Annotated in this window: 50 protein-coding genes and 1 pseudogene (1 of these 51 running past the window's edge); 28 read left to right on the forward strand and 23 right to left on the reverse strand. The window is 44.0% G+C overall.

The window, feature by feature from the left end; genetic code table 11:
• From V5G28_RS23050 to V5G28_RS23060, 3 genes are all read right to left on the reverse strand, one after another.
• On the reverse strand, positions 1-855 hold an 855-nt coding region (locus V5G28_RS23050; RefSeq protein ID WP_332995317.1), incomplete at its 3' end, for a response regulator.
• A gap of 166 nt (positions 856-1,021) precedes the next feature.
• Complete coding sequence (locus V5G28_RS23055; protein ID WP_332995319.1) at positions 1,022-1,606, reverse strand: chemotaxis protein CheB; 585 nt, start codon at positions 1,604-1,606, stop codon at positions 1,022-1,024.
• Between the two features lie 69 nt (positions 1,607-1,675).
• Complete coding sequence (locus V5G28_RS23060; protein WP_332995429.1) at positions 1,676-2,500, reverse strand: CheR family methyltransferase; 825 nt, start codon at positions 2,498-2,500, stop codon at positions 1,676-1,678.
• Between the two features lie 186 nt (positions 2,501-2,686).
• Between V5G28_RS23060 and V5G28_RS23065 the strand changes: the two genes are divergently transcribed.
• Both V5G28_RS23065 and V5G28_RS23070 read left to right on the forward strand, forming a co-directional pair.
• Positions 2,687-3,865, forward strand: a complete 1,179-nt coding sequence (locus V5G28_RS23065) for a CapA family protein (protein WP_332995322.1) — start codon at positions 2,687-2,689, stop codon at positions 3,863-3,865.
• A 220-nt stretch (positions 3,866-4,085) separates the two neighbouring features.
• A complete protein-coding gene (locus V5G28_RS23070) occupies positions 4,086-4,253 on the forward strand; it encodes a DUF6887 family protein (protein ID WP_332995324.1) in 168 nt (55 codons plus the stop codon).
• 31 nt (positions 4,254-4,284) lie between these two features.
• Here the strand turns inward: V5G28_RS23070 and V5G28_RS23075 are convergent, their stop codons facing one another.
• Positions 4,285-4,914, reverse strand: a complete 630-nt coding sequence (locus V5G28_RS23075) for a Uma2 family endonuclease (RefSeq protein WP_332995325.1) — start codon at positions 4,912-4,914, stop codon at positions 4,285-4,287.
• Between the two features lie 24 nt (positions 4,915-4,938).
• Complete coding sequence (gene larE, locus V5G28_RS23080) at positions 4,939-5,769, reverse strand: ATP-dependent sacrificial sulfur transferase LarE (RefSeq protein ID WP_332995327.1); 831 nt, start codon at positions 5,767-5,769, stop codon at positions 4,939-4,941.
• A gap of 108 nt (positions 5,770-5,877) precedes the next feature.
• On the opposite strand from larE, the gene V5G28_RS23085 reads away from it, so the two are divergent.
• Positions 5,878-6,744, forward strand: coding sequence for a branched-chain amino acid ABC transporter permease (locus tag V5G28_RS23085; protein ID WP_332995329.1), 867 nt, complete (start codon positions 5,878-5,880; stop codon positions 6,742-6,744).
• A 141-nt stretch (positions 6,745-6,885) separates the two neighbouring features.
• Here V5G28_RS23085 and V5G28_RS23090 read toward each other — a convergent pair whose 3' ends face one another.
• Both V5G28_RS23090 and lipA read right to left on the reverse strand, forming a co-directional pair.
• Positions 6,886-7,050, reverse strand: a complete 165-nt coding sequence (locus V5G28_RS23090) for a photosystem I protein PsaX (RefSeq protein WP_332995331.1) — start codon at positions 7,048-7,050, stop codon at positions 6,886-6,888.
• Between the two features lie 195 nt (positions 7,051-7,245).
• Complete coding sequence (gene lipA / locus V5G28_RS23095; protein ID WP_332995333.1) at positions 7,246-8,151, reverse strand: lipoyl synthase; 906 nt, start codon at positions 8,149-8,151, stop codon at positions 7,246-7,248.
• A 201-nt stretch (positions 8,152-8,352) separates the two neighbouring features.
• Between lipA and V5G28_RS23100 the strand changes: the two genes are divergently transcribed.
• Positions 8,353-8,925, forward strand: coding sequence for a response regulator (locus V5G28_RS23100; protein ID WP_332995335.1), 573 nt, complete (start codon positions 8,353-8,355; stop codon positions 8,923-8,925).
• 1,168 nt (positions 8,926-10,093) lie between these two features.
• Positions 10,094-11,869 carry a sensor histidine kinase gene (locus V5G28_RS23105; RefSeq protein ID WP_332995337.1) on the forward strand — a complete coding sequence of 592 codons (1,776 nt, stop codon included), beginning with the start codon at positions 10,094-10,096 and terminating at the stop codon, positions 11,867-11,869.
• A gap of 220 nt (positions 11,870-12,089) precedes the next feature.
• Here the strand turns inward: V5G28_RS23105 and V5G28_RS23110 are convergent, their stop codons facing one another.
• From V5G28_RS23110 to V5G28_RS23120, 3 genes are all read right to left on the reverse strand, one after another.
• The gene (locus V5G28_RS23110) at positions 12,090-13,637 is read right to left on the reverse strand and encodes an NAD(P)H-quinone oxidoreductase subunit N (protein WP_332995339.1); all 1,548 of its coding nucleotides are present in this window, start codon (positions 13,635-13,637) and stop codon (positions 12,090-12,092) included.
• Between the two features lie 278 nt (positions 13,638-13,915).
• On the reverse strand, positions 13,916-14,236 hold the full coding sequence (locus V5G28_RS23115; RefSeq protein WP_332995341.1) for an RNA recognition motif domain-containing protein: 321 nt from the start codon (positions 14,234-14,236) through the stop codon (positions 13,916-13,918).
• A gap of 1,199 nt (positions 14,237-15,435) precedes the next feature.
• Positions 15,436-15,786: a hypothetical protein gene (locus tag V5G28_RS23120; RefSeq protein ID WP_332995343.1), complete on the reverse strand. Its 351-nt coding sequence runs from the start codon at positions 15,784-15,786 to the stop codon at positions 15,436-15,438.
• A gap of 290 nt (positions 15,787-16,076) precedes the next feature.
• On the opposite strand from V5G28_RS23120, the pseudogene topA reads away from it, so the two are divergent.
• The 10 genes and pseudogenes from topA to V5G28_RS23170 all read left to right on the forward strand — a co-directional run bounded on the left by topA (position 16,077) and on the right by V5G28_RS23170 (position 26,473).
• Positions 16,077-18,751: pseudogene (gene topA / locus V5G28_RS23125) on the forward strand (type I DNA topoisomerase).
• A gap of 499 nt (positions 18,752-19,250) precedes the next feature.
• Entirely contained in the window at positions 19,251-19,388 is a 138-nt protein-coding gene (locus V5G28_RS23130; protein WP_332995345.1) for a hypothetical protein, read from the forward strand.
• Between the two features lie 12 nt (positions 19,389-19,400).
• Positions 19,401-19,859, forward strand: coding sequence for a type II 3-dehydroquinate dehydratase (gene aroQ, locus V5G28_RS23135; protein WP_096561403.1), 459 nt, complete (start codon positions 19,401-19,403; stop codon positions 19,857-19,859).
• Positions 19,860-19,981: 122 nt separating this feature from the next.
• Positions 19,982-20,920 (forward strand): ADP-ribosylglycohydrolase family protein, encoded by a 939-nt coding sequence (locus V5G28_RS23140; protein ID WP_332995348.1) that lies wholly within the window; start codon positions 19,982-19,984, stop codon positions 20,918-20,920.
• A gap of 209 nt (positions 20,921-21,129) precedes the next feature.
• Positions 21,130-23,727, forward strand: a complete 2,598-nt coding sequence (locus V5G28_RS23145; RefSeq protein WP_332995350.1) for an HD family phosphohydrolase — start codon at positions 21,130-21,132, stop codon at positions 23,725-23,727.
• 22 nt (positions 23,728-23,749) lie between these two features.
• Positions 23,750-24,604: an AraC family transcriptional regulator gene (locus V5G28_RS23150; RefSeq protein WP_332995352.1), complete on the forward strand. Its 855-nt coding sequence runs from the start codon at positions 23,750-23,752 to the stop codon at positions 24,602-24,604.
• Between the two features lie 107 nt (positions 24,605-24,711).
• The gene (locus V5G28_RS23155) at positions 24,712-25,305 is read left to right on the forward strand and encodes a hypothetical protein (protein WP_332995354.1); all 594 of its coding nucleotides are present in this window, start codon (positions 24,712-24,714) and stop codon (positions 25,303-25,305) included.
• Positions 25,306-25,355: 50 nt separating this feature from the next.
• A complete protein-coding gene (locus tag V5G28_RS23160; protein ID WP_332995356.1) occupies positions 25,356-25,940 on the forward strand; it encodes a TIGR00730 family Rossman fold protein in 585 nt (194 codons plus the stop codon).
• A 161-nt stretch (positions 25,941-26,101) separates the two neighbouring features.
• Positions 26,102-26,263 (forward strand): hypothetical protein, encoded by a 162-nt coding sequence (locus tag V5G28_RS23165; protein ID WP_332995358.1) that lies wholly within the window; start codon positions 26,102-26,104, stop codon positions 26,261-26,263.
• 30 nt (positions 26,264-26,293) lie between these two features.
• Entirely contained in the window at positions 26,294-26,473 is a 180-nt protein-coding gene (locus V5G28_RS23170) for a hypothetical protein (RefSeq protein ID WP_332995360.1), read from the forward strand.
• A 59-nt stretch (positions 26,474-26,532) separates the two neighbouring features.
• On the opposite strand, the gene V5G28_RS23175 is transcribed toward V5G28_RS23170, so the two are convergent.
• Together V5G28_RS23175 and ubiE are read right to left on the reverse strand one after the other, a co-directional pair.
• Positions 26,533-27,771, reverse strand: coding sequence for a DUF445 domain-containing protein (locus V5G28_RS23175; RefSeq protein WP_332995431.1), 1,239 nt, complete (start codon positions 27,769-27,771; stop codon positions 26,533-26,535).
• A gap of 75 nt (positions 27,772-27,846) precedes the next feature.
• Positions 27,847-28,539, reverse strand: coding sequence for a bifunctional demethylmenaquinone methyltransferase/2-methoxy-6-polyprenyl-1,4-benzoquinol methylase UbiE (ubiE, locus tag V5G28_RS23180; RefSeq protein ID WP_332995362.1), 693 nt, complete (start codon positions 28,537-28,539; stop codon positions 27,847-27,849).
• Between the two features lie 346 nt (positions 28,540-28,885).
• On the opposite strand from ubiE, the gene V5G28_RS23185 reads away from it, so the two are divergent.
• The 4 genes from V5G28_RS23185 (at position 28,886) to V5G28_RS23195 (ending at position 33,603) form a co-directional block, all read left to right on the forward strand.
• Entirely contained in the window at positions 28,886-29,965 is a 1,080-nt protein-coding gene (locus V5G28_RS23185; RefSeq protein WP_332995364.1) for a RuBisCO accumulation factor 1, read from the forward strand.
• Between the two features lie 458 nt (positions 29,966-30,423).
• Positions 30,424-30,576 carry a 4-Cys prefix domain-containing protein gene (locus V5G28_RS36840; protein ID WP_442994284.1) on the forward strand — a complete coding sequence of 51 codons (153 nt, stop codon included), beginning with the start codon at positions 30,424-30,426 and terminating at the stop codon, positions 30,574-30,576.
• Positions 30,577-30,613: 37 nt separating this feature from the next.
• Positions 30,614-30,853 (forward strand): hypothetical protein, encoded by a 240-nt coding sequence (locus V5G28_RS23190; protein ID WP_332995366.1) that lies wholly within the window; start codon positions 30,614-30,616, stop codon positions 30,851-30,853.
• A 611-nt stretch (positions 30,854-31,464) separates the two neighbouring features.
• Positions 31,465-33,603: a WD40 repeat domain-containing serine/threonine-protein kinase gene (locus tag V5G28_RS23195; RefSeq protein WP_332995368.1), complete on the forward strand. Its 2,139-nt coding sequence runs from the start codon at positions 31,465-31,467 to the stop codon at positions 33,601-33,603.
• A 31-nt stretch (positions 33,604-33,634) separates the two neighbouring features.
• Here V5G28_RS23195 and V5G28_RS23200 read toward each other — a convergent pair whose 3' ends face one another.
• The 4 genes from V5G28_RS23200 to V5G28_RS23215 all read right to left on the reverse strand — a co-directional run bounded on the left by V5G28_RS23200 (position 33,635) and on the right by V5G28_RS23215 (position 38,969).
• On the reverse strand, positions 33,635-34,972 hold the full coding sequence (locus V5G28_RS23200; RefSeq protein ID WP_332995370.1) for an ABC transporter substrate-binding protein: 1,338 nt from the start codon (positions 34,970-34,972) through the stop codon (positions 33,635-33,637).
• Positions 34,973-35,130: 158 nt separating this feature from the next.
• A complete protein-coding gene (locus V5G28_RS23205; RefSeq protein ID WP_332995372.1) occupies positions 35,131-35,325 on the reverse strand; it encodes a hypothetical protein in 195 nt (64 codons plus the stop codon).
• Positions 35,326-35,481: 156 nt separating this feature from the next.
• Positions 35,482-37,947, reverse strand: coding sequence for an ATP-dependent Clp protease ATP-binding subunit (locus V5G28_RS23210; RefSeq protein WP_336231294.1), 2,466 nt, complete (start codon positions 37,945-37,947; stop codon positions 35,482-35,484).
• 467 nt (positions 37,948-38,414) lie between these two features.
• Positions 38,415-38,969, reverse strand: coding sequence for a GNAT family N-acetyltransferase (locus V5G28_RS23215; RefSeq protein ID WP_336231295.1), 555 nt, complete (start codon positions 38,967-38,969; stop codon positions 38,415-38,417).
• 90 nt (positions 38,970-39,059) lie between these two features.
• On the opposite strand from V5G28_RS23215, the gene lysA reads away from it, so the two are divergent.
• From lysA to V5G28_RS23235, 4 genes are all read left to right on the forward strand, one after another.
• Complete coding sequence (gene lysA, locus V5G28_RS23220; RefSeq protein WP_332995374.1) at positions 39,060-40,490, forward strand: diaminopimelate decarboxylase; 1,431 nt, start codon at positions 39,060-39,062, stop codon at positions 40,488-40,490.
• 203 nt (positions 40,491-40,693) lie between these two features.
• The gene (gene cdaA / locus V5G28_RS23225) at positions 40,694-41,620 is read left to right on the forward strand and encodes a diadenylate cyclase CdaA (protein ID WP_096561391.1); all 927 of its coding nucleotides are present in this window, start codon (positions 40,694-40,696) and stop codon (positions 41,618-41,620) included.
• Positions 41,617-42,366 (forward strand): isoprenyl transferase, encoded by a 750-nt coding sequence (locus tag V5G28_RS23230; protein WP_332995376.1) that lies wholly within the window; start codon positions 41,617-41,619, stop codon positions 42,364-42,366. Before cdaA ends, V5G28_RS23230 begins: the two co-directional genes overlap by 4 nt.
• Positions 42,353-42,496 (forward strand): hypothetical protein, encoded by a 144-nt coding sequence (locus V5G28_RS23235; RefSeq protein WP_332995378.1) that lies wholly within the window; start codon positions 42,353-42,355, stop codon positions 42,494-42,496. Before V5G28_RS23230 ends, V5G28_RS23235 begins: the two co-directional genes overlap by 14 nt.
• Positions 42,497-42,525: 29 nt before the next feature.
• On the opposite strand, the gene V5G28_RS23240 is transcribed toward V5G28_RS23235, so the two are convergent.
• The 4 genes from V5G28_RS23240 to dnaK form a co-directional block, all read right to left on the reverse strand.
• Positions 42,526-42,798, reverse strand: coding sequence for a DUF3143 domain-containing protein (locus V5G28_RS23240; protein WP_332995380.1), 273 nt, complete (start codon positions 42,796-42,798; stop codon positions 42,526-42,528).
• Positions 42,799-42,852: 54 nt separating this feature from the next.
• The gene (locus tag V5G28_RS23245) at positions 42,853-43,374 is read right to left on the reverse strand and encodes a J domain-containing protein (RefSeq protein WP_332995435.1); all 522 of its coding nucleotides are present in this window, start codon (positions 43,372-43,374) and stop codon (positions 42,853-42,855) included.
• 176 nt (positions 43,375-43,550) lie between these two features.
• Positions 43,551-44,546 carry a J domain-containing protein gene (locus tag V5G28_RS23250; protein WP_332995382.1) on the reverse strand — a complete coding sequence of 332 codons (996 nt, stop codon included), beginning with the start codon at positions 44,544-44,546 and terminating at the stop codon, positions 43,551-43,553.
• A gap of 230 nt (positions 44,547-44,776) precedes the next feature.
• The gene (dnaK, locus tag V5G28_RS23255; RefSeq protein WP_332995384.1) at positions 44,777-46,948 is read right to left on the reverse strand and encodes a molecular chaperone DnaK; all 2,172 of its coding nucleotides are present in this window, start codon (positions 46,946-46,948) and stop codon (positions 44,777-44,779) included.
• A 117-nt stretch (positions 46,949-47,065) separates the two neighbouring features.
• Between dnaK and V5G28_RS23260 the strand changes: the two genes are divergently transcribed.
• Complete coding sequence (locus V5G28_RS23260; protein WP_332995387.1) at positions 47,066-47,911, forward strand: M28 family peptidase; 846 nt, start codon at positions 47,066-47,068, stop codon at positions 47,909-47,911.
• A 239-nt stretch (positions 47,912-48,150) separates the two neighbouring features.
• Here V5G28_RS23260 and V5G28_RS23265 read toward each other — a convergent pair whose 3' ends face one another.
• Entirely contained in the window at positions 48,151-49,089 is a 939-nt protein-coding gene (locus tag V5G28_RS23265; protein ID WP_332995388.1) for a bestrophin family protein, read from the reverse strand.
• 527 nt (positions 49,090-49,616) lie between these two features.
• On the opposite strand from V5G28_RS23265, the gene V5G28_RS23270 reads away from it, so the two are divergent.
• Positions 49,617-50,636, forward strand: coding sequence for a M28 family peptidase (locus V5G28_RS23270; protein WP_332995390.1), 1,020 nt, complete (start codon positions 49,617-49,619; stop codon positions 50,634-50,636).
• A gap of 181 nt (positions 50,637-50,817) precedes the next feature.
• Here V5G28_RS23270 and V5G28_RS23275 read toward each other — a convergent pair whose 3' ends face one another.
• Both V5G28_RS23275 and V5G28_RS23280 read right to left on the reverse strand, forming a co-directional pair.
• Positions 50,818-51,372: a general stress protein gene (locus tag V5G28_RS23275; protein ID WP_332995392.1), complete on the reverse strand. Its 555-nt coding sequence runs from the start codon at positions 51,370-51,372 to the stop codon at positions 50,818-50,820.
• 444 nt (positions 51,373-51,816) lie between these two features.
• On the reverse strand, positions 51,817-52,017 hold the full coding sequence (locus V5G28_RS23280; protein WP_332995394.1) for a hypothetical protein: 201 nt from the start codon (positions 52,015-52,017) through the stop codon (positions 51,817-51,819).
• Between the two features lie 594 nt (positions 52,018-52,611).
• On the opposite strand from V5G28_RS23280, the gene treS reads away from it, so the two are divergent.
• The 3 genes from treS to V5G28_RS23295 all read left to right on the forward strand — a co-directional run.
• Positions 52,612-56,034 (forward strand): maltose alpha-D-glucosyltransferase, encoded by a 3,423-nt coding sequence (gene treS, locus V5G28_RS23285; protein ID WP_332995396.1) that lies wholly within the window; start codon positions 52,612-52,614, stop codon positions 56,032-56,034.
• Positions 56,035-56,542: 508 nt separating this feature from the next.
• Entirely contained in the window at positions 56,543-57,454 is a 912-nt protein-coding gene (locus tag V5G28_RS36845; protein WP_442994285.1) for a WGxxGxxG-CTERM domain-containing protein, read from the forward strand.
• A gap of 189 nt (positions 57,455-57,643) precedes the next feature.
• Positions 57,644-57,671: the beginning of a hypothetical protein gene (locus V5G28_RS23295; RefSeq protein WP_332995398.1), read on the forward strand. It continues 404 nt past the right edge of the window; 28 of the gene's 432 nt are visible here — the first part of the coding sequence; the start codon lies at positions 57,644-57,646; its stop codon lies beyond the right edge, outside the window.

Below are 57,671 nucleotides of genomic sequence, written 5' to 3' on the forward strand. Positions count from 1 at the left end.
TTGTCGTGCTGTTTGTTCGCGGATGAAGTTGATGTGTTCTTCTTGTGCTTGTTTGCGCTCTGTAATATCTTCTATTGTGCCTACATAACCGATGACTTCGCCTTTATCGGAAAGCATCGGAGACGAAGACATATGAACCCAACGCTCAATTCCTGTAGGCGTGAGTATACGAAACTCTCCTGTGTATTCCTGACCTTCAGCGGATACAGCATACCAATCGGCAATAACTCGTCCTCTGTCTTCTGGATGAATTGCTCGCGTCCACCCATCGCCTAAACTTTCCTCAAGCGTCATTTCACAGATTGCTTGATAGCGAGGGTTAATATACGTGCATTTGCCTAATGTATCTGTTAAAAAAATGCCGACTGGCGAGCAAGCACTTAAAGAGCGGAACATCTCTTCACGCTTCCTGAGTTCTTTATTCATTGCTGCCAGTTGTGCCGCTTGTCGCTTCACCTCGAGGGTTTTCTGGAACAGATCAACAAATGCCGCTACCTTGGATTTCAAAATTTCTGGATTAATGGGTTTGAAGAGGTAGTCTACAGCACCAATGGAATAACCTTTGAACACCATATTGTCGCTGGTGCTAAATGCTGTGAGAAAAATAATTGGCGTATGGCGCGATCGCTCTCGTTGTCGAATCAGGGTTGCTGTCTCGAACCCGTCCATATCTGGCATCTGCACATCCAGCAGAATCACAGCAAAATCCTGATTGAGCAAACATCGCAGTGCTTCTGCACCCGATGTCGCCCTGACCAAATTTTGATCTAGGCTCTCTAAAATTGCCTCTAGGGCTAACAAATTTTCTGGATGGTCATCTACCAGCAGAACGTTAACTTTCGGTTCAAATGACATTTTTATCTGTATGCTTTAGGAAATATATTAAGGCGTTTTCACGTCTTCCTATTGACTGTGACGCTTGCGGTTATTCTATTCCCACTATCTTAAGTTATAAATTTGGTCTACTATTGATAGTTAGAGTTCAAAGCTTTCTTCTATGAAGAATTCACAAAGAACTCGATCAAAAATTACAAATTTTCACTAAGAACGGGGCGATTTCTGCCAAAGGTAGAATTTTTTCAGCGACACCACGGGCGATCGCCGCTTTTGGCATTGTCGCACAAGCTGCTGTTGAAGGTTCCTCTACCACCGTTCTGCCACCGCGTGCCCTGATTTTTGCCATTCCTTTACTACCATCATGGTTAGCTCCTGTCAAGAGTACTCCAATCAATTTTTCGGCATAAGTATCGGCAGCCGTTTCAAATAGCACATCTATTGACGGTCGTGCATAAGTCACAGGAGCATCAGTAGATAAAGAAAAGCAAGGATAAGAAATGGAGTCACTTCCGGCTTCTACCATCAAATGATAATCTGCTGGAGCTAAATATATGCAACCAGGCACAATTTCTTCTTTATCTTGTGGCTCTATGACAACCAAAGGACTATACTGCTGCAACATCATTCTCAATTTATCATCAGAAGATTTGTGACGGTGTTGGACAATTGCCACAGGTACTGGGAAGTTTTTGGGCAATCCGGCGAGTAAGACTTCAAGGGCTTGTAACCCTCCTAAGGATGCACCGACAACAACCAGTTGAAATGCCATTAGGAATGAGAAATTAGAAGTAATTATAAATGATGAAATTTTATCATATTTTTTTGAGCATTCATCATTTTACCGAATTCGGCGGTAAAGCTTTTCTCCACCTTCTAACTCCTCATAGTCTTGCTCATGCGGGGTGAACTTAAGGCTTTCTTGGCGTCCCAAACCTAAGATTCCAAACTTCACATGGCTTTCATAAAAAAGATTATGAACTCTATGTTGTAAAGATTGATTAAAGTAAATTAAGACATTGCGACACAAAATAATATGAAATTCATTAAAGGAATTATCTGTGGCTAAATTATGTTGTGAGAACACCATATTTTCTTTTAAATATGAGGAAAATAAAGCATTATCGTATGCCGCTGTGTAATATTCAGAAAAAGATTTTTTACCACCCGCTTGTAAATAATTTTGAGTATAACCTTGCATCAAATTTAGTGGATAAATTCCAGTTTTAGCTTTTCGTAATACCATATCATTGATATCAGTTGCATACAATCGGGAACGGTGATACAGCCCCTCTTCGTGTAGTAGAATTGCCATAGAATAAACTTCTTCACCCGTGGAACATCCAGCGTGCCAAATGCGAATAAAAGGATAAGTCCGTAATATCGGCACGACTTTTTTTCTAAATGTTAGAAAAAAGCTGGGATCACGAAACATGGTAGTGACGTTAACCGAGAGAGCGTACAAAAATCTCTCCATATATTCAGGGTGATGGAGAACTTTTTCTTGCAGTCCAGAAATACTGGTTAAACCTTCGGCTTGAATAATGTTCCAAATTCGTCGTTTGAGTGAAGCTAAGGCATAATTTCTAAAATCAAACCCATAGTAACGATATATCCCTTCTAATAGCAATTTAATTTCAATGTCTTCGAGCTGCTCTCTAAGCATATAGATATTTATTTCATCATCGCAGTTGCCCAACCTTAACCTTTCGAGTTGCCCATCCCTTGTAACAAAGTATAGGTTTGCTGTCAAACGCAATTCCTCAAAAATTATGTTGCAAATAACTCCCAGTATACATTGACATTTAACACTTCTAGGATATACTTGCGCCATATTCTGAGGAGTGCAACTATGACAAATCAAAAGCTTGGGAGATTACTACCACTCGGTTTTATCAGTTTCTGTTTTTGCCTAGGCATTGGTATAGGATTATTCCTCCGCTTTGGGCAATTGCAGCGAACAAATGCTGCTACGACATCTACAGATCTCAACGCAGATACAGATACAGTACCAGTTCAGTTCTCCATACCAGAGAACGCGTCAAAAGACACCATCACTGTTCAAGCCGTTGGAGATGTTATTCCTGGGACAAATTACCCTAACTACAGACTTCCGAGCGATCGCAATCAGCTTATACCAAATTCGGTGAGAGCATATCTGCAAAGAGCCGATCTTCTATTTGGTAACTTTGAGAGTAGCTTAACAAAATACCCCTACAGTTCCAAAGATATCAGTCAAGGACAAGTTTTTGCGTTTCGCTCCCCACCAAGCTACGCCCAGCTTTTTGCTGATGTTGGGTTTAAGGTGATGAATATTGCGAACAACCATGCACGGGACTTTGGTATGGTAGGGTTCCAAGACACAGTAAACAATCTCAAGGGTGTTGGCATCGAAACATTAGGTCACAAAAATCAAATTCTCTTGTTACAAGTGAATAATGTTCCGGTTGCCATGATTGGGTTTGCCCCTTACGAATTTTATAATTCTATTCACGATTTAGAAACAGCCAAAGCATTGGTACAACAAGCCAAAACACAGGCAAGTATTGTGATTGTATCGATGCATGCAGGAGCTGAGGGAACAAGCGCACTGCGTGTTCAAGATAAAACTGAGTTTTTCTATGGCGAAAACCGAGGCAATTCTATCCAGTTTGCGCGAAACATGATTGATGCAGGCGCAGATTTAGTCATCGGACATGGTCCTCATGTTCCTAGAGCTCTGGAAATCTATAATGGAAAATTGATTGCTTATTCTTTGGGAAACTTTCTCGGATACCGAACTTTATCGACAGCCGCCCAAACTGGCTACTCAATGATTTTAGAGGCGAAACTAAATTCCAAGGGAGATTTGGTGTCGAGTAAAATTATCCCTGTTCACCTGAATCGTCAGGGAATTCCCCACATTGATCAGCGTTTCCGGACAGTGGGACTTTTGCGTTATTTGATTAGTAAAGATTTTCCCAACGATCAGGTGAAGATTAACAAAAAAGGTGAAATTGTATTGGCGGATGTAGTGGCAGAGAGGGAATAGAAAGGTAACGAATGAGTGACTATCTACCCGTTACAGGCGTTGCTAAATTCAGGGATAATTCTTGTGGGGTAGGCATCCTCGATGCCCAAAAAATTCAAGGGACGGGCAAGATGCCCATCCCACAATAAGGATGTAGGGTGGGCACTGCGCTCCAAGGCTTGAAAACGATGAAAGCCGTTTATGTTCAGTGCCCACCCTTAGTTATTAAGAATGGTACAAGATGTCATCTTATGTACTGGCTCATCGGGATGATGAAGAAGCCTTTGAGGTTCTGATCGCTCGCCGTAGTCCTGATTCCGAAGCAACTTGGTATAACTTTCCCTACACCGAAGAAGGACAGCGACAAATGCAGGAGGTTTTCCGACGCAAGATTAATGGAGAACTTTGAAATCTGGGTTTAGCGCGATCGCCAACCATGTCTACTGTTGTCCACGCAAAAAGTTTCTTAACCACCTAATCGCCTCACTTGTCGTCTGCTCACTTGCAATTTGCAGACATTGCCGCACAATTTGTGAAACATTAGGAAAGTAGCTACTTTCTGCAAGTACGTAGCTCTCGCCCTGCAATCTATAAACTAGTAACTGGTTATTCTTTAGCAGCCAAACCTCTGGCACTCGATAGGGTAAATAATCATTAATATCTGTATAACTAGTAACATCTATTTCAATTACCAAATCAGGTGGAGGATCGTTCTGCCAGTCGATGCGATCCTTGCCTTGAACTTTTTGCCAATTCTCAATGTAAAAGCAATAGTCAGGTTCAATGCCGCTGACTTCCGGCAAGCTCATAGTGATGGGTGTAAATGAGTCGTATACTCGGTTTAAGTGGTCAAGCAGAGTTATCACTACCGATGCAAGTAAACTTGCCTTTTTCCCATGCTCAGGTAAAGGAGCCATCAAGAAAATCTCATTATGTCGGTATTTGATGCGAGGAATAGCGCGATCGCCCAACTGTAACACCAGCCTTTGGTAGTCTTGCCAGTTTCCCAAGAGTTTCAAGACAGCGCCGGGAGGTAACTCGATTCTTTCTGGTGTAATTACAGTATTCATCTAGACCTGATCGCCTCTAGTATTTTATGCTTTAACAGCCAAAGTTTCTCGACTCAACACTTGATTTAACTTACCGCTGCGATAACCTTCTAAATCTAATGTGACGTAGAGAAAACCAAATTCTTGAAAAGCGGAAACGACTGATGGCAAATCAATCTTCAGCACAAACTCTTTGATTTGTTCTGGTGGTAATTCAATTCGCGCTGTCTCTCCTTCGGAACGCACCCGCAAATTCTGATAACCCAACTTGCGCAAGTAAATTTCTGCCCTACCGACTCGTTGCAGCTTGGCTACGGTAATCTCTTCACCGTAAGGAAAGCGTGAACTCAGACAAGGTTGCGCGGGTTTATCCCACCAAGGTAAACCGAGTTCTTTGGAAATTTGCCGGACTTCTGCTTTGGTGATTCCAACTTCTGCTAAGGGCGATCGCGCACCTCTTTCTTTTGCCGCCTGAATTCCTGGGCGATAATCATGTAAGTCATCAGCGTTGACTCCATCCACTACGTATGGATAACCCAATTTGATAGCTAAGGGTTTGAGAGTGTCGTGCAGTTCACTTTTACAAAAATAACAGCGGTTCACAGGGTTGGAGGTGTAATTGGGGTTTTCCATCTCGTGGGTTTGAATGATTTGATGAGGAATCCCAATCGTTGCTGCTTGAATGGAGGCGTCTTCCAACTCTTCTGGTAACAGTGAGGGAGAAACAGCCGTGACAGCTAAAGCGCGATCGCCCAAAATATCATAAGCAATTTTGGCTACCAATGTGCTATCCACACCACCAGAGTAGGCGATCATTGCCTGCTCCATTTCTACAAATAATGCTTTTAGTTGCTCAAGTTTTTCTGTTAGCATCATTTCCAATCTTGCCGAAACGGCATAGCACCCCATGAATTCCATTTTAGGGGGGCAATCAAGGAATTAGGGAATTTCTATGCTGTAATGACTGAAAACCAACTAAAGATTATGAATGCACAATTTGCTCAATTAATAGTTAACGGTATTGCTGTGGGGAGCATTATTGCTTTAGCAGCAGTTGGACTCACGCTTATCAATGGAATTTTACGGTTATCTAACTTTGCTCACGGTGACTTTGTGACATTGGGGGCTTATCTGACGCTGCTGGTTAATACCTTAGGTGTCAATATTTGGTTGTCTATGGTAGTGGCTGCGATTGGCACAGTAGCAGCAATGCTGTTGTCAGAAAAGTTACTGTGGTCGCGAATGCGCTCTATCCGTGCGACTTCCACCACTTTCATTATTATCTCTATCGGGCTTGCCTTATTCCTTCGCAATGGCATTATCCTGATCTGGGGCGGTAGTAACAAAACTTACAATTTACCTGTCACCCCTGCTATGGATATTTTGGGCGTGAAAGTCCCACAAAATCAATTGTTGGTTCTGTTTTTAGCAGTGTTAGCTATTGTGATATTGCACTACCTTTTGCAAAACACGAAAATTGGCAAGGCAATGCGAGCAGTTGCTGACGATTTGGATTTAGCTCGGGTTTCTGGTATCAATGTAGACAGAGTCGTCCTTTGGACTTGGGTGATTGCCGGTACTTTGACATCTTTAGGCGGCAGTATGTACGGCTTGCTGACAGCGGTTCGACCAAATATGGGCTGGTTCTTAATTTTACCTTTATTTGCCTCAGTTATTTTGGGAGGAATTGGCAACCCCTACGGTGCGATCGCAGCGGCTTTTATCATCGGTATTGCCCAGGAAGCCAGCACTCTTTTCCTGGGTTCTCAGTACAAACAAGGAGTGGCGCTGTTACTTATGATTTTGGTGCTGCTTGTTCGTCCCAAAGGTTTGTTCAGAAGCACAATTTGAGCAAAATCAGAACACAGGGATTAGGGATTAGGGATTAGAGATTAGGGAGTGGGAATTGTTAGTTGTTAAAAAGTACCACTAACCAGTCCCCAGTCCGCAATCGCCAGTCCCCAGTCCCGGATTATCCCATCAAAATGGCAATTATGGATTAATCAAATGAAAGTAAATCGCTGCCACCAGGATGTTGCCTGCTAGTAGAAGAAGGCTAATTGCGGTGCGAAAGGTATAAGGAGGCTTAGCCCCGGTTTTGGCAACATCTGTGCCAATTTTTTTGTCAGCAGGTGCGAACTTGGCTTCAGTAGTCATTGTTTTCTCTCCTATTTTAAAGACTTATTAACAAATACCAAAGAGCCGTCATATATAGCCAGATTCTTTAAGAATATTTTTGTGGATTTTGCACCACCAATCCGCAAAAATAAACAAAATGTAGTACCAAGCCGCTTTTGGGCGGGTGTAGGGTCTGATTATTTCCTACCCCTGCACCCTAAGGCATACACCCCCTTATTCCTCAACTCCTGCGTGATAGGAACTGCGAACGAGAGGACCAGAACGGACATGGCTAAATCCCATTTCCCGTGCTATACTGCCTAACTCATCGAATTCTTCTGGTGTCCAGTATTTTTGGACGGGCAAATGTTCCAAGGAAGGGCGCATATACTGACCAATTGTGATGCGATCGCACTCCACCTTGCGCAGATCCGCCATTGTCTCAATGACTTCCTCGACAGTTTCCCCATGTCCCAGCATCAAACCTGACTTGGTGGGAATGGAAGAATCGATTTCTTTGACAACTTGTAGGACAAAGAGCGAGCGATCGTACTTCGCTCCCCGGCGCACTGGTCCTTGTAAGCGCCGCACTGTCTCAATATTATGATTGTAACAAGCTGGTTTCGCCTGCACAACTTCATATATACGCTCGCGTTGACCTTGCTCTCCTGCACCCGCACCACCCCAAAAATCTGGTGTCAACACCTCAATTTGAGTTTCTGGGCTAAACTTGCGGATCGTTTCCATTGTCTTAACAAAATGACCTGCACCTTTATCTGGCAAGTCATCTCGTGCCACAGAAGTCAGAACAACATAACGCAATCCTAAAAGCTGCACGGCTTGTGCCACCTTTTGCGGTTCTTCAAGGTCAAGAGGCATAGGCGCATGACCTTTATCTACTTGACAAAAAGCGCAAGACCTAGTGCAAGTAGCGCCCATCAGTAAAAAAGTTGCTGTTTTTTGGGAGTAGCACTCCCCCCGGTTGGGACAGCGTCCTTCTTCGCAAATTGTATGAATTTGGCGCTGCTTGATAATACGTTGTACTGTAGAAAGTTCGCTCGCTTTGCCAATTGGGCGACGCAACCACCTTGGCATTGCCGTAATTTCAGACTTAAGTTGTTCCTGTTGTGAAGAAGTCATTTATCTTTCAAATCTTGCCTTAAATATCACCATGACACAAATTCAGCAGCTGAAGTTCGACACAACACATCAAATACTGTCATTTCTCCTAGAAATTACTCTCCCCCAATTAAAAGAAACATTGAGTATAGTGGGAGAATTCTTGACATTACATGGCGAAACTACCAAGTCAACCTAAAGTTTTTATTAGAGCAAACAGTCGTGGCAAGTCACAAAATTTTAGTTATCGATGACACTACAGTTGTCAGGGTAAAAGTACGAGAAATGTTGCCACCGGGCAATTTCGAGGTATTGGAAGCAAAAGATGGTCTAGAAGGATTGAATTTAATCCGTCAGGAAAAACTTAGCCTGATCATGCTGGATTTCCTACTACCTAAAATGAGTGGTTGGGAAGTTTTTCAGCAAATTCAATCCCAACCGACCCTCAGGAAAATCCCCCTGGTCATTATTTCTGGTCGTAAAGAAGAGGTGACGGAGAAAATACCAGAACCCTTTGAATATTTTGAATTTCTCGCAAAGCCTTTTGACCAAAAGCAACTTATTGACGCAATTAAGTCAGCAATGATAAAGGCTAAACAGCCGCGCCAAGAACCTACTCAACTCTTAGCAGCAGCTGCAAATACTGCAATAGTAGCTACCTCTAATGCTGGAGGAGCATCAGCTGCTGAGATTCAGGTTTTAAATGAGAAAATTGCCAAAATGCAGGCAGAAATAGATAGTTTGAAGAAACAGTTAGCTCAGGTCATCACCTTTATTAAACAGAAAATCACATAAATAGATAAGTAGAAACAAACAGAACTACCTTAACAAATCTAAAAACGCCGGAAACTCTTGCCAATAACTAATGACAATTTGAACGAGTTAACTTTATTTATCAGACCTGCTTAGTAGAAGCTGAGCGATATATACAGCAGCAATACCTGAGTTCTGAGTTCTAACTCACGAATTGCTGCTGTATTATATTTTTAGTATATCTTCATAGCTATATCTAATAAATCTAAGCCATAAAACTCTCTGTAATTTTAAATATCTTAGTTCAGATATCAGAAATTCTTTAATTTAGTAAAAGCTTACAATATACTGACTAGCCTGTATAAACAAAATACTACTTGGGACAGATGCCAATTTAGGTATCACTATCAACATAATTTTAAAGTATGGAAAAATAATACTCATAAAATATAGCAATTGAAGAAAATTTATGAAATGAATCTCCAATATTAATCTCAGCTTACTGAAGCTTTGCCCGAAAGAGCCGTCAACTATGTTATCACTTGAAAACGACCATTAACCTAGCAAAACCGAACTGTTTTGCCCTTTTTTGTTCCTCAATCGATTATAGGAAATTTTCTGGTTTGTGTAGCGAGTTATTATGCAAATAAAGATTGATAATTGAATCAGCAAAAATATAAAATCATAAATGAAAAACAATGATTTTCATAGAAAAATATAATTTTAGTAGGGAACGATACTCCTGCTAATCTAGAAATAATCTTAAAGTCATTGACCGAGACAGACTTTGAAGTTGCTACTGCTATAAATCGTGAAGCAGCTAGTTCTGACAAATACTATTGATGCTTTAAGAACAACTCAGTTATCAGAACACAGAACCGGGCATCCTTATAAATAAATGCACGGGGATTTAATTGGACGCTCTGAAGTTTGCAAAGGAGGAAAGCCTCCAAAGGGCGCTGGCTCGTCCTTGCAACTTCTCTCTTTTTCAAACCGCCTACTTGATGGAAAAAAACTTTTTCATATGTCATAAATAAATAATGGTGCAAGTTGCCTGCTATTGAATTCTGAGTTCCTAGCGGAGGAGTTGTGAGTGCTTTGTTCGGTCAAGAAAGCAAATTATTAGCTGTTCTGATGCATTTCAATAAAAAAACTAAAATTATCTGGCTTAATCACAAATTATTTCTAGATAAAAAATTGGATTGCAATAATGTTTGACTTACAGAAAATGACTTTGAGAGATATGTCAGAATGCGGTTTAGCTATTCGCTCCCTAAGCGATAAAGCTAACAGTATGGAAGATGTAGGTCGGAGAATTATTGAATATTTATATAATCATATAATTGATACAAAAAACGGTGAAAAAACCTGTGTGCTTGTCCGTTTTTTTAAAACTCATTCTTATGGGGAACTACCACTTGATTTACAAGAAAATGCTCGTTTAATATTAGGTAATATTACAGTTACTGATGATCTGAAATGCTTAACTTTATTGGCAACTGCTGGGGAAGTAGCAGAATGGAACTCGCGGCACAAATCTGTAGAACATAAGGCAATTCCCTTAAAGAGCGAAGAGGCGATCGCTCGCATTCCAATGATTTCCCAACTCATCCAGCAACTCGGGTTAAATCCTGGTACTGTCGTGCAACCAGATCCTAATTTAATCACTGATTTAGAACAGCGGATGTATAACGTTTTTTACGTCCCTGATGCTTTGGGTAGTCCTTACATTCCCTCACAAAGCTCGTTTGTGATTCCGTTTAAGGTCAAGTCTGTGGTAGGGTTTGGGGGATTATTGCCTTCAGGGAATATATTTGCCGTTCTGATGTTTTTGAAGGTTGGAATTCCTCGGGCAACTGTTGATTTATTGCGTCCACTTGCATTAAACGTTAAAATGGCAATCCTCCCCTTTGATAGTGGTAGGATTTTCAGCACTTATAGCCAATACGTTGCGACTGAGAACACAAAGACAACTCCTCAAGATCAAACCATTGGGCGTCTCAACTCGCAAATTGCCACATTAACTCAATTGTTGGATGTTTCCGAGCAATCTACAAAAACTCAATCTGACCGCCTTGAAAAAGCTATTACCCATCTTCAGAAAACTTTAGATAAGCTGCAAAAAACTCAAATTCAACTCATTCATACTGAAAAAATGTCCAGTTTGGGACAGTTAGTTGCTGGTATTGCTCATGAAATTAACAACCCGATCAACTTTATTCATGGCAATGTTTACCATGCGTTAGGCTATACGCAAGATTTGCTGAAATTAGTGCGACTCTATCAAGAATATTATCCAAATCCTCCACAAGAAATTCAAGAAGTCATTGATTCAATTGAACTCGACTTTTTGAGCCAGGACTTGAATAAAATCTTTAATTCTATGACAACAGGAACGGAGCGAATTAAGGAAATTGTTCAGTCACTGCGAACCTTCTCTCATGTTGAGCATGTAGTACAAAAAAAGGTTGATATTCACACAGCTATAGATAGTACCTTAATGATTTTGGAACATCGGTTGCAAGCAACGGACAAGTATCCAGAAATCAAAGTTATTAAAGAATATGGTCAACTTCCTTTACTTGATTGCTATTTTGGTCAACTTAACCAAGTGTTTATGAATATCATTGCCAATGCCATTGATGCGCTGCAAGAAGGAATAGCGAATAACAATAACCGATTTCCAATCCCTACGATTCACATTCGCACTCAGGTACTCAATGACAAATGGGTAATTATTAGTATTGCTGATAATGGTCCTGGAATAAATGGGGAAGTCTGCTCAAAATTATTTGACCCCTTTTTTACCACCAAACCTGTGGGTAAAGGCATTGGAATAGGGCTATCAATAAGTCATCAAATTATAGTTGAAAAACATGGGGGAGAGCTTAGCTGTCACTCCATTGCAGGACAAGGCGCAGAATTTATCATTAAAATTCCTTTAAGAAGAACGCAGAACGCAGAACACAGTTGGGTATCCCCATAAGGGAGTAGCAAAAAATAAATTATCCATTCTGTAGGGGGGCTGACGGCGCATGACAGTTGAGGTTTTACATAGAGGACTAAAGTATTAATCCCTAATCCCCAATCCCTTTTATTATTCTGACTACTGAGTCCCTAGTCTATGGTCTTTTTTCGGTCAATCCTAATACTGAATAATTGGGCTGGTAGTTGCGCTTGTGCGCAGCTACCAACACATAACTAACTTACTCGTTGTTCATTGCACTCACTTGAGTGGTCACAACCGTTGTTGGTTGCAAAATTGAGGTATGAGCGATGGAATTGTTAGCCAGTGTAAATAACGGATTTGACAAAATCCCAGCGATGGAAGTGGCGATTAATGTCGCTACTAACCCCACCTGCAAAGGTCTATACCCAGGCAAATTCCAACGCACTTCTGGATAATTCTTCACCACGTCGGACATTTCATGAGGTTCTTTAACCACCATCATCCTAACCACACGGATGTAGTAGTAGATCGAGACGACCGTGGTTACTAACCCCAGCAAAACTAACCCGTATTCTCCAGCCTGCCAACCAGCCCAGAACAAGTAAATTTTACCGAAGAATCCAGCAAGTGGCGGAATACCGCCTAAGGACAGCAGGGAAATGCTTAAACCCAGTGTCAGAAGCGGGTCTTTCTGGTACAAACCAGAGTATTCCACAATCTGGTCAGTTCCTGTGCGCAGGGAGAACAGAATCACGCAGGTAAAGCCGCACAGGTTCATGAACAGGTAGACCAGCAGGTAGAAGACCATGCTGGCATATCCTGCTTGTGTCCCAGCAACTAAGCCAATCATCACGAACCCGGCTTGACCGATGGAAGAATAAGCCAGCATCCGTTTCATGCTGGTTTGAGCAAGGGCGACTACGTTACCCAGCACCATACTCAGGACAGCGAGGGCGGTGAAGACAAACTTCCATTCGTCAGCAACCAAGGGGAAGGCTGTTGTCAGCAAGCGAATGGCTAAGGCAAATCCAGCTGCTTTGGAACCGACTGATAAAAAGGCAATCACGGGAGTGGGTGCGCCTTCATAAACGTCTGGTGTCCACTGGTGGAATGGTGCAGCGGAGATTTTGAAGCCAATACCTGCAACCACAAAAACGAGAGCAATGACCAAACCTAGAGATTGACCAAAACCAGATATGGCAATTCCATTGGCGATCGCACTCAGTTCAGTCTCTCCACCCGATAAACCGTACAGCAGCGAAGCTCCATACAAAAACACTGCTGTACTCGAAGCGCCAATCAACAGGTATTTCAGCGCCGCTTCGTTAGAGCGGGGGTCACGCTTGGTGTAACCTGTGAGCAAATAAGAGGAAATACTCAGGGTTTCTAGAGAGATGAAAATCATCACCAACTCACCAGCCCCTGATAGAAACATTCCTCCCAGGGTCGCACTTAGCAAAATCGCTATGAATTCCGCTAAAGCGGTACCACTTTGTTCGACGTAGCGAATCGACATCAAAATGGTGACAATGGCAGATAAGGCAACAATACCGCGAAAGACGATACTCAGGTCATCACCATTAAAGGCACCACCAAAGGAGATGGGGTTTGTATTATCCCATTCAAAGTACAGGGCGACGATAGAAGCGAATAAACCTGCAATTGCTAGATATCCAATCCAGCGCGAGGATGTCCGCCCTAAAATCAAATCAACAATTAAAACCCCCAAGAGGGTGACAATCACAATCCCCTCAGGCACAATCGTTCCAGCATTCAACTGGGATGCAAGATTAGCAAAATCCATGAGCTGTATAGGTTCTGGCTATCACACATTCAGGTCTAACTGTGTTCATTCTATTGTCTTTTACCCGCTGCGATTTAAAAGCCAAAATAAAACTCGCTAAAAGTTGTTCTCATACAATTAAGCAGATCGGTTACTACCGATCTGCTTGCATACAATACTCCAGAAACAGTTCTTTGATGAACTGCTATTTCTGTAGCATATTAAGTTTCGTGCCTGCAAATGCTTCTTGTGCCTTTTGGCAATAGCTCTGAAGCTTGATGGATCAATAACTTCAAGCCTTAATAGCGTCTACTAGAATATCCACCTGCGTTGCTTCTGCCGCCCCAGTTACCGCTGCCAGAGCGACTACTTTTTTCCTCCCGTGGTCTTGCCTTATTGACTTTCATAACACGACCCATCCACTCAGCACCGTCTAGAGCATTAATGGCAGCATTTTCTGCGGCTTCTGATTCCATTTCTACGAAACCAAAACCACGCGCACGTCCTGTTTCCCGGTCTGTGGGTAGTTGAACTCGCGTTACAGTACCATACTCAGAAAATACTTTGGTGAGGTCGTCCTGTGTGACGCTGTAGGACAGGTTACCTACGTAAATTGACATGAAACTCTCCAGAATCCTATATACAAGAGACATCTATCCGGAGAGCCGCTTGCAGTTATTGATAATAACAAGGTCAGAATCGCCGAATTTTCTTCTCCAGATTTATCCTAACACAACTTTTCTTAAAGAAAGGTTAAATCTGTCCTTAGGACTTGATTTTTCTAAAATGTATCACTAATTACTATATTTTCTCACCCATCTGTGCTCTTATTAAATATTTCTTAGGGTAGATGACTTTTCTAAATTATTGTAATAAAAACTATCAAGTTGAGCTTACTCCGATATAGCAAGGATAGGGAAACCAGTATTAACTTATTTTAAATTTGAAAATAAAATAAAGAAAATAAGGTTGGTACATACAATTTTCAAAGAGCAATTCCCCAATTCAGCCAAGCAATTACCTTCAGCGGGTGATTTCATATTAGGTGGAATACACAAGACGTAAATATATGCCGCGCCCTTACAAGTCATTTTTAATCAGGAAATAGGCTCAACACCGACATTAGACTCTATTTTTTATAGAGTGCATGACTGTCGGAAATCTAAAATGAAGTGTAAGCCTTTTGCAGATAGCAGTGCATAGCGGTGAAGATAGTTAGCTGATTTCTACTGTTAACAAATAAAATGCGCGTAACGCAGCCGAGAAACAGCCTCTTATTTTTGAAAACTATTTGTGTTTTGTATTTTTCTCTCTCTTGGCGTATTTTTTGAACAACTTAACAAAAGAAACGGCTTTCCTCCCTACCCTAGGAGGGATGAGGAGGGAAGCCGCCAGCCATTTCTTGAGGGATGGGGCATCGAGCATGGGTATTGCTCGCGTTTGAGTCTGCAACATAGCGTCAACCTTGCGGCTCGTATTCGCGCTCTCATTCGTACTATCCACCTAGCCTAAAAACTAGAAATGCAGTTATGCTCTTGGTGAGCAAGCTTTGTTTATGGTCAACAACCCAGGTCTAAAGACACGCTTGCTTAAGCGCCTAAAGTCTAAAGACGATAGTTGACCCGACTAAGTACCGAAGTGTACTACGTTATCAGCAAGTGTTAAAGTTCCTACCTACGGATGCGCAGCCAGTCTGTAGCTCTAGAAATCAGAGATTAAACAAGTTTATTGGGTTAAGCTAGTGTCTTTGATAAGTGCCGACTGATAACTTTGTCCAGGCTAACTAAACCCCTATTGGGAGGCTCTACCGAGCAAAACATTACGCGTACAGGTGAGTCCAGTCAGTCATCGGCGGGTTTCCCACGCCCAGGGAACTGGCTCTCCCGTTGGGGTGAACAAGTTGAGATGGTAATTGTCCCATCGAAAGTACATTACAAAAGTACACCGATTCAAGTAACCCCAAGGCGGTAATGGAATAAAGCGAAGGTGCATGAGTCGTGTTTCCTAGGAAGGTCTGTTCGCGCAGCGTGCCGCAGGCATAGACGCGCTCGTTTCCACACATCCCATGAATTTTTATGAAACTGTGTAACGATGCAAGCAGGTGGGAACCCAGGGAAGACAAGGGAACTTCCTCGTGTCCTGTTGCTCCCAAGAACACAAACCGTAACAATCAGCGAGACTGAAATCACACAAAAAATTTCTGTATTCACCTTGAGGGGGATGAGTGAAAACTGTAGTCGTCAATTATGCCCTAGATAAGTTAAAGATTGAAATAACTAGAAATTCACAACAAGCTGCTGCTACCTTTCCCTCTGGGAGGGACTTGCGCCATTGTGGGCGGTTTGTGTCAGGATGAAATCACATGTTCCCTAGCGTGGAGGTTTTAGCTTGACCGATGCGCTTTTAATGATTTCAATTGAGTGTTTAGCTTAGCAGCTATTCTTTTTTTTTGAAATTTCCATGTCAACTCTCGTCATCGTCGAATCTCCGACCAAAGCTCGTACCATTCGCAACTACCTGCCACAAGGCTTTCGGGTGGAAGCGTCAATGGGTCATGTGCGTGACCTTCCCCAGTCTGCTAGTGAAATTCCCGCGACTGTCAAGGGAGAGAAATGGGCGCAGCTGGGGGTAAATGTAGAGGCCGACTTTGAACCGCTATATGTCGTCCCTAAAGATAAAAAGAAAATTGTCACTCAGCTTAAAGACGCCCTTAAAGAAGCAGATGAACTGATCCTGGCAACGGACGAAGACCGGGAAGGTGAAAGCATCAGTTGGCATTTATACCAGTTGCTCAAGCCAAAAGTTCCGACAAAGCGGATGGTGTTTCATGAAATTACCTCTGACGCCATCAAAAAAGCTTTGAATAACTGCCGCAACATCGATGAACAGTTAGTTCGTGCCCAAGAAACGCGGCGGATTTTGGATAGACTTGTGGGCTACACCCTGTCTCCTTTGCTGTGGAAAAAAATCGCCTGGGGATTATCTGCTGGGCGCGTGCAGTCGGTTGCTGTGCGGGTCTTAGTCATCCGGGAACGTCAACGTCGTGCTTTCCGCCAAGGTTCATACTGGGATTTGAAAGCAACGTTGACCCCCCTGATTCTCCTAAGCAGTCATTTGCTTCTCAACTGGTCACACTGGGAGGCACAAGGATAGCAAATGGTGGTGATTTTGACGCCGCTACAGGGCAAATTGCCAGCGATCGCAATGTCGTCCTGCTCAATCAGGAGCAAGCAGAAGCGCTTAAGGAACGCCTAACCGGGAAAACCTGGAAAGTCAGCGACCTAGAAGAACGCCCTGTCACACGCAAACCCGCACCACCTTTTACCACCTCAACCCTGCAACAGGAATCTAACCGTAAATTGCGCCTTTCGGCACGGGACACGATGCGAATTGCCCAGAATTTGTATGAACAAGGGTACATTACCTATATGCGTACAGATTCGGTGCATTTGTCTGATCAGGCGATCACTGCCGCCCGTGACTGTGTAGAAAAACTTTACGGCAAAAATTACCTTAGCCCCCAACCAAGGCAATACACCACCAAATCCAAAGGCGCACAAGAAGCACACGAGGCAATTCGCCCAGCAGGTAGCACCTTCCGCACTCCCCAAGAAACTGGTTTAGGCGGTCGGGAACTACAACTGTACGACCTGATTTGGAAGCGTACCGTCGCCAGCCAAATGGCAGACTCTCGCCAAACTCAAATCACCATGCAGTTGCAAGTGGAAGATGCTGGTTTTCGCTCTTCTGGCAAACGAATTGACTTTCCAGGGTACTTACGCGCCTATGTGGAAGGTTCCGACGACCCAGAGGCGGCGCTGGAAGACCAGGAAGTCATCTTGCCTAACTTAAAAGTGGGCGATAGTCCCAACTGTTCCAACCTAGAAGCAGTAGGACACGAAACCCAACCCCCGGCAAGATACACCGAAGCAACTTTGGTGAAAACCTTAGAAAGCGAAGGCATTGGACGTCCCAGCACCTACGCCAGCATCATTGGCACGATTATTGACAAGGGTTACGCCCAATTGACGAATAACGCCCTTGTGCCCACCTTCACTGCCTTTGCCGTCACGGAACTCTTGGAAAAACACTTCCCCGACGTGGTTGATCCCAGTTTTACCTCCAAAATGGAGCAAACGCTGGATGACATTTCCACAGGTGAAGCTAAGTGGCTACCCTACCTGAAGGAATTCTATCTGGGAGACAAAGGTCTAGAAACCCTAGTCAAGGAACAGGAAAACCAAATTGATGCCAATGTTGCCCGGACAGTGGAACTGGAAAACCTAGATGCCAAAGTCCGTATTGGTAAATATGGTGCTTATTTGGAAAAAGAGAATGGTGACGGTGTTGTCACCGCCTCGATTCCCAAAGACCTGACTCCTGCTGACCTTGATCCCCAAAAGGTAGAAACGCTGCTGCGGCAAAAAACCGAAGGTCCGGAACAGGTCGGTCGTCATCCTGAAACTGGCGAACCGATTTATGTGCTTATTGGTCCTTACGGTCCTTATGTCCAGTTGGGTGACAAAACCGAGGAAAACCCTAAACCCAAACAAGCTTCCTTACCTAAAGGTGTAACGCCAGAAAACGTCACCCTTGAGCAAGCTGTTGGTCTTTTGTCACTACCCCGAAAACTAGGGGTTCATCCAACCACAGGTGCTGAAATCCAAGCGAATTTGGGACGCTTTGGACCTTACGTTGTTCATAACCTAAGTGGTGAAAAAGACTACCGTTCTCTGAAAGCCACTGATAATGTATTGACAATTTCTTTAGAACGTGCATTGGAATTGTTGTCTGAACCGAAAAAGGGACGCAGTACCAGCAGCAAGTCTAAGGCGGCTGTACGAGAATTAGGTCCTCACCCCGAAGACGGCGAACCAGTCAATATTTACAATGGTCCCTACGGACCTTACATTAAGCACGGCAAAACGAATGCCAGAATGCCAGAAGGAGTATCTGTGGAAGATATGACCCTTGCTTCAGCGCTAGAGTCGCTGGCATCCAAAGCATCAACAGCAAAATCTACTCGCAAAACAACGAGTAAATCAACGAGTAAATCAACGAGTTCTAACTCTAAATCAACGACCAAGTCGTCAAGCACCACTGGCAAAAAAAAAATGACAAAAAAGGCTAGTTAAGCCGAAAAGTCCACAGTCAATAGTCTATGACCATCTAATCTTGACTATTAACTTTGGGCTTTTGATGCAAAAACGCTTCCAGCAATTGAAGCAGAAAGCCCAAGCCTGATATACCAGGCTTTGGATAAGATGATGAGTCACTGCACGCTCAAAGTGCCGTGGCTCTTTGCTAAAATCAGATAAGCTCTAAAGCGGATATGTAAAAAGCCAAAAGGTATAGTCGCCAGTTGAGAGCGAGAACGTAGGGGCATTTCTCAGCCCAAGAATGCCAGCGCCTAAAAGACAGTGCGAGTGTCAAACCCATCAAAAACCCTCATTGGTAAGATGCAGTCTCATAGGTGGTGATGTGATACTTAAAATGTAGGAGAGATAACACCGAATTTTTAAAATTCAAGAAGTGTAAACCATCCTATTTTTAAACCAAAGGTGCAAAAATACTTTGGTTTGTCCGTAAATGATAATAAACATCTTTGGAACTATTTCAGGAGCGGTCAGTTCAATGGACTATATAGAAAAGGTGCTAGAAAAGCTTAAGGACTTGGCACGCAAGCTAATAGAAGCCCTTTTGGGACCAGACGCTGAACAGGAGCCGGAACTTATTCCGATTCCTGTAGATGATCGTTCACGCCGTCGTTAAGAAGCATTGATTGTGCTGGAGTTGACGTTGCAACCCAACCGCGTTCTGGTGCTGCATGGACCAAACCTGAATTTGCTAGGACTGCGAGAACCAGGAATATATGGATCGCTGACATTGGCTGAAATTAATCGCGCCTTAGAGGAAGAAGCAAAAAAACTACAGGCGAAGGTGTTCCCATTTCAGTCAAATCATGAAGGGGTTCTGGTAGATGCTATTCATGAAGCAGTAGGGCAACATGAAGGAATTTTAATCAATCCAGGGGCATACACTCACACGAGTGTAGCGTTACGAGATGCGATCGCTGCTGTTAACTTGCCTACAGTAGAAGTGCATTTGAGTAACATTCACAAACGGGAAGAGTTCCGCCATCATTCGTATATAGCCCCAGTCGCAATTGGGCAGATCAGTGGTTTTGGGGCACAAAGTTATTTACTAGGCTTGCAGGCGTTGGTGCATCATTTACGGAAGTAATGAGTGATGAATGATGAATTATGAATGCAAATAAGGTGAGTCCAATGGTGTTGGCGGGAGCCTATCCGAAGGAGATACCCGAAGGGTCATAATTGATCATTCACAATTCATTATTATGCAATATGCGCTACTCTCTTGGAAGTCGGTTTAAAGGCACAATACTCGGGGCAGTTCTTGGAGAAAACACAGCTTCTAGTCGTAGAAATCAGTTACAGGGTGCAGGGACGTTGAAAATCACATCTTTGCACTGGAGTGATATGGCGATTGAGTGTGCTTCAAGTTTGATTTCTTTGGGTAGATTTGACCAACAAGATTGGCAAAAAGCAAAGCAACAAGAATTGACGAACTTAGAAGATAGCTATGGGGCTATTCTTGCCACATTGCCTGTGGCGCTATTTTTTCACGAAAATCCGATTAAACTACGACACAACTTACTGCTGGCGGCTGAAATTTGGCAGAACCAGCCGATTGTGCGGGATGGAATACTCGCAGTAGGCTATGCGATCGCTCAATCGCTGACGGAAAAGGTCACGTCCATTAGCCTCATTTCTCAGACTATCTCCTTTGTTGGAGAAACATCGACAGACTTGCCACAACAATTATTAAAAGTTAATAATTTGTTAGAAGATGGTGCAGGGTTAGAAAGGGTACAAGCCGAATTCAGTAAGGAAGAAAAGTTAAGCCACTCTATTGCTGTGGCTTTTTACTGTTTTCTGAGTACCATAGAAGACTTTCGGCTTTCAGTTTTGCGCTCTCTTCAGAATAGTCATCCTTCACAAGGAATAAGTGCAATTACTGGTGCTTTATCAGGAGCATACAATAGTGTAGTAGGTATTCCCATCACTTGGCAGGTTATGCTTGTACAAGCAAACTCAACAGAAGGTCAAGTAAGCTCATCTCGTCGGATGGTAGAATTAGCTGAAGCACTTGTAGCTGTGTGGTCAGGAGTGTATGACCTGGCTTTGCATCCAGTGATGGTCACTGAAGAAGGAAGTGCGATTGCACCACATCTTGTGTCCTTACAAGCAACAGCAGCTCCTCGCGTCATTAAGTCACGCTAATAGTCTTTAGAGTAAACATTGGCGCTTGTGCAAAACATGACAGACTACAAAACCATTCTGCTCTATTTAAGTAAATTTTAATACTAGTATGCAAAAGGAAACCTGAAATCAAATGTAGGTAGCTATTGTGGCAAATTCGCTTCAAGTATATTCCCGCTTTGGATTGTCTTGTTTTAAGCTATCAGAGTAAACAACTGCGGTCATAGGTGATGAAAACGCAGCAATTTTTTCAGTCCTTGACCCAGAAATTGACTTTCTGGCGGCGAGAGTATAAAATGCTACACCGTCAAATGCATTTATTAAAAACAAGTGGGAAAGACGGATACCCAATAGCAAGAGCGTCAAGCTCAATGACACAATCGGTCAAAGATAAAAAAAATGTTATTTATCCAGTAGGTTCGCGCTGGGTGAAAGCAAAGCGTTACCCTGTTGTTTTCGCGATCGCAGTTGTCTTGTTGACAGGGGTGATGGGGCAAAAGTTATATAACCAACCGCAGTTGCAGGTGGGGACTATCGCGCCACAGACGATCAGAGCACCAGCCACTGCGAGAATCGAGAATAAGAAAAAAACAGAGGAAAAGCGCAAAGCCGCAACTCAAAGCTTCCTACCAGTGCTGATGATAGATGCACAAATCAATGCAGAAATTAAGGAAAATTTACAACAGATGCTGCAAGAAGGTAACGAAATTCGTACCTCTGTAGGGTCTTTTCCTTTTTTTGACACTTTCATTCTCTCCGTCTCTACTCAGCGTTACTTGCGTTCCTGTTCCGATGCGGAATGGCAAGCACTTCTGTTAACTGTAGAAAATCCTGATAAGCACAAATCAGGAGTTTTGGCTCAAAAGCAGACAAGTCAAAGAGGACAGATAAAGCGGATAACTCCCTCATCTCCCCATGTTCCCGTCTCAGTTTCTACGTCTAACCCATTCAACACCTTAGACTCAAAATCAAATGATTTGTTCCAAAACATAGACTTTACACAAGCAGTAGCGGAATTAGAAACTTACTACCTCACAACTTCCAAGCAAAACTTGTCTTCACTGAACGCTCAAATTACAAAAGTACGGCAGGGATACAAAGAAGCCAAGACTAAACTGGCAGATCTGGTGAGTGCCAAACCAGAAACAGTATACGATGAAGCTTCCCTACTTAATTTGTCAGATGAGGAGTGGGCGAAAACACAGATGGGAATTCAGCTTTCTTTAGCGCGGATTCTCACCCAAGGTGTTTCACCAGGACTACCGCAAAGCCTCCTACGAAATGCAGTCAACCTACACGTGCAGACTTTAGTCCCAAAAGACGCCGAACCCTTAGCAACCAAACTTTTGTTAGCCGTACTCAAGCCAAATCTTAAAAAAGATGAATTACGAACGCAACTCATAGCTGCAAAGGCTGCTGCTCAGGTAGAACCCGTAATCATCACTGTACACAAAGGTGAGGTGATTGTCCGCCAGGGACAAAAGATTACTGCATGGAACTTTGATGTACTAGAGCATTACCACCTGATTCAGCGCGAAGTTCATTGGCTGGGATTGATACAGTTAGGAGGTGCTGTTACTGGGTGTGTAATTATTTTTGCGCTAGTAGAACGCCGAACTAAGTGTCGATTGCGGCAAAGCGATCGCCTGCTGGTGTTGCTGCTTTCCCTAAGTGTGCCACTGGTACTCATGATGGGTACACCGTATACGACTTGGAGTGCCGTTGGTTTGTTGTTGGGTAGCTTCTACGGACCAACTCTGGGGATGACTGTGATCGCTTTGCTGTCCCTGCTGCTACCTATAAGTTTAGAAATGAGTAAAATTGCGCTTTTGGCTGGTGCAGCAGGGGGAGTTTTGGGGAGTTACATAGCACAACGCTTGCGATCGCGCGAGGAACTCGCACTTTTGAGTGTTGCCATTGCCTTTACAGAAGGTGGTGTTTACCTGATCATCAAGCTCCTGATCAGTGCAGCATTTGGTCTTCCCATATACTACATCCTACTACAAGAAGCCACATTATTTGCTTTATCCGGTTTAGTGTGGAGTATCGTGGCGATGGGGTTGAGTCCTTACCTGGAAAAACTATTTGATTTAGTCACCCCAATTCGGTTAGCAGAACTGGCAAACCCTAACCGCCCCTTATTGAAAAGACTTGCTACTGAAACACCTGGAACCTTTCAGCATACCCTGCTTGTGGCAACTCTTGCCGAAGCAGCTGCCAAACAACTAGGATGCAACGTCGAACTTGTCAGAGCAGGCGCACTATACCACGATATTGGGAAAATGCACGACCCAATGTCATTTATTGAAAATCAAATGGGGCAACCAAATAAACACGATACAGAAATTAAAGACCCTTGGAAGAGTGCGCAAATCATCAAAAAGCACGTCAGTGAAGGGTTGGTGATGGCACGGAGGCACAGTTTGCCTTCCTCAATTCAAGCTTTCATTCCAGAGCATCAGGGAACAATGCAAATTGCCTATTTCTATCACCAAGCACAGCAAATGGCACAAGCAGATCCAAGTATAAAAGTTATGGAGACAGATTTTAGCTACGATGGTCCAATTCCCCAGTCACGAGAAACCGGAATTGTCATGTTGGCAGATACCTGCGAAGCGGCGCTGCGATCGCTTCGAGATGCCACTCCAGAAAAAGCCTTAGCAATGCTGAACAATATCCTTCGTGCTAGATGGCAAGACAATCAACTGGTAGATTCTGGGTTAAAACGAGAGGAAATGACCCAAATTGCTGAAATTTTTGTGCAAGTTTGGCAGCAATTCCATCACAAGCGTATTGCTTACCCAAAGTCAACAGTAAATAATAAGTAGCTTTTTATAGCTGATGCCAGCTATGTCGAATCACGAACCTCCCCAGCACTTACACTTATTAGAAAGCTTTGAGGCAGGATGGGATGGCTTGCACCTGATTTATGAGCTAGAACCCGCTGACGAAATACCTGAAACTCAGTTTGCTCAGCATCTTATTATCATCGCTCTTGATGATTTTCGTGGCAGCTATACGCTGAACGGACGTTGGCAGCATATAGATTATACCAAGGGTGATATTGGCATTTTCCCAGCTAGCCAACCTTTCCCCAAGGCACAGGTTGATCGCGAAGTCCCAATCATCGATTTGTTTGTTGAAAGGGCAACGCTTACCCGTGCTGCTCACGAATGTGTGAATACAGACCAAATCGAACTTGTGCCGCAGTTGAAGTTACGCGACCCGTTGATTTCGCACATGGGTTTGGCACTCTTGGCTGAGCTAGAAGCAGCAGGCGCAGACAGTCGGCTATACGCAGAGTCAATGGCAACAGCGCTCTGTGTGCATTTACTACGGCGGTACTCGTCACGCCAACAGCAGTTAAAGGACTATACTGGGGGATTACCTAAATATAAGCTCAGGCAAGTGGTCAGCTACATCCATGAAAATTTAGACCAAAACTTGACTTTAGCTGAACTAAGTGCTGTAGTGCAGATGAGTCCACATTATTTTGCAAGTTTATTTAAACAATCCACCGGACTGACTCCTCATCAGTATGTGATCAAAAGCCGAATTGAGAAAGCAAAACAGTTGTTGGTTAGGCGAGATTTGACACTTGTAGAAATCTGTCAGGAAGTTGGCTTTGAAAGTCAGAGCCATTTTACAAGAGTCTTTCGCAAACACACTACAACAACACCAAAGGTCTATAGGGATAGGCTTTGAATCTCTTGGAAGATTAGGACATTTTTCCGAAGAATAGGCAAGACAGCGATAGAGGGCGATCGCTAATTTAGTACCTGTTAGCAATTTTCTCCAAGGAGGAGCAAAGTATGGCAGGTGCTAAATCTTTACAAGGATGGAATATCGTTAGTTTTTCAGCAGTAGTCATTGGTGCGATCGTTGCTGTCATCTGGCTTGTTCATGGAATCGATGAGCAAGGGATGCGGATAGCAATTCGAGCAACTGCTCGTAGCTCATGTGTCCTGTTTGTTTGTGCGTTTGTAGCTTCAGCACTTCACAGAATTTGGTTAACTAGATTTACAGCATGGCTATTAAAAAATCGCCGCTACTTAGGAGTGTCGATGGCAGTATCCCATACTTATCATGCGATCGCGATTCTCGGCTTATGGTTTGTAACCTCTGGATCTGCTCTCAAATTTGACCCTTTGGGAACATTAGGCTATATTTTCCTCATTACTATGACTGTGACCTCGTTTAAGCGCCCAGCCGCTTGGATAGGTCAACGTGGCTGGAAGATTTTGCACACTACCGGAATGCACTATTTCTGGCTGGGTTTTACCCTGGAATTTAGTCTAAGGATTTCCCAGTCAATGTTCATCTATTTGCCGCTTTCAATTTTGCTAGTTGTAGCAATGATGCTTCGCGTAGTTACTCCCAAAATGCAGAGAAAGTTAGCCAGTTAGAAACTTAGTGTGCTAGCTTTTTTTAGAGTATCAAGGAGGCTAGCTGAACAGTGAAGTACGTCTGCGTGTTTTGCGGTTCTAGTATGGGTGTACAACCAGCTTACCAACAAGCGGCTCAAGGAATGGGCGAAGCGCTAGCGCGACGGGAGTTGGGTTTGGTGTATGGGGGTGGCAATGTTGGGCTAATGGGTACAATTGCTGATGCCACCCTAGCAGCTGGTGGTGAGGTCATTGGAGTGATTCCAGATTTTATGGTGGCAAAGGAAATTGCTCACACTGGACTGACACAACTTCATATTGTCAACTCGATGCACGAACGTAAAACTATGATGGCGCAACTGTCCGATGCTTTTGTGGCACTTCCTGGAGGCTACGGAACGCTGGAGGAGTTTTGCGAAGTCCTGACTTGGGCACAATTGGGGTTACATCAAAAGCCTTTTGGTCTGCTTAATATCAATGGCTACTATAGCCCACTACTGAAATTTTTTGACCAGGCTGTCACTGAAGAATTTTTACGTCCTATGAATCGCTCTCTGGTATTGGAAGCATCCGAACCAGAAAATTTACTTGATTTATTAGCGAATTATCAACCTCAATACGTTGATAAGTGGATAAGGAAAGAGGTTACGCCCTGATAGATAAACCAACATTGAAAGAATAATTTCATTGTAGGCAAGGATTACATTGTCATTTTGGAACAGTACCAAATATTGCTTTTGAAACGGTTGCAACAACCAGAAGCCGGATATTAAAGCATTCAAGGTGGAGCAAACTTATCAAATGGTAGGATTTTGGAATGTTTGATAACGTCTGTAAATTCCTTGCCGAAACTTTCTCCACCGACTTTGCCACTTGGCTATTAGATCAAGGGTTGATTCAAAGAATATTGCGGCAGGACATTATGAAGGAATCCGTCAGAAACCCCATGCCTAAAGGCAGGGGCTTGAAAAAGCCCTAATCTGACCAGATTAAGTACTTCGCGTACTACGTGATTTATCAAGAAATTAAGGCTGAAGGTCGCGCTGAAGGTCTTCAACAGGGCATTGAAGAGGGTATTAGACGAGTTGCCATGAATTTGCTAAAAAGCGGAATGCCTGTGGAAGAGGTAGTAAAAATGACTGGGTTATCTCTTGAACAGGTACATTCGTTGCAACAACAGACAGAGTGAGCCAGTAAGAAGGCGTATTTGAATTGAATTGCGTACCCTGGAAAAGCTAAGGTACGAGTTTATAAGGATTGACTAAACAACAAAAACGTTACTTGCACCAATCCCACAATAAAGCCTAAAACACCACCTAAATTCACAATTGCCTGCAATTCATTTTTGACAATTCCCTCAATAGCTGCTTCTAAATCAGCAGGTGAAGTTGATTTGACGCGGTCAACAATCACTTGATCAATTGCCAAAATTGGAATTACCTGAGTCACAATTGCTTCTAAGTCTCTTTCCAAATAACGCTCTAAAACAAGAGCCAATTCTTTGCTGACGACTTCCAGCGAACTAGTTACAACGGGTGACGTGCTGAGGCGATTCACCAGCAACATAGCAGTATTCTCCCAGTTAACGGAGCCACTTAATCCTTGGAGTAAATCGCTACCGCGTGTTTGCAGGTAATGACGGACGCTTTCGCGTGTCGTCTTTCGCAATTGCCGTACTGTGCCTATTGGTAAATTTTGTAAAGATAAACTTAGCAGAAATCGCTTGATGCGATCGCGCACCTGCAATTCTTGTATCAATTCCTGCAGGCGTGTATTGGTAGCGTCTTTTTCATCCAAACAATAAGTCCGCAGCCGACTCAAAGTATTGCGTAAGCCTAAGAGATTAGCCACAACCCAATAGGTACCGCTGGTTTTTTCCCGAAAACTTTCGTCAATAGTTTGAATCGTGCGATCCGTCAAAAAGTCAATGGCTGCTTGTCGCAACACATCCGGCGGTATAACGACTTGTAGCAGCCACTCAGCAAGACGACCAGCTTGTTCTTCAGTCAGTTGAAAGTCCAGTAATATTTGATCAAAAATTTGATTGATCTGCGCCTCTAAAAAGTCTTCTCGCCGCGCCAAAACCTTCAGAAGACGTGGCAAGGATTCCCCTAACAAATCCCGCAATATTCCCGCCAAAATCTTGGCAGTTTTCTGCTCTTTATCAGATTTTAATTGGTCAATTGCAAGTCGCAATATCCAGACAATTGCTCCTTGCACGCGTTCGGTTTGCAACAATCGCCGCGCCAATTTTTGCAACTCTTCTGGTGTCAGCAGCGACCCCATGATGGTATCTGAGACATTCTTGGCAAGCCGTTCCTGATTACGGGGAATCAATCCAGGTGTAAAAGGTACTCTTCGTCCACTGATGTAAATTGCGCGGTAGGGACGAAATAACATTTTGATGGCTATATCATTAGTGAAATAGCCAATAACTCCACCCACTATCGGGGGAGACACATAAAGCCAAAGGTGAGACCAATCCACAGTCATTAATTATTAGTTATTAGTCATTAGTTATCAGTTATCAGCGAACGACTTATAACTAATAACAAACAACTACTAAGCTTTCGTTATCACTAACACTCCCATCATACCGTTCGCAATGGGGTAATGTGTTGCTGCTGCAAAACCAACTTGACGAGCTATCTCTCGCTGCTCGTTGCCTGTGGGAAAGCGGTCTAAGCTGGGACTAATGTAGGCGTATTCTTCCTTTAGTCCTAAGTGATTGGCAATTGGAACGACAAGATTGTCCAGATACCACTGCTGAAAGGCGCGGAGTTGGGGATTGCTGGGACGATGAAAGTCCAAAATCGCAGCTTTAGCACCCGCTTTCAGAACGCGGTGTAACTCTTTCAAACTACGCGGAATATCTGTTACATTTCTTAAACCATAGCCCATTGTTGCAGCATCAAATTGATTATCCTCAAAAGGTAAGGAAAGAACGTCAGCTTCCACCCAAGTAATGTGAGGTTGGAGATAGTGAGTTTGACAACGTTTCTTGGCAATTTCTAGTAATTGTGAAGAAAAATCTACTGCATACACCTGTCCGTTTCTTCCTACACGTCGTGCTAACCGGAAAGATAAGTCTCCGCTACCGCAACACAAATCAACACTTGTATCTCCCGGTTTAGCTGCACTCCATTTGACTGTCATTTCCTTCCATACATGGTGTTGTCCTACACTCAGCCAATCATTTAACTGGTCATAAACAGGAGCAATGCGGTTAAAAATAGTGCGAATGTTATCAGTCATTAGTTATGAGTGATTAATTTTTCTTATTTGTCATTTGTGGGAACTCAGCGATCCCCTCTGGGGATTAGGGACAGGGTATTTTTTTACAAGTGTTCATCCGGACTTGATATGACTATCTATTTTGTCGGTTGATAGTAACGAGTGCAAGTGAGCGCGATCGCCTCAGTGAAGAGTGGATCTTGAGCCAGCCAGTTTTCTAGTGTTTTTTTATTGAGGGATAAATCGGCTTCACAATAAAATATTGAAAGCCTATGTGTACTTGAAGAGTCAGGGGCGGGAGGATTCATAATACAATAAGACTTGCTGCATAAGTATTAACCGCCTTCTGAAGCTCTAACCCTGGATTATGACTGACCTACCACCCAATGCTCAAAATTCTGATAATAACGATGTGGCACCAGAGTTGCTGCGAAAGCTTAGACAAAAGCAAGGCACCTGGGTGGAATGGGGAGTTGCTATAGCCCAACTGCAAAAACTCGGTTACGATCCCCAAGCCATTTTTGAGGCAACTGGATTTGAGCAGGTACAACAAAATCAGGTCGTTGTTGGCGCTCAAGTTTACAATTCTATAGAAAAGGCTGGTGCTTCTGTTGCAGTGCGATCGCATTACAGCACGCGCGGAAGTGATGTTTTGTACGAACTGCGGCTGCTCACCCAAGAAGAACGTGCCGGTGCTGCGGAACTGACTTTCCAACACAAAGTTGATGTTGATGAAGCGCGGGAAGTCGCCAAAGCAATCAAAGATTTTTCCCGCTTTCGTACCTTACCCGAGGGGTTTGAAAATCATCCAGGGGACGCAGTTGCCTATCAATGTTGGAAACTAGCCCGCCAAAACTCAGATTTACAAGAACGCTCCCGCCTCATAGCCAAAGGTTTACGTTTTGCTTACTCACAAACAGCAAGGAAACAAATCGAACAGTTACTGACTGATTTTACAGTCGTACCTAAACGTCCTGCCCCTATTTTGCCCTTTTACCGCCTGGAATCAGACGAGGAATTGCCCCGGCTTGTACCAGTGGTGGGTGCGTTGCCATTGACACCAAAAGACCTGGAAGCAGTACCCCTGATAGAAGAGATAGAACCATTTCGCATGGTGAAATTTGCCGGAGAGCAAGCTTGGGTTCCGTTACCAGGTTGGCAGGTTTTGTTGAATGCCGAAGATCCAGTGGTGATTTTGTGCAAGAGCGATCGCCTTCCCAACCAAACACAAAATCTATCACAACCTGTGTTAGTTGTTATAAATCGGCAACAGCGAGAATGGGATGCTAATAGTTACTTTGTAGTTGATAACTCTGGGGAATTAGATTTTCAATGGTTTGAAACCGCACCGGAAATTCCGCTACTTGGGCGAATCATTGTGATTGTGCGACCGAAAAAGATTTTGGATGAAAATGTAACCAAGGATGTTTGGCAAATCGATGAATAATTATTGCCGATTAATAAAGGCAATTTTGCAGACCCAATTCTAACGTACTGAGTGAGCAACTGTAGTTCTGATGACTTTGTAGGCTAGTCAACCTCATAACAAGCTGATCTAGGTAACTGTTACAAGTGCAGCTAATGGAGATAGGGGATTTCCGTTAGCATTAGAATTAAGGTTTTGATAAAAAATTGCCGCAATGGTATCTACTCAAGAGCCGTTTGCTGAAACGGCAACAAACAGGGATTTATACCAATTCCCTTTATCTTGCCACAAAATAGATCCCCGCAAGCCCTCTTTGTAAAGAGAGCTTGCGGGGATTATATGTCACAAAATTTGACAAAACAGTATTACAGCGGTTGTACAAAAACCTTGCTGCTGATAGTTCTCGCTTAGCAGCATACACAACATCATGATAAACAGAAGTCGAAATATCTCACCTACGGGGATTTCTCTGTAGAAGTATGCTCTATTGCTTAAACCCCAAGTGTTCACAGCGTCAAAACTCTGACACTGCTACCAAGTGCGAAGCCTGCAATACACCCTTGTTCATTAGTTTTAGAATTAGTTGCCCAAGGAAAAGCTGCTGCTGGTGCTCTCTCTTTAGCAGAATATAATCTCTACAGCCCAAGCTTAAGCAATACACAGTTTCGCGTGTTTTATGTTGACCGTCACAACGTTCCACCTGATGTAGTTTTGATTGCACCTAACATAGAGCCAAATCGCCAAGAGCAAATCCGCAAAATTATGAGTGCAGCTCCATTAAGTATAGTTCGAGAAATAGGCTATGTCCCCAATGTGCTGGTCCCAAATTATGATTACATGATTTCTGTGGTGCGTCGGGTGAGGTCAATTGATTCTAATGTTCGTCAAAAGCCTGCTCGCTTGTTTTGAGATGCATTTTCATGCTCTTAGTTTAATTTGCTTATTTTCTGTCATGAAATGGTATGTGGGGACCTAATGACGTTGGGTTTATAGTATTTGTGTTTCCCACACCTTTAGAATACTTTCTTTGTAAAGACTTGACGGCGCACCTTTGGCGCATTTTTGGCTCAGTTCCAAATTCAGTATCTTTTTTAGAAAAAAGAATGATATCCGAAATGGCAAGTTATCACGAGCTAACTTCGCTCTCAGAATTGTTGGATAATATTTCTTAAACAGTAACAAAATCAAAAATAATCAAGGCTCTAGAATCTCTCGGATGGCGATCTCTAATCGAGAAGGCTGCGCCTAGGCTTATTGAAAAAATAACAGAACCAAGTGAAATATTTTTTACTCTACAGCTTGTCGTAACCAAGTATGTTAAAACAATTTATCCAGAAGGTATGTAATGCAATCCAAAGGCACAGTACTTAGTACAGCTTTGGATAAGTTCGTAACTTTTTTAAACGCACCAGGTAGCTAAGGTAGCGCAAAGGGACGCAGAGTCTTGCCAAATTTAATCCGCTACGAATTAATGAAATGTTGTACTTAGCCCGTCTCTCAATTTTTAAGTTGCTATCATTATGAGCTACTGCATCAACCCGGACTGCCATCGCCAAAACCCTGACGATTTTAACTGTTGCCCAGCCTGCGGCACTTCGATGCTCCTTAAGAATCGGTATCGGCTAGTTCGACCTTTGCGCGATCTGCATAGATCATTTTATATAGAAGTCTTTGAGATAGATGACCTGGGAACGCCGAAAGTTCTGAAGATTCTGAAAAATGACGATGACACTTTGCTCCGCCTATTTAGGCGAGAAGCCGATGTCTTGATTTCGTTGAGACATCAGGGAATTCCCCAAGTAGAGTCAGGAGGATATTTCTCGATTTCACTTTCAAGTAACCAACGGCAATTGCACTGCTTGGTGATGGAGAGAATTGAAGGGCAGGATCTAGAGAAGTTTTTGCGGGAGCATGGATCAATCTCTGAAGAGCTAGCACTCGATTGGCTCAGACAGCTAGCAAAAATTTTGCATGAGGTACACCAAAAAGGGCTTTTCCATCGGGATATTAAGCCGTCCAACATAATGCGGAAACCCGATGGGCAACTTGTATTAATTGACTTTGGCGCAGCCAGGTGGGTTACGGACACGGTAGTTAGGGGAGGACAAGATATCACCCATGTGTTTACATACGGATATGCAGCACCAGAGCAACGTCAGCGCAGAGCCGTTCCGCAATCCGATTTTTTTGCTTTAGGACGCACATTTGTCCATCTACTGACTGGTAAGTATCCTGATGACTTTTCTCAAAATCCCCAAACAAACCAGCTGATTTGGCGAAAAAATGCGCCCCAGATTTCAGATCCGTTGGCAAATTTTATAGATGAATTAATGGCTCCATTCCTGGAAAATCGACCTCAAAATACGCAAGGAATCTTGCAACACCTAGATTATATTGAACGCTCGCTGGAACATACAGACATCACTCAACTTGATCCATTTCCCCAACCTCATCCCCAAAACGGGAGAGTTTCAACACAAATACAGGAAGAACAATCAACTGTTTCGCCTCCACTCCCGCCCCGTCCTCGGTTTCCTCGCTTGTTAAATCGGTGGGGCATTATCTTTGGGCTTCCGATAATTTTATTAGTGGGTGTGTGCATAGGGTTGATAATTGTTCAGCCGTCCCCCCTACCTCCGCAAGTTTGTAATTCACCAGCCTTAGATGTAAGTGAGATGGCTTTCAGCCCTAATGGCAAGTATTTAGCGACAGCAAGTTTGGACAATACAGTACGAGTGTTCGATGCAACACAACTGTTAAAGGCAATCGGCGACAAAAAGCCAGTTGCTTGCAAGTTACATAAAGATGGCGTGGTAGCTCTCAAATTCAGCCCACCAGATAGCACAAAAAATATAAAAATAGCCACGGCAAGTTTGGATGGCAACGTAGGCTTGTGGAATATGAATATCGACGGTAGCATCAGCATTTTAAAAACTTTGGAGCACAACCAAAGCCCCGTAGTTGCCCTCGCTTTCAGCCCCAAGGGCAACTATCTTGCCACAGGCACTTCTGGCGGTACTGTACGAGTGTGGGATACGAACACACTTCAAGAAATTAAGCTTAAACCATACGGTGAATACGTAAAAGCTGTTAGCTTCAGCTTGGATGAAAAGTATCTAGCTATTGTCGGATTGAACAACAAAGCACAGGTGTGGGAGTGGCAAGCCGAAAAAGCTACGCCACTGAATGATGTAGTAGCCGTTGCCTTCAGCCCAAAGGATGGCAACTATCTAGCTACAGCTGATGCTAAAGGCAATGCACAAGTCAGAGACATAACTACCTTCAACATTGTCAACACTGTAAATCTCAAAACTTACCCAACAGCTATCAGCTTTAGTCCAGAAGGAAAACATCTGGTTCTAATTGGTTTGGACAAGAAAGCAAAGTTGTGGGAGTGGGAAAATAACGACACAACTATACCCCTAGAACGTGATTCAAAGGATGAGGTAGTAGCAATTGCCTTCAGTCCAAAGGATGGGAAGTATCTAGCCACAGCCAGTGCTAATGGCACTGTAACAGTCTGGAACAACAACGGTACTAAGTTTACAGACTTGCCAAACAACAACAATAGTTTAGTGGCGCTTGCCTTCAGTCCAACGGACGAGAAGCAGTTGGCTGTGGCTGGTGCCGACGGCAGCTTACAGATAAAAAAATGGTGAGTCACACAAAAATAATAATCGACTGGTCGTTTTATATTTGGCAGTTATATTTTCCACTATCTAGTAGGTTCTGGGTTTCCTTCGCTGCGGCATCCATTGCCTGTTTATAACCATTATTGTCAGGATTGAGAGCCTCACTAAGATATTTTTGTAAAATACAGGATGCCTGTGCGTACTGAGGAATGCGTGGGCGTGCAACCGAGTTTTCAACAACTTTCAGCAGTTCTGGATAGTGACTGTATTTAGCAACAATCTTTGGCTCAAAAAACAGGTTTCGACGGCTTGGAACAGAGGCATATGCCAGGGTAAACTTCTGCTGAGATGCGGCACTCGTGAAGAACTTAATCGCTTGCAAGGCTTCTTTCTTATGTTTTGTATTTTTGGCAATTCCAAAGCCCCAGCCGCCTTTGGATGCAACACTGCGCTTTCCTTCTGCGTAAACCATAGGTTTAATAGCAATTTTGCCACGAAAAGAAGGTTCTGAGCCATTAACATCGAGCCAGACATTAGGCCAATTACGCATAAAAACGGCTTGCCTATCCCTGAAAAGGCTGCGGGTATATTGTTCGTCGTAAGTTGTAATATCTTTAGGAGAAATACCCAACTTAATGGTGTCGCGTAAAAACTCAACTGCCTGTATCGCTTCTGGTTGGTTAAGTCCTACTTTTTTATTGTTAATCCAGAAGCCACCGTAACCGTAAAGCACCTCAACAAACACCGCCGCCAGTCCTTCATCAGGCTTACTCTGCCAGAGATAACCATATTGAACTTTTTCTGGTAGCTGTTGTTTTACTTTTTGAGAAATTCGGAGCAAATCATTAAATGTTTCTGGTCGCTTCTGTTTTACCTCATTTAGCCAATCTTGACGGTAGAAAAGCACACCTACATCGGCACGGAAGGGAATGCGATATAACTTGTCTTCATACCTTCCACTGTCAACCTCACTACGTATAAACCCCCTCAATTCTTCCTGCGGAAACTCTTGAGTAAGATCCATCACCCATTCTTTGTGTGCAAACTCAGGAACCCAGATAATATCCATGTAAATTAAATCATATGACGCTGATTTGCTTTTAAAGTCGGAAATGTAGGTTTTTTTTAGATCGTTGGTGAGATTTGGATTTTGTTGAAAATTATTACTAAAATTTGCCAGGTCAATACGAATATTTTGGTTGTTAGTCTGCTGGAATTGCTCGATCAGCGGTTTCCAATATTGAGCTTCACGCTCAGGCACGACAAAAGATAGAGTAACAATTGACTGATTAGTACAAGCAGAAAGCAATTTAATACATAAAAGTAAGGCAAAAATTAGCCCTAAGATTTGTAAAAACCTAAGTCGCTGTAGGAATTTTTGCAATTTACGTTTCATAAAGGTTGTAGCGCTTAATGCCCAAAAAAAGCTCTGAATTCGTTCATATCTTGATTAGAGTGTTCAACAGTGGATGCGATCGCTGGCTGCAAGAAAATGCAAAATAACTTTAGCTGATTTAACAATCGATTCAGACTCAGCTAATATCTTTACTTTTGTCACAAATCTGCGATTAGCCTTGCTTTTCTCAGAAAGAATTGCAGCACAGTCTCTTCTTTGGAAATAATATCGGCTCTACCTTCCGTTGCAGCCTGTACAATCCGCAATTCACCAGCAGGACGGATGTGAGCCTGTGCTTTGACGGTGACTTTGTATTTTGTTACAGAGGCAACGGTGATCGCTAATTGAAACAACTAGAGAACAGAGTAAAGTGCTTTACACACTGCAACCCGTTGTGATGAAGTACGTTAGAAGAGCGTATTCACAAGGTTTATAAAACAAAAAATGGTAGAGCATACAACTGCTCTACCATTTATTAAAAGAGTGAAGAGTAAAGAAATTTCTTCTTTCTATTCAACGACAGGGGTTAACAATTCCCGGCGCTGTTCAGCTCTGACAACCACATTACCAGTGTCATCGACATCAACTATGGCTGTATCACCATCCTTGATGCGACCAGATAGAATCTCTTCCGCGAGGCTATCTTCTAACAAGCGCATAATTGCCCGACGTAATGGTCTTGCGCCGTAGCTGGGGCTGTAACCTTCTTGGATGAGGCGGTCTTTAAATTTATCGGTAACTTCCAGTGCGATGCCTTTTTCTGTGAGGCGACCAAACACTTCCTTGAGCATGATGTCGGAGATTTCGGAGACCTCTTCCTTGCTCAATTGACGGAAGACGATGATTTCATCCAAACGGTTGAGGAACTCAGGACGGAAGTACTGCTTGAGTTCTTCGTTGACCAGAGATTTAATCCGGTTGTACTGTGCTTCTGTTTGGTCTTCAGCAACATCGAAGCCGAAACCGCTACCACTCTTCTCAATCACCTTAGAACCGATATTAGATGTTAAAATCAGCAAGGTATTCTTGAAGTCTACGGTGCGGCCTTTAGCATCGGTTAAGCGACCGTCTTCCAAAATTTGCAGCAGCATATTGAAGACGTCGGGGTGTGCTTTTTCGATTTCGTCGAACAGCACTACCGTGTAAGGACGACGCCGCACGGCTTCGGTCAGTTGACCGCCTTCGTTATATCCGACATAACCAGGAGGCGAACCAATCAGCTTGCTGACGGTATGGCGCTCCATGTATTCCGACATATCTAGGCGAATCATCGCTTCTTCGGAACCGAAGAAGTAAGAAGCCAAAGATTTTGCCAATTCGGTTTTCCCCACACCTGTCGGACCGGAGAAAACAAAGCTAGCAATCGGTCGATTGGGATTCTTCAAACCGACACGAGCGCGACGAATTGCCCGCGAAACTGCTTTCACAGCATCTTCTTGACCAATCAAGCGCTGATGGAGGGTGTCTTCCATGTGCAGCAGCTTCTCGGATTCAGATTCGGTGAGTTTGTTCACCGGAACTCCAGTCCAGGAAGCGACAATGTGAGCAATGTCTTCTTCCGTTACAACAGGTTCGTCACCTTCAGTGCGGGTAGAATTCGTCTTGCTTTGAGCAATGGCGCGAATTTCGGCTTTGATTTCCATTTCGCGATCGCGCAATTCGCCAGCTCGGTCGAAGTCTTGAGCGCGGACTGCATCGTCTTTTTCTTTCAAAATCTGACGCAGTTCTTTGTCCAACTCTTTCGCTGCCGGGGGCAGTTGGGAGTTAATCAAGCGAACCCGGCTTCCTGCTTCGTCAATCAAGTCGATTGCCTTATCTGGGAGATAACGATCGCTGATATAGCGGTCAGACAACTTCGCCGCTGCAACCAAAGCTTCATCGGAGATTTTCAGCTTGTGGTGCTGTTCGTAGCGATCGCGTAGACCATAGAGAATCTCTATCGTCTCATCTACTGATGGTTCACCCACCATGACTGGCTGGAAGCGACGCTCAAGGGCTGCATCCCGCTCGATGTGCTTGCGGTATTCATCTAGAGTTGTGGCTCCGATACACTGCAATTCACCTCGCGCCAAGGCGGGTTTGAGGATATTTGCTGCATCGATTGCGCCTTCTGCCGCACCTGCGCCAATTAAGGTGTGAACCTCGTCAATCACGAGAACGACATTGCCCGCCTGACGAATTTCATCCATGATTTTCTTCAGGCGTTCTTCAAATTCACCCCGGTACTTGGTTCCTGCAACAAGTAGACCGATATCCAGAGTCACCACACGCTTGTCTTCTAGGATGTCAGGGACATCTTTGTTGGCAATGCGTTGTGCTAAACCTTCGGCGATCGCGGTTTTACCTACCCCTGGTTCCCCAATCAGCACGGGATTATTTTTTGTCCGGCGACCCAAAATCTGGATCACGCGTTCAATTTCTTTGGCACGTCCCACCACTGGATCGAGCTTGCCGTCAGCTGCCATTTGGGTCAGATTTGAGCCAAACTCGTCCAATGTTGGGGTTTTGTTCCCGCGTGGTTGACCACCACCAGTTACCTCAGCTGTTTCGCCCAGCATTCGGATCACTTGGGTTCTTACTTTAGATAGATCTACCCCTAGGTTTTCTAGCACTCTGGCTGCTACACCTTCCCCTTCTCGGATTAAGCCCAACAGCAGATGCTCGGTGCCAATATAGTTATGGCCTAATTGGCGCGCTTCTTCCAAGGATAGTTCTAGAACCCGCTTTGCCCGTGGGGTAAACGGAATTTCCACAGCGACAAAGCCTGAGCCTCGACCTATGATTTCTACCTCAATCCGAGCGTCTTTGAGATTGACGCCCATGGATTTCAGTACCTTAGCCGCCACTCCGGTACCTTCTCCAATCAGACCCAAGAGGATCTGCTCGGTACCCACGAAATTATGCCCAAGACGGCGAGCTTCTTCCTGGGCTAGCATTATTACCTTTATGGCTTTTTCTGTGAAGCGTTCAAACATATGGCATTCGTCCCATCACCTGCGTCGTGCCGGTACGCTGATTTTAGCACAGGCTAAGCGGACGGATGCTTGTATAAAGAAATAGACATCCGACATCACTCACCCAGCTTTATGGGGCGATTGCTAATTTTTCATGATTTTTATTTAATTTTCTTTACTTTTGGCGGAGTGTGCTGAGGAGCGTAACTTTGTTTACCTTTTTTAGGGTTGACCACGAACAATTGATGGTTGGATTGAAAAGTTTTTATTCAATCCCAAATAAACACTAATACCAGAGTTGAGTATTCGTGTCAAGAAGCATTTAAACTTTATGATAATTTCTTATATAACGAAAAACACCAAATTATAGGAGTGTAAGCGCAAAGCGCTTCCTGAGGGTAGGGTCTGCGCCTCCACATATGTATTGCATCCTATCGAAAATGACTATAAAGAAAATAATAAATTCAATAAAAAAAGCTAATCAAATGCTAAGGATCAATGACTAATGACCAAGACGCTTTTGTTAAGCGATCGCTAATTATGGTAAACCAGTTATCTAAAGTTTGTTGAAATTCCGGCTGTTGCAAGTCTGGTAGCCAAAGTATCAGCGCGTCCTCGTCATTATCTTTGTAGTAGCGCGGTCGCCGCCCAGCGGTTTTGAAGCCAAATTTTTGATATAAAGAAATTGCCGCCGAGTTGGAAGCTCGGACTTCGAGAGTCGCTCGCTCAAGCCGCGATCGCAAGCAGTTTTTAGCACAGAGTACAGTAAAGCCTGTCCGAAGCCTTGATGGTGGTACTTGGGGATCAACTGCCAAGATTGTGATGTGTGCTTCATCTAAAATTGACCAAAAGCAACATATTCCCAGTAGTCTGTTGACACAAACAGAGGAAAACAAACCGAGTAAGTCACTGTTAGGGCTATCTAACTCTCGTTGGTAGCCATCCATTGTCCACAAACCACCAAAACAGGCTTGATCAAGTTCCAGCATTGCACTCAAATCTGCTGGAGTTAGATGTCTAATTTCTAATGCTAATTTGCTCACACTTGTTCGTAATGGTACAAGCCCTTTGTAAACTGGGAATCGGAGGACTTACTCACGCCCGTAATTTAGACAAGGACAACTTTTATAGTTATGGTATCGACACACCCTACTGGGGTTCAACATTTTGGTAGTCAGTATTTGCCTGCATCAAGCAGTTCAAACACAAGTCTTTCACCAAATCAGGAACTTCTACCGCTGAGTGCCAGAAGAAACAGTCATGACAATTTGGAAATAGGAGGCTGTGATGTCACAACCTTGGTTAAGCAATTTGGTTCGCCATTATATATTTTAGATGAAGAGACCCTCACAATAGCTTGTCGGCAGTACCGGGACAGCTTCAAGCGCTACTACAACGGCGAATCTCAGGTACTGTACGCTTCCAAGGCGTGGAGTTGCTTAGCTGTTTGCGCTCTAGCAGCTTCGGTTGGTTTAGGAATAGATGTCGTTTCTGGAGGCGAACTCTACACAGCTTTAAGTGCGGGTGTGAGTCCCGATAAAATCTACTTCCACGGCAATAATAAATCTCGCCAAGAGCTAATTTTTGCCATTGAGTCTCGCTGCACCATCGTAGTGGATAACTGGCATGAGTTGCACACTTTGGTAGAGTTGGCTCTTGAAGCAGGGGAGCAGGGAACTTCTTCCTCATCTCCCGTCCGGATGATGCTGCGTTTAACACCAGGTATAGAATGTCATACACACGAGTACATTCGCACGGGACACCTGGATAGTAAATTTGGCTTTGATCCCAATCAACTTGATGACTTGTTTGCTTTTGTGAGTCAACAATCTGCCATTTACTGTGTGGGATTACACGCCCATATTGGTTCTCAGATTTTTGAACGCCAACCGCATCAGGATTTAGCTGCGGTTATGGTGCAGTGGATGAGTAAAGCTGCTGGATACGGTTTATCGATCAAAGAGTTGAATGTGGGAGGCGGCTTAGGAATTAAGTACATAGAATCAGATGATCCACCTAGCATCGAAGAGTGGGTAAAACCGATTTGTGAAGTGATTCAAGAAGCTTGTGCAGCCGCAAATTTGCCTTTGCCAAAATTATTATCTGAACCAGGACGTTCCCTGATTGGAACAGCTTGTGTGACAGCTTACACCATTGGCTCTTCCAAGGTCGTTCCAGAAATACGTACCTACGTAGCAGTTGATGGGGGAATGTCTGATAACCCACGCCCAATTACATATCAGTCAGTGTATCGCGCCGTCGTTGCCAATCGATTGTCTGCTCCACTTACGGAAACTGTAACAATTGCCGGAAAGCATTGTGAATCAGGGGATATTGTAATAAAGGATGCCCAGGTACCAAAAACGGAACCAGGGGATATTCTCGTAGTCATGGCAACTGGTGCTTACAATTACAGTATGGCATCTAACTACAACCGCTTGCCTCGACCGGCAGCTGTTATAGTAGCCAATGGCGAAGCGAATTTGATTTTGCAACGCGAAACTTATCAAGACTTGATTCGACAGGATCGTCTACCAGAAAGACTTAAGAAGGATGAAGGATGAGAAGAAGCTAGAAGGATAGAGAAAGAAAGAAAGAAAGAAGGATAAAGGATGAAAGGAAGGTAGAACAGTAAAGGATGAAAATTTTATACTTCATACTTCATACTTCATCCTTTATCCTTCAGACTTCAGACTTCATTCTTCATTCTTCCTTCTTCATTCTTCATTCTTCACAGTTTATACTTCATACTTTCACGCCAGATGTCATGGGAGATTGGTGGACGCAATGGGTGACAAACCTAGGAAGGTCACAGTCCTTGCTGGTTGAGACTCTGGATATTGTGTTAGTACTGGCGCTGACGTATATGATACTCGTTATTATTAGTGAGCGCCGGACACTGTGGATGGTGCGAGGATTTATTATTCTGATGCTGGCATCAGCAATAAGTAACAGAATGCAGTTACATCTGCTGAACTTTGTGCTGGAGAAGTTAGTAATTGGCTGTGCTGTAGCAATGGCGGTTGCTCTCCAGTCAGAGTTTCGTAGATTTTTGGAACAATTGGGACGTGGCGAATTCCGGCAGTTGTTTCAACCGTCGCGTCTGGCGGTTCCCAAATCTGATAGTGTAATTGATGAAATTGTCGATGCTGTTAAAGAACTGTCAAAAAACCGGATTGGAGCTTTGCTAATTTTGGAAACCACTGGTCCTATTGACGAGCGGGATTTTTCTGTGCCGGGAGTAAAGCTGAATGCGGAAGTTTCAAAGGAACTTATACAGACGATTTTTCAGCCGAAAACTTTATTACATGATGGGGCGACGTTAATTCGTGGTTCGCGGCTCGTGGCATCAGGTATAATTTTACCGCTATCGGGACGCACAGCCTCACGCCAGCTAGGAACACGCCACCGGGCGGCGATGGGAATTACTGAGCGGGTCGAAAATTGCATTTGTGTCGTTGTATCAGAAGAAACAGGTTCCATTTCTTTAGCGGAACGAGGAACCCTAAATAGACCACTGACCATTACGAAGCTGAAAGAGTCATTAGAGGCTCAATTTTCCCCAACAGTGGATCGGGAGGCTGTTGCTCCTGGTTTGTTGATTTTGGGTCGTCAGATTCGTGGTAAGGCACTAGCACTGATTTCACGTTTACTCGGATTACCATCGACTGCTTCACGACGAGATAAGAAATGACAGCACAACACACTGAACTGCAAGAGTTGCCCCCTGATTTAAAACGAGAACTATTGCCCAAGCACGTTGCGGTGATTTGTGATGGCAATGGTCGATGGGCTAAAAGTCGAGGATTCCCCCGATTTGTAGGACATCAGCGGGGAGTAGATGCTCTGAAAAATTTGCTTCGCTGTTGCGATGATTGGGGAATTGGGGCGCTGACTGCTTATGCTTTTTCAACTGAGAACTGGGGAAGACCGACCGAAGAAGTAGATTTTTTGATGACTCTATTTCAGCGGGTTTTGCGCCAAGAACTGCGGGAAATGATGGAGGAGAATGTTCAAATTAGATTTGTGGGCAATTTGAGCGCCTTACCCGGTTCGCTGCAAGAAGAAATTTCCCGTTCAATGGAAGAAACTAGAAACAATCGCGGTATTAAATTCACAGTCGCAACCAATTATGGGGCGAGGCAGGAGATTTTACAGGCATGCCGCGCAATTGCTCATAAAGTACAGCAAGGTCTACTTCAACCAGATGAAATTGATGAGGGGACATTTGAACGTCACCTCTACACTGAGGGCATTTGTGACCCAGATTTATTAATTCGTACAAGTGGGGAAATGCGGGTATCGAATTTCCTTCTGTGGCAAATAGCTTATGCAGAAATTTATATAACTGAGGCTTTCTGGCCCGATTTTAACCGCAATGAGTTTCATCGTGCCTTGTGCGCCTATCAGCAACGGGATCGTAGGTTTGGCAAAGTGTGAAGATTGGGGACTGGGGATTGGCGACTGGCGACAGTTATCAGTTATCAGTTACCAGTTACCAGTTTTCAGTGATCAGTTACCAGTTTTTTGTTCACTGCGGCTGGTACTGTTCACTGTTGACTATCCCTAATCCCTAATCCCTAATCCCCAATCCCTTATTCAAGGTCCAGAAAAAACAGCTCGTTCTATATCTTCTCGGCTAAGGGAATACTTGAACGCGCGTTGGATATCTTGCCCACCTTCTCCGGCTTGGACATATCGCACGATGATTTGTTCGATATCTAGTGAGAGTTCTGCTTGCCAATTTGATCGCTGTACATGCCAGCAATGAAGTTGTTTTTCATCTTGTTGGCAGCCTTGCTCTCTCAGCCACTGTTCAATTTGGGGAAGGGGATGGTTATACAAGGGTGTTTCCGGGGAAGTGCTAGGCATAACTTTACTCAGAAGTCAACAGTAAAAAGTGAAAAGATAATTTTTATTGAATTTTTAATTTGGAATTTCAGAAGGGATACTGACTGAAATACTGGTATCGTGTTGTTGTACTGCTGGGGTATTTTGTAGCAGTTGCATTTGAAAGGCAGCCTCTCCACGGGTTAAACCGATGGCGATCGCCAGCAGCAAGCAAACTAAAAATGTCAATCCCAGAATAAACAAAGCAAAGATTTCACCTGTTGAGAGGGGGCGATCGCTGGCGTCGAGGTAAGCTGATTTAGACCAGTCGTGGGAATAGGAAACAGGACGGTTCAAGTCAGAAGGTGCTTGAATAACTCCAAAGCGCGAATAGCCAATTTTCAGGTCGTAGCTTAATCGTCGTTCTGGGCTACTAAGGGTGGCGTACGCCTCGTTAAGTTGCTGAAATTTGGCAGTAGCCAAAGCAGTCGGCAATTGTGTCGTATCTGGATGATAGTGCTTGCTCAGTTCCCGGTAAGCGCGACGGATGTCGATTGGCGATGCTGAGGGATGCAGTCCTAGCAGGGAGTAATAGGTCGGTTCGCTGCTTTGTGCCATTGCCCCATTCTGATTCACGGCTGTTTGAGTCACGTGGCAATAAAGTTTTTTCTAATATTCTAAACCTAACTAACGCGGCAAGCAGACGATGACAGTGAGTTTGTCAGTTATTGGTTGTTAGTTGTTAGTCATTAACATTTTCTAATAACCGCAATAACCGCTTACTCTCACAATCCCTATCTGACCAAATCGGCGCGGGGTTTAAAGCTTTCTATCTGCCGTAACTTTTCGTAAAGTTCACGTTCTTGCTGACTAATATTTTTGGGAGCTACGATCTGAATTTCCACCAATTGATCACCACGTTCACCGTTTTCCTTGGGGTAGCCTTTATTTGCCAGGCGGAAGCGTTGACCAGATCTTACACCAGTGGGAATAGACATTTTGACTGGTCCGTCTAGGGTTGGTGCTTCGATCTGTCCTCCCAAGACGGCTTCGGTAGGAGTCACCGGTACTTGAGTCAGGACATTTGAGCCTTCTACTTTAAATAAAGAATGTGGTTCTACAGTAATTTTTAAATATAAGTCGCCACCATTGATGCCTTGGTTTTTCAGGCGGATGGTTTGACCAGTGACCATACCAGGAGGCATACTTACTTCGAGCGAACGCCCATCTTCCAAGCGAATCCTTTCCGATCCACCTTTATAAGCTTTTTCGAGTGGCAGGGTCAATCTTGCTTCTATATCCCGACGGCTGGGGCGGGAGTTGACTGTATATTGAACTTTTCTATTTGGAGAACTAAACGGATCGCTCTGTGCGCCATTGCTGGAGTTTCCATTTTTATTGTCTTTGCGAACACCTACACCAATGACTTGATTAATAAAACTATCAAAATCAGCATATTTCCCTGGATCTACGTCAGCAGTACTACTGCGACCGTTAGAACGACTTTCCCACGTTTTTCCTCCTCGTGGTGCCTGTTTGCCACTAAAGCCTTTTTGTTGCCAGAAGCGGCTGAACTCGTCATAACGTGCCCGTTTCGTTGCATCGCTAAGGACTTCATATGCCTCACCGATATCCTTAAATTTTTCCTCTGCTGCTTTGTTTCCTGGATTGAGGTCTGGGTGATACTGACGCGCTAACCGTCGATAGTTCTTTTTGATATCTTCATTTGTTGCCTCTTTAGTAACTCCCAAAATCTCGTAATAATCGCGAAAATTCTGCAAATTTTGCATAGTTGTGTTGTTTATCTTTAGCTTTTAGTTTTTAGCTTTTTTAATGGCTATTCATTAATTATTCAAGTACTAACTAATTACTTATTACGTATTACTTATGACTAAATCCGAATTCCGCATCAACCTCTTTCATCTTTATTTTGCGTTAGAGACGTAATTTTAGGAATTAAGGGCGGGAAACCCCGCCGGGAAAGTTATAACTTTATTTTCTACAAACATCCACTTCTATGTCATAACCAATCATCGTCATCGTCCCAGTTATCTTGGTAGCTAGGACGGGGTTTGCGTGAAGAACCGCTGTCATAAGAGGAACGACCTCTTCTGTTATAGTCGTCCCTGTCATAGTCCCTGTCATCATCCCTGTCGTAGTTTTTGCCGTAGTAATCGCGTTCGCCCCTTGGGCGGCTTCCTCCGGAAGCATCATCTCTATATGGTGAACGTTCTGCGCCATCGCCTCTTGGGCGGCTTCCATAGGGAGGATCGCGGAACGTATCCCTTGGAGATTCGCGTTCGCGTTCCCGGTCTTTATCGCCAGTGAATATATCACGAATAGTACCGAACAAGTCATCTTCTTCGTCGTCAACGTAGTACTGGCGGACTTCCCGGTTTAGGTCATACAAAGCATCTTGCAGGTCGGCGTGAGCTTGGTCAATGCCTCTGTCGTCGTTTTCTTGCAAACTCTCGCGCAGTTCTCGGCAGATATTATCAATTCTTTGACGGCGGCTGCGGGCAAACTGCATCCCAAAGTCCAACGCCACTTCTCTGAGTTGTCGTTCTGCTTGTATGATCAGCGCTTCTGCGCGAGTGCGCTTTTCTACCCGTTCTTTGCGTTCGCGGTCGATTTCGGCGTATTTCTCAGCATCTTGAATTGCCTGCCTGATTTCCCCTTCGCTCAAGGTAGAAGCGCCTTGAACTGTGATACTCTGCTCTCTACCTGTGGTTCTATCGAGAGCGGTCACTTGTAGAATCCCGTTGGCGTCTATATCAAATGATACTTGAATTTGTGGTATACCACGTGGTGCTGGCGGAATGCCATACAGCTTGAACCGTCCCAGGGACTTGTTATCTGCTGCCATCTCCCGTTCACCTTGAATCACGTGGATTTCCACAGTGTTTTGGTTATTTTCGGATGTAGAAAAAATGTCAGAGCGACGTACTGGTATAGTTGTGTTGCGGGGAATAAGTTTTTTCATCACGCCGTTGACGGTTTCTAGTCCTACTGATAGGGGCGTGACATCCAACAGCAGCACATCCTTGAGTTCCCCAGCGAGAATACCCGCCTGTATTGCTGCACCCACCGCCACCACTTCATCAGGATTGACGTTTTGGTTGGGTTCTTTGCCGATCATTGCCCGCACAAGCTGCTGTATCATTGGCATTCGCGTCCCACCACCCACTAGCACAACCTCATCAATGTCTGCTGGTGTCAAGCCAGCATCTTTGAGTGCGCGTTTGACGGGAAGGCGCACCCGCCCAAGTAAGTCATCGCACAAACCTTCAAACTCAGAACGAGTCAGGCGAGTTTCTATATGTTTGGGACCTTCCTCGGTGGCGGTAATGAAGGGTAAGTTGATGTCGGTGACGCTAACAGAGGAAAGTGCAATTTTGGCGTTTTCTGCTGCTTCCAATAGGCGTTGTAAAGCTTGGCGATCGCTGCGTCTTAAGTCTACCCCTTCAGTTTCCAAAAATTTCTCTGCCAACCAGTCAACGATTTTTTTGTCAAATTCATTACCACCAAGCTGTGTATCTCCACTGGTGGATCTGACTTCAAACACCCCATCACCAACATCGAGAATCGACACGTCAAACGTGCCACCACCCAAGTCAAATACTAATATGGTTTCGCTGTTGCCCCGATCCAATCCATAAGCCAAAGAAGCAGCTGTGGGTTCATTAAGAATCCGTAGCACTTCCAAGCCCGCAATTCTACCAGCATCTCGTGTGGCTTGCCGCTGGGAATCATTAAAATAAGCAGGAACGGTAATCACTGCCCCGGTGACTGGTTCACCCAGGTACTTACTGGCGTCCTCTGCCAATTTCTTCAGTACCATTGCGGAAATTTCTTCTGGGGCAAAATCTTTATCGAGACGAGGACAAGAAATTTTGATGTTACCAACTTCGTCTTTGCGGATGGTGTAGGGGACTCGCTTTGATTCTGGGCTGAGTTCCGCATACCTGCGCCCAATAAAGCGTTTCACAGCGAAAAATGTATTTTGTGGGTTGAGGACGGTTTGTCGCCGCGCCATTTGCCCAACAACTCTTTCGCCATCCTTACTAAAACCAACGACGGAGGGAGTGGTTCGCATTCCTTCTGCATTGGCAATCACCACCGGCGTGCCACCCTCCATGACGGCAACTACTGAGTTGGTTGTACCCAAGTCAATGCCGACTACCTTGCCCATGCGTTACTGTTCTCCTATAGTGTCTTATAAATTAATTTGTTTAGAGCTAATGCTTGATTTATTGTATCTTGCTGTTGAGAATTACACGGTCAAACAGTGTTCACCATTAGTTAATTTGTGAATCTCAAGAATCAACTGGAAACTCACCTGAGTCAAATAGCCCGCGATCGCGATCCCTATTTGGCGACTGCTGGACATTTTTTTGTCCAAGAATACATTCGTCAACAATTTGGACAATTGGGAAGTGTGGAAATCCACACCTTTAGCGTCAGGGGAAAAACCTGTCAAAATCTCATATTGAATTTACCGTCACAAGCTGGATCACAAAAGGAATTGCCACCGATTTTAATCGGTGCCCATTACGATGCTGTACCCGGAACACAAGGGGCTGATGATAATGCCACAGGTATGGCAGTCTTGCTGGAATTGGCAAGAATGTTTGCTGCCCAACCGACAAAACATCCCCTGCGGCTGGTAGCTTTTGATATGGAAGAATACGGCTTACTAGGTAGTACTGAGTATGCTGCTAAGCTGAAGCAAGAACAGCAACCCTTACGCTTAATGATTTCTCTGGAAATGCTGGGATATTGTGATCCGACTCCAGGTGCTCAAAGTTACCCATCGCCTTTGGAACGTTTTTATCCTAATCGCGGTGATTTTATTGCTTTAATTGGTAATTGGCGGACAATTCGCGACTTAATAAGTATTAGCCGTAGTATTCGCAAAGTTGGCGTACCTAGTCAGTGGCTACCGGTGCCGAATAGAGGTAAGATAGTGCCTGATACACGAAGGAGCGACCATGCACCTTTTTGGGATGCGGGTTATCCAGCAATGATGGTGACAGATACAGCCAATATGCGGAATCCCAACTATCACAAACCCAGCGATACTATTGCTACTTTGGATTTAGATTTTTTGACTGGTGTGTGTCAAGGTTTGGAAAGTGGTATTCGGCGTTTGTGAAAAAGGTGTAGTGCTGATTATCTTTCTAGTATTGAAATAAGTTGCTGAAAGTATTAGCAAACATTAGCAAGCAATAGCAGATGTGCTAGACTGGGTTCATGGAAACATAAGATTGCCATGAAGCTATCGGAGTATGCGAAAAAATTAGGGGTCTCGTACCACACTGTTTGGAGGTTGTGGAAGCAGGGTCAGTTAGATGCCTATCCTAGGATCAATCATTTTGTATAATAGTCTAACCATTAACCGTTTCCAACTTCCGACTCCCGATTCCTGATTTCCTTGCCTGTATACACATGAACGCTGGGAGTCAGACTGATCAAGTCCTCGATATTCCGCTTCATTGTGTTGCAAATAGTGTCTAATGGCAAATCGTTAGGATCGTAGCCAAAAGGATTTTCAATTTCCAAGCCAATGGCTTCAATACCAAATAAGGTAAAACTAACCAAGGCGACAATGCCACCTGTCCACCAACCAAGATTATGGACAAGTTGAAAAGGCAACAAGAGGCAATAAAGTAACAATAATTGCTTCAAATGAATCGCATATGCTAGGGGAATGGGTGTTTTTAAGATACGTTCGCAAGCCCCTAAACTATCTACCAGACTGTTTAATAATTCTTGTATGGCTATCAACTGATAGCTGTTTATACAATTGCGGTTGTACTGTAGCTGTAAATAATCTCCAATCCAAAACGCTATCTCTAGAGGAGGATTGTTCATTGTCTTTAGCGTTAGGTATTTAGAAATAGACATTAATTCTTCTAACTCTTTATTGACACGTTCTCCCCGTAAATGTAACTTTGTCGCTACGGCAAAAGCTACCACTAATCGTAAGATGCTAATTTTTTTGTCTCTATCCTCTGGGTTAATTTCATCTATTGATACCCAAATTTGCCGCGCCAGATTTCGGACATCGTTGACGATACTACCCCAAATTTTTCTTCCTTCCCAAAAGCGTTCGTAAGCCGTATTCGTGCGAAAAACCAGTAATAAACCTAAAACAATACTGGGAATAACACTTTCTAAAATAGGTTGAGAAACAGGAAGTTTAAAATGGTAAAGTAGAGAAATAAAAACACCAAAAATACCACACGATAGAACGCGTTTGTAAATTGCTGTGACAACTGAACCTTTAAGCTGAAAAGCTATTTGCAACCATTGCATTTTTTCTGCAGTCATGTTCTCCTAAATAAATCTTGAATGAAGGAATGATAATAACGCAGAACGCACAACTCAGAATGATTTCACAGGTAAATTCAAGGGTTATAAAGAAGAAAGAATTTCGTTTTTTGAATTCAGCTAAAGCTAGTGTTTGATACCTTAAAAAATATAACTCAAATTTACGAAAAGTAATCACCCTGAACTTAGAGGATGTTTTAAAAGTCCTACTGTCGGTAGCAAAGTGTTCTAGATCCCCCTAAATCCCCCTTAAAAAGGGGGACTTTGATTCCGGTTCCCCCCTTTCCAAGGGGGGCTAGGGGGGATCAATAAGTGCCAAAAATCACAGCCAACCACTTTTCAAACAACCTCTTAGCTTGATTTTCTTTAACAGGTAACACTGTTACTCTTGGGAGTTCTCTCTCTAAGGAAGAAGCTACTGTTAAATTTGCTCGTGTTAATAAATACGAAATATGCAATAAGCAATAAGCAGTAAGTCCTTCTCGCGCTTTGCTGTTAATATCGCCAACGTGGAGTTAAATGTGGAAATGCCAAAAGTCACAGTTGCAATCGGACTGAGTGTCTTGGCTATCATTCTAAGTACTCTCATAAGTGGGGCGTATTTTGCCATGATTCAGATGCCAGGGGAAAGCTTCAGGGGTCAGTTGCCTGCACTGACTCAGAAAGAAACCACACTACGGGATGCCCTAAAACGAGATGTGGAAAAGCTTGCCAGTGAGATTGGACAACGTAACTACGTGTACTACAAAGGTTTGGAGGCTGCTGCTGATTTCCTCAAAGCTTCTTTTGCCTCTGCTGGGTACTCAGTCAGACAGCAGGGATACACAATAAACAACCAAACCTACTACAACCTTGAAGTTGAAATTCAAGGGTCAGAACGAGCAGACGAGATTGTGATGATCGGCGGTCATTATGACTCAGTGTCCTTTAGTCCGGGAGCAAACGATAATGGCACTGGTGCCGCTGCTACCCTAGAACTTGCTCGTCTATTTGCTGGTAAAAAGCCTGAGCGAACCTTACGGTTTGTCGAGTTTGTCAATGAAGAACCGCCCTTTTTTCAGACAGAAAATATGGGCAGTCTAGTGTATGCCAAACGTTGCAAACAGCGAAAAGAAAAAGTTGTTGCCATGCTTAGCTTGGAAACAATGGGCTATTACTCCGATGAGATTGGCAGCCAGAAATATCCCGCTCCTCTGAGTTCTATTTATCCGTTACAAGGAAACTACATTGGCTTTGTCGGCAATATCAATTCTGGAGGACTGGTTAGGGATGCGATCGCCTCCTTCCGTCGCCATACTCAATTTCCCTCTGAAGGTGCGGCTCTTGCTAGCGAGATTCCTGGCGTTGGCTGGTCAGATCATTGGTCATTCTGGCAGCAGGGCTATCCTGGCGTGATGGTTACAGATACCGCCCCTTTCCGCTATCCTTATTACCACACCGAAGGAGATACTCCCGACAAAGTTGACTACGAGCGCTTGGCACGAGTCGTTGCTGGCTTGGAACGTGTCATTGCCGAACTATCAGGGCTCAACGAACAGAATCAATAACGTGAAGCAAAAGCCCTCTCCAAACGGAAGGGGGCTTTTTGCTGTGATATCCCCTGTGTTGCTGAATGTTCAGGCTATGGAGTTGGGGGTTTGGGTGTTGGGGTTTGTCCAGGTGAGGTAGGAGATTGAGGATGGGAATTACCAAACGCGACAGACAAGCTTAGTGCCATTCGTCCAGATTTTAAGCCGTTGGGGAATCATAAATGCCCCAATATTCAATGTTGCGCTCCCTCAACACTGCTTCAGCACGGTGAATCTCTTCATCTGTGCCATCTACTATCACCATAAAATGACCTTGATGAAGGCGATCGCTATAAACTCTAGCTCGTTCTTCGGGAATACCGAAATCAGCCAGCGCCTTGACTACATTATGAGTTGCTGCGGCTCCCACCGCCACACCCCCAACGCTGCTGGCTAATGCTACACCAATGGAACCTGCTGCTAACACAGCTCCTAAGCCAGGAAGTGCCAGACTTGTCAGACCAACTAAAACGCTACCCCAAGTAGCTGCTGTGAGAGTATCTTCAACGACTCCTGTGGCAGTATTTACATTTTCATCACCAATGCGCGAGGTGACCTGGGTATTCGCAAGCTGTTCCCCCTGATCTACATCCTTAGCAATGATGGAAACTTTTTCCATTGAAAAGCCTGAATCTTTCAATTCATTGAGTGCTTGCTCCGCTGCTTTAGGGCTGGCAAATACTCCTACAGCGTGTTTTTGATTGCTTACAACCATATTTTCCTCATACTTGCATTTGCATACAAATGTATACAAAGCAGAATTTTTTGTAATTTACATTACTATTTTTGTCATTTCAGATAGAATATTCATCAATCTCAAGACTTACCAACAAAGAACTCAGGGATCAGAACTCAGTAGTCAGAATATTCAACAAGAAAGAACTCAGGGCTCAGAACTCAGTAGTCAGAATATTAAACGCGCTCTTCGAGGAGAAAAACAAAAAAAGTCAACGTCCACTACGTCTTCCATTCTGCATTCTGAGTTCTGTGTTCTGACGACTTCTCATAAATTAAGAGTTCTGAACGCTAGCGTCGTCAAGCCCTCCGGAATTTCCGTGGAGACTAAGAAAGTCTTTCCAAGAAACAACTTTGCAGCTAGGGACTCAGGAACCAGAATGAAATTCTTCTTTCTCTAACACTGGGCAGAAAAAGAAAGAATTTATTCTGACCACTGTGTTCTGTGTTCTGTGTTCTGTTGTTTTATTAGCTTTTCAGTCAGATTGCTGATGACTAATTCTGTTTTGCAGTAATCTTTTGGAGGTACTGAAACCCAAGGAGCGGCAACCTCTGCTATTCTTAGCACTTGATAATTGTCACTAAGACTTTCGTGTTTGGGAGTTACTTTATCTATTTGTATCATCGGACTAATAAAAATTAATTTCTCATTTTCAGACTCCTGAAGTTTTTATTTTTTTAAATAATCATTTTTGACGTCTTCTTCAAACTTACATCTCTTTTTTTGAGCGAGCAATAGCAATGGCACTTTTGCCATCAGTATGTCTTCATAAAAACGCCATAAAAAGAGTTAATTGTCAATAAATTAGTTATTTTTTTTATTCGTCTATCTTAAGAGTCAGTTGTTAGTAAAATATTAAGAATTACTATATACAAAATCATTGATATAAAACTACTTTGAAAGTCAAAAAATACTTTTGAGAGAATTCCTGACTCAGAGATATTACTTATATTTTGGTGCTATTGTAAATTTTCTTAAACAAGTATTGCTCTTACTTACGTTAGATGGGGAACTTGATTAATTCAGCTATTTTGGTAACGGAAAATACTGCCGTCTTAACTTGATTACTTAAAAGTCAAGTTAATTTTTTGACAGATAGTCACGCGCCTATATCATTCAGTAGTGGTGTAGGTTTATCCAAACGCTTTACCGCATCTACTAACCTAACTACTGCCAAATCACTTTGACAGCTACAAACCAGGAACAGTTGAAAGTAAAATGCAAAACTCAATTTTGAAAGACGACCCCCTATGGTTTAAAAACGCCATTATTTACGAAGTGCCTGTTCGCGCCTTTGCAGACAGCAATGGTGATGGCATTGGCGACTTTCGAGGACTGACAGAAAAACTGGATTACCTGCAAGACCTAGGTGTGACCGCCGTGTGGGTGCTGCCGTTTTTTCCCTCGCCACTAAAGGATGATGGATACGATATTGCAGATTACACCAGTGTTAACCCGATATACGGCACCTTAGACGATTTTAAAGAGTTCTTGGAAGCTGCACATCAGAGGGGCATTCGCGTCATTATTGAGTTAATTGTCAACCATACATCTGACCAGCATCCTTGGTTTCAACGGGCACGTCGCGCACCCAAGGGCAGTAAAGAACGGGATTTCTATGTCTGGAGTGATACTCCAGAAAAATACGAAGAAGCGCGGATTATTTTCAAAGATTTTGAAACTTCAAACTGGGCTTGGGACCCAATTGCCAAAGCATATTACTGGCATCGCTTCTACTCCCATCAGCCAGATTTAAACTATGAGCATCCTGCAGTGCGGCAGGCAGTGTTCGATGTCCTCGATTTTTGGTTGGGGATGGGGGTAGATGGGTTGCGCCTAGATGCAGTGCCTTATCTGTACGAACGAGAGGGAACAAGCTGCGAAAACTTGCCAGAAACCCATGATTTCCTGAAGCTGCTACGATCGCACGTCGATGCAAAATTCCCCAACCGGATGCTTCTAGCCGAGGCGAATCAATGGCCGGAAGATGCGGCACAATATTACGGGGCTGGGGATGAGTGTCACATGAACTATCATTTCCCCCTGATGCCGCGCTTGTTTATGTCGTTGCGGGTGGAAGATAACTTCCCGATCATTGATATTCTCAACCAAACTCCTGCCATTCCCGATAATTGTCAGTGGGGATTGTTTTTGCGTAACCACGATGAACTGACATTGGAAATGGTCACGGATGAAGACCGAGACTATATGTATCGGGTTTATGCACAAGACCCTGTGATGAGAGTAAACTTGGGCATCCGCCGCAGGTTAGCACCGCTTTTGGGAAATGACCGCCGTCAGATAGAATTGCTCAATAGTCTACTGTTGTCTCTGCCAGGAACCCCCGTGCTTTACTACGGGGATGAAATTGGCATGGGAGATAACGTGTATGTGGGCGATCGCAATGGTGTTCGCACGCCTATGCAGTGGAGTTCCGACCGCAACGCTGGTTTTAGTCGTGTCAACCCCCAAAGGTTGTATTTACCCGTCATAGTGGAATCAGAATACCACTATGAGGCAGTCAACGTTGAAGCACAACGGGCTAACCCCAATTCCCTGTGGTATTGGACAAAACGCTTGATTGCCACTAGGAAGCGTTACGAGGCATTGGGTCGAGGCAGCTTTGAAATACTGCACCCCAAGAACCGTAAAGTTCTTGCCTTCACCCGCACCTATCAAGAAGAAACAATTTTAGTTGTGGCGAATTTGTCCCGGTTTGTGCAAACAGTCGAATTAGACTTATCAGCCCTCAAGGGACTCGTGCCAGTGGAAATTTTTGGTCAAATAGAGTTTCCACCCGTTGGGGATTCGTGCTACTTCCTCAGCCTGAGCCCCTATGGATTTTACTGGTTTGCTTTATCGCCTAAAGTCAGCTTGACCCAGCCGCCTAAACCTCAATCCGAGTTGACAACGCTGGTTGTCAGCGGTCAGTGGCACAATGTTTTTAACCAGCGAGAAGTGAAAGCGACTCTGGAGTATATTCTGCAGGATTACCTGTATACCTGTAGCTGGTTCCGCAGCAAAACCCTGAGTGTTCAATCTACACAAATCACTGAGTCCGTTTTAATGTCCTATAAGGGCACAGAGGCTAAGGTGGTTTGGTTGCGGGTAGAGTACATCCAGGGAGACCCCGAAACTTACTTTTTGCTCTTAGCTTACGCAGAAGGTGAGCAAGCAAGGCAAATTTTAGCAGAATCCCCTCAAGCTGTGGTAGCTCGCCTTGAGGTTCAAGGCAGAGAAGAAGTAGGGATTTTATTTGATGCCACAGCAGACAAAAACTTTCTCAATCTCCTGGTGGATGCAATTGTCCAGAATCGCTCCTACAAGGGCATGGCAGGAGAATTGATTGCGACTGCGACTGATTTATTCCCACATTTGAGCGGTGAGGACTCCTACGTTGAACCGACTGTCCTCCAGGGAGAACACAGGAATACTTCTATAATTTATGGAGAGCGCCTGTTTTTGAAAATACTCCGCAAAGTCGAGGAGGGGATGCACCCTGATTTGGAACTCCGGCGCTTCCTCAGTCAGAAAAAATTCTTAAAACACTATGCTCCCGTTGCTGGGGCGCTGGAGTACCGCAGCCTAACTAAAGCAGGAACTCAGCCTACCCTACCCATGACTGTAGGAATACTGCAAGAATATATTCAAGATACCCGCATTGGCTGGGACTACACTCTCGATAGCTTGCAGGACTACTTTGAATTGGTGACGACACAGCAGGCAGATATTACTGAGGTACCCGTTCCTTCAGGTTCCCTGTTAGAGTTGCTCAAAGCTTTCAATGACCCAAAAACGCAAACAGACGCAGACGCGAAGACAGAAAATTTCTCCGCGTCGGAAACTCCCCTTGTCCCCGAGTCCATAGAATTAGTAAACCAAACCATCGGTTCCTACCTAGTCAGCGCCCAACTGTTGGGTCAAAGTACAGCGGAACTCCATATTGCCCTAGCTTCTGATCCAGAAAATCCTGACTTTGCCCCTGAACCGTTTTCATCTTTTTACCAGCGCTCTATTTACCAATACGCCCGCAACCTGACGGGGCAAACATTCCTTTTATTACAAGATAAGCTTAATGGACTGCCATCAGACACTCAAGAACTAGCAAGGGCTGCGCTTGACCGCCAACAGGAAATTCTGGGTCGTTACCAGTTACTCCTGAACCAAAAAATTACTGCCATGCGTACCCGTTATCATGGAGATTACCATCTGGGGCGAGTGCTATACACGGGCAAGGATTTCATCATCTTTGACTTTGAGGGCAGAGAGGGTCGCAGTTTGAGCGAACGGCGCATGAAGCGTTCTCCCCTTCGAGACGTGGCAGGAATGCTGTTATCGTTCGACTACGCTGCTAGCCACGCGCTTCGCACCGAAATAGAAAGAGGGATGATTCGCTCTGGAGAACTTCCCTTGATAAAAGCTTGGAGTAGATTTTGGTCTGTTTGGGTGAGTGCGGCTTTCTTGAATAGTTATCTGGAAACAGCTTCCAAAGATAGCTTTTTGCCAAAGACAACCGCAGAACTGCAAGTGCTTTTGGATGCCTTTGTTTTAGAGAAAGCCATTGCTGCATTAAGTTACGAACTCAACAACCGGCCGAATTTAGTGGATATTCCTCTGCAACAGATTTTGCAGTTGCTCTGAGCACATTAACAGGGGGTCGGTGAGTAGGGGTGTAGGGATGAAAAATTTACTACACCCCATAGCCCACAGCAACTGTAGCTGCTTCCCTAAGGATGACAGCTACCAGTATCCATACTTACAGGTTACTTAAAATCAAGCCTATTCCTCTAGGTTTAGTCAGTTTATGCCTGCGGTAGAAGGTTAGATAAAACAATAGAAGTTATTCTACTTAGTGACGATAGTAATAAGAAAAATCACAAATTTTATAGAAAGTGGAATTTTTGTTTTTGTAACTACTCAATCATCAAATGATGATTGGCAAAAGCTTAGTTGAGTTAGCAGTTTTAATGTTTGAATTTATTAACTAGATTAGCAGTCACGTTTTTTAAGAATTTTATTACTCAGGGTCATACAGTTATCTCTTTCTTTTCGTCATGCTTACTTAATAAATTAGCTGATTAAGTAAGGGAAATAGCGTTTTAAAAATCAAAAAATTGCCAATACTTGGAATGTCAAAGGAATCGCAACTATGAAGCTTTCTAATTTTGCAAAAAATGTTTGGGCTAGTGCCTTTGCTGTTAGTTTAGCCACTTTATCTTTAACTGTACCTGTTTCTGCCCAATCCGGCTCTTCTGGTTCTGGTGCCGGTACAGGTGGCACAGGCGCAGGCACTACAGGCACTACAGGCACAGGTACTACAGGTACAGGTAGCACAGGCATAGGTACAGGTACAGGTACCACAGGCACGGGCACTACAGGTACAGGTAGCACAGGCATAGGTACAGGTACAGGTACCACAGGCACGGGCACTACAGGTACAGGTACCACAGGTATAGGTACTACAGGTACAGGTACCACAGGTCTAGGCACAGGTACAGGTACAGGTACCACAGGCACGGGCACTACAGGTACAGGTAGCACAGGCATAGGTACAGGTACAGACACCACAGGCACAGGTACTACAGGTACAGGTAGCACAGGTCTAGGCACAGGTACAGACACCACAGGCACAGGTACTACAGGTACAGGTAGCACAGGTCTAGGCACAGGTACAGGTAGCACAGGCACAGGTACTACAGGTACAGGTAGCACAGGTCTAGGCACAGGTACAGGTAGCACAGGCACAGGTACTACAGGTACAGGTAGCACAGGTACAGACACCACAGGTACAGGTAGCACAGGCACGACGGGCACTACAGGTACAGACACCACAGGAGGCGCAGGTACTGATACAACCACGGGTACCAGCACTACCACTACCACAGCCCCAACCACTTCTCAAGGAACTAGCGATGTGAGGGGCGATCGCGGTTTTGATTGGGGCTGGCTTGGCTTACTTGGTCTTGCAGGTCTTGCAGGTTTTGCGAAAAAACGCTCTGAACCCCAAGCATATCGCGATCCCAATGAAGAAGTAAGCCGTCCTGGCTCCACTAGATATTAAAGCGTCGCTTGCGGCAGGGGCGCAAGGCATTGCGCCCCTAAGGGTGTAGCGAGGGAAAGGGGAAAATACAGAACACAGAACGCACTGTATTTTTCACCCAATTGGATGATACAGCTGGAGGATTTCGGGAATTGGTTTGTTAGGTGACTGTAGTTATTAAACATAGTTCAGAATTTTAAGACAATCACAATGAAACTACCACTTTTAACAACTGCTG

The sequence above is a fragment of the Scytonema sp. PRP1 genome, assembly GCF_036697665.2.
In the GTDB taxonomy this organism is placed as follows: domain Bacteria; phylum Cyanobacteriota; class Cyanobacteriia; order Cyanobacteriales; family Nostocaceae; genus Kalymmatonema; species Kalymmatonema gypsitolerans.

Bases quoted from the DNA above. Each gene is read 5' to 3' on its own strand.
- V5G28_RS23055 (WP_332995319.1), bottom strand. From the start codon at position 1,606: ATGGCATTTCAACTGGTTGTTGTCGGTGCATCCTTAGGAGGGTTACAA.
- V5G28_RS23060 (WP_332995429.1), bottom strand. From the start codon at position 2,500: ATGCTTAGAGAGCAGCTCGAAGACATTGAAATTAAATTGCTATTAGAA.
- V5G28_RS23065 (WP_332995322.1), top strand. From the start codon at position 2,687: ATGACAAATCAAAAGCTTGGGAGATTACTACCACTCGGTTTTATCAGT.
- V5G28_RS23070 (WP_332995324.1), top strand. From the start codon at position 4,086: ATGTCATCTTATGTACTGGCTCATCGGGATGATGAAGAAGCCTTTGAG.
- V5G28_RS23075 (WP_332995325.1), bottom strand. From the start codon at position 4,914: ATGAATACTGTAATTACACCAGAAAGAATCGAGTTACCTCCCGGCGCT.
- larE (WP_332995327.1), bottom strand. From the start codon at position 5,769: ATGATGCTAACAGAAAAACTTGAGCAACTAAAAGCATTATTTGTAGAA.
- V5G28_RS23085 (WP_332995329.1), top strand. From the start codon at position 5,878: ATGAATGCACAATTTGCTCAATTAATAGTTAACGGTATTGCTGTGGGG.
- V5G28_RS23090 (WP_332995331.1), bottom strand. From the start codon at position 7,050: ATGACTACTGAAGCCAAGTTCGCACCTGCTGACAAAAAAATTGGCACA.
- lipA (WP_332995333.1), bottom strand. From the start codon at position 8,151: ATGACTTCTTCACAACAGGAACAACTTAAGTCTGAAATTACGGCAATG.
- V5G28_RS23105 (WP_332995337.1), top strand. From the start codon at position 10,094: ATGTTTGACTTACAGAAAATGACTTTGAGAGATATGTCAGAATGCGGT.
- V5G28_RS23110 (WP_332995339.1), bottom strand. From the start codon at position 13,637: ATGGATTTTGCTAATCTTGCATCCCAGTTGAATGCTGGAACGATTGTG.
- V5G28_RS23115 (WP_332995341.1), bottom strand. From the start codon at position 14,236: ATGTCAATTTACGTAGGTAACCTGTCCTACAGCGTCACACAGGACGAC.
- V5G28_RS23130 (WP_332995345.1), top strand. From the start codon at position 19,251: ATGGACTATATAGAAAAGGTGCTAGAAAAGCTTAAGGACTTGGCACGC.
- V5G28_RS23140 (WP_332995348.1), top strand. From the start codon at position 19,982: ATGCGCTACTCTCTTGGAAGTCGGTTTAAAGGCACAATACTCGGGGCA.
- V5G28_RS23145 (WP_332995350.1), top strand. From the start codon at position 21,130: ATGAAAACGCAGCAATTTTTTCAGTCCTTGACCCAGAAATTGACTTTC.
- V5G28_RS23150 (WP_332995352.1), top strand. From the start codon at position 23,750: ATGTCGAATCACGAACCTCCCCAGCACTTACACTTATTAGAAAGCTTT.
- V5G28_RS23155 (WP_332995354.1), top strand. From the start codon at position 24,712: ATGGCAGGTGCTAAATCTTTACAAGGATGGAATATCGTTAGTTTTTCA.
- V5G28_RS23165 (WP_332995358.1), top strand. From the start codon at position 26,102: ATGTTTGATAACGTCTGTAAATTCCTTGCCGAAACTTTCTCCACCGAC.
- ubiE (WP_332995362.1), bottom strand. From the start codon at position 28,539: ATGACTGATAACATTCGCACTATTTTTAACCGCATTGCTCCTGTTTAT.
- V5G28_RS23185 (WP_332995364.1), top strand. From the start codon at position 28,886: ATGACTGACCTACCACCCAATGCTCAAAATTCTGATAATAACGATGTG.
- V5G28_RS36840 (WP_442994284.1), top strand. From the start codon at position 30,424: ATGCTCTATTGCTTAAACCCCAAGTGTTCACAGCGTCAAAACTCTGAC.
- V5G28_RS23195 (WP_332995368.1), top strand. From the start codon at position 31,465: ATGAGCTACTGCATCAACCCGGACTGCCATCGCCAAAACCCTGACGAT.
- V5G28_RS23200 (WP_332995370.1), bottom strand. From the start codon at position 34,972: ATGAAACGTAAATTGCAAAAATTCCTACAGCGACTTAGGTTTTTACAA.
- V5G28_RS23210 (WP_336231294.1), bottom strand. From the start codon at position 37,947: ATGTTTGAACGCTTCACAGAAAAAGCCATAAAGGTAATAATGCTAGCC.
- lysA (WP_332995374.1), top strand. From the start codon at position 39,060: ATGGTATCGACACACCCTACTGGGGTTCAACATTTTGGTAGTCAGTAT.
- cdaA (WP_096561391.1), top strand. From the start codon at position 40,694: ATGGGAGATTGGTGGACGCAATGGGTGACAAACCTAGGAAGGTCACAG.
- V5G28_RS23230 (WP_332995376.1), top strand. From the start codon at position 41,617: ATGACAGCACAACACACTGAACTGCAAGAGTTGCCCCCTGATTTAAAA.
- V5G28_RS23240 (WP_332995380.1), bottom strand. From the start codon at position 42,798: ATGCCTAGCACTTCCCCGGAAACACCCTTGTATAACCATCCCCTTCCC.
- V5G28_RS23245 (WP_332995435.1), bottom strand. From the start codon at position 43,374: ATGGCACAAAGCAGCGAACCGACCTATTACTCCCTGCTAGGACTGCAT.
- V5G28_RS23250 (WP_332995382.1), bottom strand. From the start codon at position 44,546: ATGCAAAATTTGCAGAATTTTCGCGATTATTACGAGATTTTGGGAGTT.
- dnaK (WP_332995384.1), bottom strand. From the start codon at position 46,948: ATGGGCAAGGTAGTCGGCATTGACTTGGGTACAACCAACTCAGTAGTT.
- V5G28_RS23265 (WP_332995388.1), bottom strand. From the start codon at position 49,089: ATGACTGCAGAAAAAATGCAATGGTTGCAAATAGCTTTTCAGCTTAAA.
- V5G28_RS23270 (WP_332995390.1), top strand. From the start codon at position 49,617: ATGCCAAAAGTCACAGTTGCAATCGGACTGAGTGTCTTGGCTATCATT.
- V5G28_RS23275 (WP_332995392.1), bottom strand. From the start codon at position 51,372: ATGGTTGTAAGCAATCAAAAACACGCTGTAGGAGTATTTGCCAGCCCT.
- V5G28_RS23280 (WP_332995394.1), bottom strand. From the start codon at position 52,017: ATGATACAAATAGATAAAGTAACTCCCAAACACGAAAGTCTTAGTGAC.
- treS (WP_332995396.1), top strand. From the start codon at position 52,612: ATGCAAAACTCAATTTTGAAAGACGACCCCCTATGGTTTAAAAACGCC.
- V5G28_RS36845 (WP_442994285.1), top strand. From the start codon at position 56,543: ATGAAGCTTTCTAATTTTGCAAAAAATGTTTGGGCTAGTGCCTTTGCT.